Raw genomic sequence first — 56005 nt, 5'->3', positions numbered from 1 at the left:
TGGCCACGGTGCCAAAGGTAGCGGTTCCCGTCGCGCGACGCACACTCCGCAACTATTGTGTTACACATCGTTAGGTTGAGAGGAGACGAGATGGCGGCGTCCAGTCACACCTCGGTCAAGCCTCGCGACGGTGTGTCAGCTCTCGCCGGTCGTTGGCCGTTGCTCGGCCAGCGTCAAGCCCTCGTCGTCTACCTCTGCGGGATCGTCGCGCTGGATCTCGTGGCGATCGCGGTGTTCGCCGCGCTCAACGACTTCCGCTGGTCCCACCTGGCGACCTTCGCCGCGCTGATGGCGTGCGGCGCGGTGTGCATCGAGGCGACGCGGCGGCTGGGCATGCCGGCGGGCGTCTCACGCGACCTCCTCTCGGCGTGGTGGCTGCCGGTCGCTCTGCTGCTGCCGCCGCTCTACGCCCTCTTCTCGCCGATCGTGTTGCAGGTACTCCTCCAGTGGAGGGTCCGCGCGACGGTGCTCTACCGCCGGGTCTTCAGCTCGGCGGCGATCGGCCTGGCGGGGTGCGCCGCGTCCACGGCCTTCCACGCCGTGGTTCCCGACGTCTCGGCGCTCTGGCGCGGCTCGGGCTCGACCATCGTGCTGGCGATCGGGTGCGCGGTGCTGTTCACGGTGCTCAACACCGGGTTGATCGCGGTCGCCGCGCACACCGCCGACCCCGACACGCGCTGGAGGGAGGTGCTGTGGGACCGGGAGAGCGTCATGCTCGACGTGGTGGAGCTGTGCCTCGGCGTCGTGGTGGCGATCGCGTGCGGCATCAACCTCGCCCTGCTGGTGCTCACCCTGCCTCCGGTCGTGTTGCTGCAGCGCAGCCTGCTCCACGCGCAGCTTCAGGCCGCCGCGCGCACCGATCCCAAGACCGGCCTGCTCAACGCCGCGGCGTGGCAGCGCGAGGCCGACACCGAGATCGTGCGCGCCCGCCGTACCGGAGAGACTCTCGCCCTGCTGATCATCGACATCGACCACTTCAAGCGGGTCAACGACACGCATGGCCACCTCGTCGGCGACCAGGTCCTCGCGGGAGTGGCGGCGACGCTGCGCTCGCAGTTGCGTGACTACGACGTCGTGGGGCGTTTCGGCGGCGAGGAGTTCGTCGTGTTGCTGCCGGGCGCCGACGTGGCCGAGGCTCGCAGGGTCGCCGAACGCCTGCGCACCCGGGTCGGCCGCATGGCCATCCCGATCGACGACGCCCTGATCACCGTCACGATCTCCGCGGGCGTGGCGGTCATGAGCCTGCACGGCGACGACCTCATCGAACTGCTCGCGGCGGCCGACCTCGCGCTCTACCGGGCCAAGGAACTGGGCCGGGACCGCATCTGCCTGCCCGCCCCACCGCGCCGCCCGCGCACCCTCGAACCTCCGTCGGAGGAGCCGAAGGCCTGACCTTCTCGGGGCTTGCTGGAGGCGTGCCTTTTCGAGGAGCGCCGAAGGAACGCTTTTGGGGTGTACTGCGGGCTTTGAGGTGTACTGCGGGCGGCTTTCCGCCGCTGATCGCTCAAGGCGGTTCCCGCCCGTCCGCGCCTGGTGTTAACACCTGTTCGCCCGGGGTTCCGGGTCGTGTGCCGTGGTGTGCGGCGATGTCCTGCTCGGCGCCGAGGTGCGGGCGCACCCGCATGGCGCGGTGCTGGTGGATCGTCGGTTCCCGCCTCCTCGCTCCCGCTTCCTCACTCTCGGCGCAGTGTCGGGCGCCCGATCACGAGGGGGCATGTCCACGCGGGGCAGGTCGGCATAGCCAGGTACGGCAGGCGGCTGGCAGCGGGCGACAAGAGAAGTGGCGAGAAGGGGAGCGGGCGAGAAAGGAGATGCGGCAAGTGAGCGAGGGCGAAGGGAACCGGTGAACAGAAAAGGGACCGTGCGGAGAAGCAGGGGGATAGGGGTCGAGGGAAGTGAGGGGATCGGTGCGAGGGAGCGGGAGGGAACCGATGTGAGGGGAGAGGATCATGTGAGGGAAGAGGATCAAGGGGGTGGTGAGGCGAGCAGTCGGGTGTTCCGGAGGCCCTAAGCTAGAAGGCATGCCGGAGTACATCTACACGTTGCAGCGCGTGCGCAAAGCGCATGGCGACAAGGTTGTCCTTGACGACGTCACGCTGTCGTTCCTGCCTGGCGCGAAGATCGGCGTTCTGGGCCCGAACGGCACCGGGAAGTCGACGCTGCTGCGCATGATGGCCGGTCTCGAACAGCCGTCGAACGGCGAGGCGAGGCTGATGCCCGGCTACACCGTGGGCATGCTCCAGCAGGAGCCGCCGCTCAACGAGTCCAAGACCGTGCTCGGCAACGTCCAGGAGGGCGTGGCCGACACGATGGAGAAGCTCGCGCGGTTCAACGAGATCGCCGAGCTGATGGCCACCGACTACAGCGACGAGCTGCTGGAGGAGATGGGCAAGCTCCAGGACATCCTGGACCACCGCAACGCATGGGATCTGGACAGCCAGCTGGAGCAGGCGATGGACGCGCTGCGCTGCCCGCCGCCCGACGCCGACGTGACCAAGCTGTCCGGTGGTGAGCGCCGCCGCGTGGCGCTGTGCAAGCTGCTGCTGGAGCAGCCCGACCTGCTGCTGCTCGACGAGCCGACCAACCACCTCGACGCCGAGAGCGTGCAGTGGCTGGAGCAGCACCTGGAGAAGTACCCCGGCACCGTCCTGGCCGTCACCCACGACCGTTACTTCCTCGACAACGTCGCCACCTGGATCCTCGAGCTCGACCGCGGCCGCTGCTACCCCTATGAGGGCAACTACTCCACCTACCTGGAGAAGAAGGCCGCCCGGCTCAAGGTCGAGGGCCAGAAGGACGCCAAGCGCAAGAAGCGGCTGGAGGAGGAGCTGGAGTGGGTCCGCTCCAACCCGAAGGCCCGCCAGACCAAGAGCAAGGCCCGCCTCCAGCGCTACGAGGAGATGGCGGCCGAGGCGGACAAGTACCGCAAGCTCGACTTCGACGAGATCCAGATCCCGCCGGGCCCGCGCCTGGGCACCACGGTGATCAAGGCCGAGAACCTCACCAAGGGCTTCGGCGACCGCCTGCTGATCGAGAACCTCAGCTTCGACCTGCCGCGTAACGGCATCGTCGGCATCATCGGCCCCAACGGCGTCGGCAAGACCACGCTGTTCCGCATGATCACCGGCAGCGAGACGCCCGACAGCGGGTCGATCACCATCGGCGAGACCGTGCAGATCTCCTACGTCGACCAGACCCGCGCGGGCATCGACCCCAACAAGAACGTCTGGGAGGTCGTCTCCGACGGGCTCGACCACATCAAGGTCGGCAACGTGGAGATGCCGTCCAGGGCCTACATCGCCGCGTTCGGCTTCAAGGGCCCCGACCAGCAGAAGAAGGCGGGCGTCCTGTCCGGCGGCGAGCGCAACCGCCTCAACCTGGCGCTCACGCTCAAGCAGGGCGGCAACGTGCTGCTGCTCGACGAGCCGACCAACGACCTGGACACCGAGACCCTGTCGAGCCTGGAGAACGCGCTGCTCGACTTCCCGGGCTGCGCGGTCATCACCTCGCACGACCGGTGGTTCCTCGACCGCATCGCCACGCACATCCTGGCGTGGGAGGAAGGGTCGAGCTGGTTCTGGTTCGAGGGCAACTTCGCCGACTACGAGAAGAACAAGATCGAGCGGCTCGGCGTCGAGGCGGCCCGGCCGCACCGGGTGACGTACCGCAAGCTGACCCGCGACTGACGCGACGGGGTGAAAGGCCGGTTTCCAGCCCGGCCTTTCACCCCGTTTCCGTCCGAGCTTCCCGCCCTGTCCCGGTCGCTCTTCAGCGCTGTCGTCATCCGTTCGGGTTGCTCACGGGGACCTGCCACGAGGTACGGCCGAGCGGGCGGGTAGCGTGACGGCGTGGTTGAACGATCCCTCAAGCAGCGCCACGTCTTCCCCCGAATGGTGCGTTTCGCCGACATCGACTCCCTCGGCCACGTGAACAACGTGCGCTTCCTCGACTACCTCGAGGACTCCCGGACGGGCCTGCTCCACATCGACCCGCAGCGCGAGGGCGGCAGGCCGTTCCAGGGCCTCGTGGTCGCCAGGCACGAGATCGACTACAGGCGCCCGCTGACGTTCCGCCCCGATCCCGTGAGGGTCGAGACGTGGGTGAGCGAGATCAGGCCCGTCCGTTTCACGCTGGAGTACGAGGTCCGCGACGACGAGGACGTGTTCGTGCGAGCCCGCTCGGTCCTGGTGTCCTACGACGTGGAGCGGCAGGCTCCCAGGCGGCTGACCGGGGAGGAGATCGCCTACCTCGAGCGCTACCACGTCACGTGAAGCGCCCGGCCCTCGAGGCGGATCCGGGCGCGACGGTCAGGAGACGATCACGAGGCCTGCAGCCAGGTCGCCGTGTCGGGCGGCAGCCGGTCGCCGTCGACCGGTCCGCTGGCCATCAGCACCCGCTCGTACGGCGGGAGCCGTACCTCGTCCATGCCGCAGTTGATCGCGCAGATCAGCGGCCCGCGGGTAAAGAAAAGCGCACCCTCGGGGGAATCCAGCCACTCCAAGGTATAAGGAAGTGATTTCAGCAGCTCACGGCCGCAGGCCAGGGCCCGGCGGTAGAACTCGAGGGTCGAGTCGGGATCCCCGCTCTGGCGCTCGGCGCTCAGCTCGGCGAAGACCTTCGGCTGCGGCAGCCAGGGGCGCACCCCGTCGGGGGAGAAGCCGAGGGACGCGCCGGTCGAGGTCCACGGCAGCGGGACGCGGCAGCCGTCGCGGCCGGGCAGCCTGCCCTTGGACTGGAAGAAGACGGGGTCCTGCCGCGCATGGTCGGGGATGTCCTTGACCTCGGGAAGGCCGAGTTCCTCCCCCTGGTACAGGTACGCCGACCCCGGCAGGGCCAGCATCGTCAGCAGCGCGGCCTTGGCCCGGGACAGCCCGGTCCCGGGGTCGGCGGTCTCGTAGCGGGTGCGGTGCCGTACGACGTCGTGGTTGGACAGCACCCACGTGGCGAAGGGCACCGTGGCCAGCGTGTCCGCGATCACCTTGCGGAAGGCCTCGGCCGACCAGGGGGCCTGCAGCCAGGCGAAGTTGAAGCTCTGGTGCAGCTCGTCGGGACGGACGTAGCGGGCCAGGTCCTCGGCGCTGTCGGTCCACACCTCGCCGACCGCCATGCGCTCGCCGGGGTAGGACTCCAGGACCTTGCGCCACTGCCGGTAGACCTCGTGCACCTCCGGCTGCCCCCAGATGGGGGAGCGGGACATGAACGACTGGTCCTCCACGTCCGGCAGGTCCTCGGCCTTGTACAGGCCCATCGCCACGTCGATGCGGAAGCCGTCGACGCCGCGGTCCAGCCAGAAGCGCAGGATGTCGAGGAACTCCTCGTGGATTACGGGGTTGCGCCAGTTGAAGTCGGGCTGGCCGGGCGCGAACAGGTGCAGGTACCACTGCCCGTCGGCCACCCGCGTCCAGGCTGGGCCGCCGAAGGTGGACTGCCAGTTGTTGGGCGGCAGCCCGCCCTCGGAGTCGCGGAAGATGTAGCGGTCCCTGCCGACGCCGCGCAGCGCCTCCTGGAACCACGGATGGGCCGAGGAGCTGTGGTTGGGCACGATGTCGACGATCACCTTCAGCCCGAGCTCGTGCGCGTCGGCGACCAGCGCCTCGAAGTCCGCCAGCGTGCCGAACAGCGGGTCGACGCCGCGGTAGTCGGCCACGTCGTACCCGCCGTCGGCCATGGGGGAGGGGTAGAACGGGGTCAGCCAGATCGCGTCCACGCCGAGCCGCGACAGGTACGGCAGGCGCTCGCGGATCCCCGCCAGATCGCCGACGCCGTCACCCGAGGCGTCGGCGAAGCTGCGGACATAGATCTCGTAGACGACGGCGTCACGCCACCAGGGGAAGCTCATCCAGGTGAATTGACCAAGCTGTGGGCGGCGTAAACCAAGTAGTCCCAAAGCCGGGTTCGCAGGTCTTCTGGCAGGCCGAGCGATTCGACCGCGTCGTGCATGTGCTTGAGCCATGCGTCGCGCTCGGCGCCGCCGATGACGAAGGGGGCGTGCCGCATGCGCAGGCGGGGGTGCCCGCGCTGCCGGCTGTAGGTGGTGGGGCCGCCCCAGTACTGGATGAGGAACAGGCGCAGCCGCTCCTCCGCCCCGGTGAGGTCCTCCTCCGGATACAGCGGGCGCAGCAGCGGGTCCTCGGCGACGCCCTCGTAGAAGCGGCTGACGAGGCGCTTGAAGGTCTCCTCGCCGCCGACGGCGTCGTAGAAGGTCGGCTCACTCACGTTGGATTCCAATGACTAGGCGGCGAGGGGTATTCCCGCGGAGTCCAGTGCCAGCTTGACCCGCAGGCGGAGCTCGCGGGCCACGTCGGCCTGCCGCGCGGGGAGGGTCTTGGCGGTGATGCGGAACACCATCGAGCTGTCGGACAGCTGCTCCACGCCGAACACGTCCGGCCGGTCCACGATGACGCTCTCGCGGAAGTCGGGGTCCTCCCACAGCTCGTCGGCGACCTTGTTGAGCAGGTCGCGCACGGCCGCGATGTCGGCGGTGTAGGCGACGGGGACGTCGAGGTAGGCGCGCGACCAGCCCTGGGACTCGTTGCCGACGCGGGTGATGGTGCCGTTGCGGACGTACCAGACCCGGCCGTCGGCGTCGCGTAGGCGGGTGATGCGCAGGGTGACGGCCTCCACCGTGCCGACCGCCGTGCCCACGTCGACGACGTCGCCCACGCCGTACTGGTCCTCCAGGAGCATGAACATGCCGGCGATGAAGTCCTTGACGAGCTCCTGGGCGCCGAAGCCGAGGGCGACGCCGACGATGCCGACGCTGGTGAGCAGCGGGGCGATCGGGATGGTGAGGCGGTCGAGCACGGTCAGTATGGCGGTGCCGAGGACGACGATGGAGGCCACGTGCTTCAGGACCGAGCCCATGGTCTCGGCGCGCTGCTTGCGCCGTTCGTGGAGCAGGGCGTCGATGCCGTCGGTGACCGCGTTGCCCTTGCGCCAGCGGGCGGCGATGGGCGTGCCGTGCGCGGCCCTGTTGACCACCCGCGTGATGACGCGGTGGACGATGTTGCGTACGGCGTAGGCGATGACGAGGATCACCACGACGGTGATCACAGTGGCGATCAGCGGCGCCCAGGCGGCGTTCGGCAGGAAGGCGGTGAAGCCGGAGCAGATCCAGTCGTTCCCACAGGTCTGCGCCATCCCGGTGACGGTTTCGCCCAGGTCGAGCGGGTCTCCGCTGGGCGACGGGGACGGTGATGGAGTCGTAGGAACGAGCACGAGGGGAATCCTCCTCCGGAAGCGGTTCGGTCGGCAGTTTCGATGCGCTTTGGACCCATCCATACTGCCGACCGAACCGGCCGTCGTCACATCACGCCGGGGAAGACGGGACGCGGGGGCTCTGGGCCGCGGAGGGAGAGTCCTCGCGCTCCGGTGACGTACGGCTCGGCCGGGACACACACCCGGAAGCATGTCCCGGGCCGTTTCCGGTCGGGATCCTCGCGGACCCCAGCTCTGTGAAGTTGTGGCTTGGCGGGAGCCGGCGAAGTGACCAGAACCACAAGGGTCTCCGCACCTAAGGTCACCCCGCCGGCTCCCCGACGCCGCCGTGGGCGCGGCGACCGGGGCGGCTGCGCTCCGTCCCGGTCACCGCTCGATCACTCCCCCACCGCGGCCAGCACTCGGGCGACCTTCGTCGCCGCGCCCGCCGGATCGTCGGCTTGATGCAGCCGCTCGCCCCAGGACCACCAGTACCACCAGTCCGCCACGTCGGGGACCGAAAGCGGCTGGCAGGTGACGCTCTCGGACAGACTGGTCGCATTCGGATTGATCACTCGGACGAACAGGCGCCCCGACTGAGATCTGACCACCCGGGCGAGCAGTCCGCGGGCACCGAGCTCTGACACCAGACGCTCTAGGTGTCCGAGGTTGTCGTCCCCCACCTCGTTCCTCCTTGCCTCGTTGGTCGGTGGGCCCAAGATGACTCAAGAAAGGCCGTCACGCAACGAGGTCATGCTGCTCACGGGGAGTCCCCTTCTCCATCGTGGGTTGTAAGAAACAGTCCACGGGAGGACGATCCTTAACCGTAGGCTTCAAGCCGACGTTTTCAAGCAGTCAGTGATGGCTCATAGTGTTAAATAGGCGCAGTGCAACACCATGATTACCGACCGTTATTGATCTCGGGCGTTGTGGACGTGCGTGAGAGGGACCGGTGATGTCCGGAAGGCAGCACAGGGAGACGGAGATCGCGCGACGGATCCGCGCCAAGGGTCTTGCGGCCGGTCGCACCTCCGCGCAGATCGCCGAGGAGATCTTCGACACGTGCAACGGGCAGTTCGGCACGACGAAGATCAAGGCGCATCGGCTCGCGTACGGCATCGCGCTGGCCGACGTCATCGAGCAGGTCCGCGCGTTGTTCGAGCGCGATGGCAAGCCGGCCCCCGGCATCGGGGAGACGCTGCTGTCGGCCTACGAGAGCGGGCTGAAGCGGCCGGGGCCGGAGTATCTGCACTACCTGGCGACGGTGTATCGGGTCGAGCCGTTCGCGCTGGGCTACGAGGGGCCGTGCATCTGCGGCCACGGGCACCGCATGCCCGGCGTGGTCCGCACCGACATGCCCGAGCAGCCGCCGCCCACCGACGCCCCCATGACGATCACCCCCGTGCTCGGGATCGTCCACGAGGACACCGAGGAGGAGGAGAACGTCCTGCGCCGCACCTTGTTACAGCTGCTGGCCAACAATCCCGCGGCCCGGCTGGACGACCAGGTGCTCGCCGCGGCCGAGGGCATCCGGCGCAGGACCGACGAGACGATCGTGTCGGCCACGGTTTCGCCCGCGATGCTGGACCAGTGGGAGGAGGCCACGCTCGGTTTCGGCCAGCAGTACACCACCACGCCGCCGCTGCGGCTGCTGTGCGACGTGCTGCTGGAGCTGAGCGCGGTCCGCAGCGCCATGACCAAGCGCCAGCCGGTGGACCTGGCCGAACGGCTGTGCCGCCTGTCCGCGCAGCTGTCCGGGCTGAGCGGGATGATCATGATCAATCTGGGCGACCACCGCCAGGCCCGGGCGTTCTTCCGCACCGGCCGCCTGGCCGCCGACGAGACCGGCGACCGGGCGCTGCGGGCGTGGATCACCGCGCGCGAGGCCCTCGTCCCGCTGTACTTCGGCGACGCCCGCGAGGCGCTCAACCTGGCCAAGAAGAGCAGCAGCCTGGCCGGGCAGGTCTCCTGCGCCGCGCAGGCCATGGCGCCGGTCGTGGAGGCCAGGGCGCTGGCCATGCTCGCTGGGCCGGAGAGCAAGAAGGAGGTCATCGACCAGGCCAAGCGGGCGCTGGCCCGGGCCAGGCAGGCCTTCTCCAACATGAAGCCGAACGAGCAGAACGACGTGGCCTTCGGCTACACCGAGCGGCAGCTGTACTTCTACCAGGGCGACGTCCTCACCAAGCTCGGCCAGACGATCGAGGCCGACGCGGTGCTGGAGCAGGCGCTCGCCAAGTACCAGGACCACATCCTCGACCAGACGCACATCCGGCTCGACCGCGCCCAGTGCCGCCTCATCGAAGGGGATGTCGACGAGGCCCTCAGGGTCGGCGTCGACGCGCTCAGGCAGCTGACGCCCGAGTACATGACGGGCTTCATCATGAAGCCCATCCTCGAGTTCGAGCGCCAGGTGGTCCGGGCGGGCCACGGCGACCATCCGATGCTCGAGGAGTACCGGTCGCTGGTGAGGCAAGGACAACGACAAGGAGGTGATGGATGAAGATCAGACGGTATCGCTGGTCCGACCTCGACACGATTGTGGCCCTGCACCAGGTGTGCCTGGCCGAGGTCGGGCTCTTCCCCGGCGACGGCGTCTACTACGACGACGACTTCCCCCGCATCCACGAGGTCTACCTGGCGTCGGGCGGTGACTTCCTGGTGGGCGAGGCCGGGGGTCGCGTGATGGCGATGGGCGGGCTCAAGCCCGTGGAGCCGGGAGTCGCCGAGGTGTGCCGGTTGCGGGTGCATCCGGAGTTCCAGGGGCGGGGGTACGGCGCCGCCATGCTGAGGGCGCTGGAAACGCGCGCCGTGGAGCTGGGGTTCCACAGCATCCGCGGGGACACCACCCTCAACCAGGGGGCCGCCTTGACGCTGTACGCGCGTCATGGCTGGCGTGAGACCGCGCGACGCCGGGTCGGTGACCTCGTCGTGGTCTACGGGGAGAAGCGGCTGCTGGAGCAGCCTGTGCGTAACTGAGGGCCTTCCGCATGGCCGGGCGCCGCCCGCCGTGCCCGCGTGCCCGTCGTCGCGCCGCCTGAGCACCTCGCCGGTGCGGGCCTGGGGAGCCCGGAGGTGCCGGGATGGCGTCACCACCTTTTTCTTTCCGCCCTTCCGGCGGCGTGCCGTCCTGCCTTCGCTTCGCCTGCCTTCTTTTTGCCTGCGTTCACGTGCGCCTCGTCGGCGAGGATGTGCGGACGGGTGGCCGGGGGAGACGGGTGGCCGGGGGATTTGTAGCGTTTGGCCGGTTCGCGGGAGCGGCCGGTGAGGTGATAGCGAACCTCTGAGGTACGGTCTTCACTCTGAGTGGTACAGGATCCTCTCCGCCGGACTGACCGTGCCCCCGCGGATGCGAAAAGTAGTGCCATGCTTCCGCCATGGCAGTCGTGCCCGCTCCCAGACCCCTCACGGGAGCCGTGCTTCTGTTGTTCGTCAGCGCCGCCTGGGGGTCGGCCTTCCCGCTGATGGACGATCTGATCTCGCGCTTGGCGGTCCAGGACGTGCTGGCCACGCGGTACTCTCTCGCCGCGCTGACCCTGTTCCTGATCCGCCCGAGCTGCCTGCGGGGGCTTTCGCGTGCGACCTGGGGTCAGGCCGCGCTCCTGGGGCTCATGTTCGGCGTCGGCCAGTTCTCCCAGGCGTGGGGGCTGCATGGCCTGACCTCGTCGGTGTCCGGTTTCGCGGTCGGCTGCGGCGTGGTCATCACGCCCGTGCTCGGCCTGCTGGTGTTCAAGACGCCCGTGCCGTGGCGGATCTGGGTGGGCGTCGCGCTCGCCCTCGGGGGGATGACCACCTTCACCCTGCTCGGCGGCGAGCACGGCAAGCTGTCGTATCTCGCGCTCGCGGCGACGCTCGGCGCGGCGGTGCTGTACTCGATCCACACTCTGGCGCTCGGGCACATGTCCAGGAAGCGGCGGACGTTCGACGCGTACGCCGTGACGGTCATCCAGCTCGGCGTGATCGGTCTGCTCACGGGGGTGGCGGCCGCGCCCGGCGGGCTGGAGCTGCCGGAGCGGCCCATGGACTGGCTGATCATGGCGCACCTGGCCGTGGTCTCGTGCGCGCTGGGCTTCCTGGCCCGCTCCTACGGGCAGAAGCACGTCCCCGCGGTGCCCAGCTCGATCATGATGTCGTCCCAGCCGCTGTGGGTGGCCGCCATCGCGGTCCTCGGCTTCGGCGAGGCCGCGGACTGGCAGCTGCTCGTGGGCGGGGGCCTGACCGTCGCCGCGATGCTGCTGGCCGTGCCGGCCGCCGCGAGCCGTCCGCGTCGCAAGCCCAGGGACCGCGAGCTGCTGGAGATCTCCCGCCGCGCCTCCCGCGTGCTCGGCCAGCTACGGCACAGGCCCGCGGAGACGGTGCGGTTCGAGGGCGGCCCCATGCTGATCCTGACGCTCTCCGCGTGCGAGAACACCGACGGCTGCCCCTGGCGGACGATGGCGGCCAAGGGCACCGACGAGCCCAACCTGGACCGGCTCATCGCCCGTGCGGCGCTCCTGGCGCGCGCCCACGCCTCCCACGGGTGCTGCGAGCCCGTCATCCTGTCGGGCCGCTGCCTCTGCTCGCTCATGGAGGAGGCGGAACGGCGGAATTCGGAAGCGGCGTCGTGGTTTCGGACGGACTGAGGAGCGTAAATCGGTTCCTTACCTTTTCGGGTATTTCCTGAGAAGTATCTGACTTATCTTGCATAAGTCTTGCTAATCGCTGGAACGTCCGAATAATTGAGGTCCCGACTCGAGGGGAGTGCAGGGATGAAGAGGATCGTCGTCCGCAAGCCTGGAACCGCGAAGCTCACGGGGGCCTCCAGCGTCATCCACAAGGGGTGACCGGCTCTCATCGTTGGGTTCAGGGTGCACCGCCTGCTCGATGGGACTCCGTGCGGCTGCTGCTGCCGCCGGTGGACGCGCATCGACGCATCCGCGGGCCGTACACCGTGGCGGCCGCAGCGCTGCACTTCCTGATTCCCGCCGCTTTGGAACGTTCCCCGGAGCTGGTGGAGGCCCACGAAACCGAAATTCGCGCGGCGGCGCCCGGCCTGCTGGACCGGGCGCCGCCCGGCCGGTCCTTCCTGTCGGACGAGGAGCGCATCCTCGTCCCCGCGCCGCGGCGCACCCTCCGGCTGGCCAACGGGCTGACGGAGTTCATCGCCGGTACGGCGGAGCCCGGCCGCGTGCTCGCCGTCTGCAACGCCGCCCACGCCGACCACACCGACATCGAGCTGTTACAGGTGATGACGCGGCGCCTGCCGCCCGAGCGGCTGGCCGTGTGGGTGTGGACCGAGGGCCCGCAGCCGCCGCCCGACCGGCGCGACGCCGGCGAGCTGTGGGCGATCGTCGACCGCTGCACCCAGGAGGGCTTCCTCCACGCCGTCGTGGAGCTGGGCGAGCGCGGCCTGGCCGGCACCGAGCCGGGCAGCCGGCTGTGGTGGAACTTCGCCCAGCGGACGGCCACCGCCCTGGGCGGGCTGGGCCGCCGCGCCGAGGCGGCGGAGCTGTGGGAGAGCGTGCGCAGGGCCAGCCAGGTCCCCGCCGTGCATGCCGCGAGCGCGTACGGCCTGGCCATGCTGGACGCCCGCGATCCCGACCCGGCCGCCCGCGACCTGGGACGCGCCCGCGGCTGGCTCAACCAGGCGATCGCCATCTCGACCCTGCTGCCCGACCCCGGCGAGCGGGCCTTCAAGCTGGGCTTCGACCGCAACGCGCTGGCCCTGGTGGAGTTCCGCCTCGGCAGGCTGCGCGAGGCGCTGGCGCTCGTCGAGTCGGCCATCGAGCTGGCCCGCGAGCTCGGCGACCGGCATCCGGTGCACCGGATGGTGCTGCTGGTCAACCGCGCCCAGCTGCTCGCCGCGCTGGGGCACGCCAAGGAGGCGCTGGAGGACTACGGCGCGGCCGTCGCCCTGGATCCCGGCTTTCCCGACACCTACCTCGACCGGGGCAACCTCTGCTACCGGCTGGGCCGCTACGAGGAGGCGCTGGCCGACTACGAGACCGCCATACGGCTGAGCCCGCCGCTGCCCGAGGCGTACTACAACCGGGCCCAGGCACGCCTCGCGCTCGGGGAGACCGCGGCGGCGCTGGCGGACCTGGGGCGGGTGATCGAGCTGGACCCCGAGTACGTCGACGCCTACGTCAACCGCGCCGGGCTGCTCGCCGGGCTGGAACGGGACGAGGAGGCCAGGAGGGACGTCGAGGCGGGCCTCGCGCTCGCGCCGGCCAACCCGCACCTGCTGGCCGTGCTCGGGCAGCTGGAGACGGCCGCCGGGCGGTTCGCCGCGGCCAGGGAGGCGTTCGACCGGGCCATCGCGGCGGCGCCCGAGCTGGCCGCCGCCTGGGCGAACCGGGGGATCCTGCGGTATGAGGCCGGGGACCCGGAGGGGGCGGTGGCGGACCTGTCGCGGGCGATCGAGCTGGAGCCGCAGCCCGACCTGCACGCCAACCGGGCCGTCGCCCTGCGCGCGCTGGGCCGCGAGGCCGAGGCGGAGGCCGACGAGCGGCTGGCGGGAGGCCCGGGCTAGCGCCGCCCGGCGTCGGCGGGGGCGACGGTGGAGGCCCGTGCCGGGCGCGCCGGACGGTGGTGGCCCGTGCCGGGCGCGCCGGACGAAGACGGCCGGTGCCTGCCCGCGTCGGACAGGATGGTGGCCATGGGCATGCGGGCGGGGCCGGCGGCGGTCGTCTCGGGGGTCGTCGGGGTGGCGTGGTGGCTGGCCAGCCGGCTGGCCTGGGCGGCGGTCGGCTGCGGCGACTGGGGGTGCCTGCCGTACACGCTGGGCCTGCAGCTCGTGCTCGCCCTGGCGACGCTGGCCGGCGCCGCTGCCCTCCTCAACAGCCTGGAGATACGCCCCGGCGGGCGGACGGCGCTGGTCGCGGCGAGCGTCCTCGTGGCGCTCTGGGTCGCCGCCAAGGCGCTGCCGTGGTGGCCGCCCTACCGGGTCGCCGGGCTGCTGGCCACCTGCGGGAGCTTCGCGGCGGCCGGAGCCGTGGGGGCGTTCGTGACCGACGCGCGCGTGCACCCGTGGTGGCGCTTCCTGCTGCTGGCGGCGGTGCTCGCCGTACCGGCCGCCGGGTTCATGGTCCAGGCGGGCAACGCCTGGACGTGATCCGGCGCTAGGCGTGGCTTCCGGCGGTCACCTCGCCCAGGGTCAGGCTCGGCGTGCCGGTCTGCAGGATCTCGCCGATCCGCACCACCTGCTCCTCCAGCCGGCGAGCTGCCGCCTGCCGAGCGGCACCAGGGCCTCCACGGTGACGTCGAGCCTGCGTCCGGATCGGCGCTGGTGCCACAGCCCGGCCACGACGCCGTCCACCACGAGCGTCTGGTAGTTGCGGCCCAGCACCCGCTCGGCGGCCCGGCCGGGGTGCAGCAGCTCCTTGGGCTGGTTGCCGACCACGTAGGCGTAGGTGTCGAAGTACGGCAGGAGCCGCACGCCCCGGGGCGGCTCGGCGGGCGCTTCGGTGTCGCCCTTGGCCACGTAGGCCCGCCTGCCCTCCACCTCGACCTCCTCCAGGTCCAGGCGGCCGAACACCTCCCCGGCCCAGGACTTGGGGGCGTTGAGCCAGTGCGCGAACTGGCCGGGCGTGGCCGGGCCGTACGCGCGCAGGTAGAGCGGGACGATCGCGGCCAGCGCCTCCTGGGCCGGCATGGCGGTCGCACGCGGGTTGGTGTAGGTGACCTTGCGCCCGCGCTGCGGGCCGAAGCACAGCACGCCGCGGTGCGCGGCCAGGTGGACGGCCTGCCGCCAGCGCGGCCAGAAGGTCTGGAAGGCGGGCATCACCAGGTCCCCGGCCCACGGCCCGGTCCTGGCCACCACCTCGGCGTCGAGCTCGTCGATCGTGAGCTCGCGGTCCAGCAGCGCGTCGCCGGCCGCCGCGACGACCTGCTCGGTCTGCTCGGCGGTCATCGCGACGTCCCCGGGCATCTTGTAGGCGGTCCACGGCACGGCCTGGAGGACTCCCAGCCACATCGGCAGGTCGGCGGCGGGGAGCAGGTGCACGGTGCCGCGCGGGCCGTAGGTCTTGACCAGGCTCCGGTCCCGCCACAGGGCGTCGCGGACCGTCTGCCGGGTCGCGCCGGCCATGCGCAGGGCGACGCCCAGCTCGGCGGCGGACATCACCTGGGCGTGGGTGCCGGCCATGTCGGCGACCACGTCGGCGGGGGACAGGCCGGCGGCGGGCTCGGCGAGGTGGTGACGTGCGAGGCGGCGTGCGCACACCTGGGTCCAGGACAGCTTCATGCGCCCACGCTAGACGCGATCGCGGACGGGTTCTTTCCGCGTTGTCCGGCTTGTCTGTCGCCATGCGGGGGTACGGCGAGAAGCGCCATGCCCTTTTCACCCCATACGGGGTGACAGAAATGCCATCCTGAGCCCCATGAGCTTCGACGAGCTTGCGAGAGACATCCCGCCCGGCGCCACCGCCCAGGCGGCGGGCCTCGTGGTCGGCTACGGCGGCGGCGCCGCCAGGGCGGTCGCCTTCCGCGCCGGCGGCGTCCGGCTCAGGTGCGCCTCGCTGCTCAAGCCCCTGTACGCCTGGGCGGCCGACAGGAACGACACCTGGCAGCACGACGCCGAGCCGGCGGTCGTCGAGTCGTCCAACACGACCACCCTGCGCCTGTGGCTGGGCACCGGGCCCCGCGTCATCCTGTCCCGCCTGGCCGAGCGCACCGGCGTCGCGTGGGCGCCGCCGCCCACCGACCCCGCCTGGTTCGGCTCGGTGGAGGTCAGCGCCGAGGAGGTCACGAGGGCCTACTCGGCCCTGGCGCTGGCGGGCTTCTTCGGCGACCGTGACGCCCTGACGATCCTGCAGTGGATGGTCAGGGCCGGGCAGGACTTCGGGGTCAGGACGGTCTTCCCCGGCAAGGTCGCGGTCAAGTGCGGATGGTTCGGCGGCGCGGACGAGGCGTGCCTGAGAACCCACGCGGTGACCGTCGACCGGCATCCGGACGGCCGGGTGCGGGTCATCTGTGCCATGACGGCGCTGCCGTACCCCGACGAGGAGCAACGCGCCCGCTACCGGGCGGCGGTGGCGGCGGACGAGTCGGTGGAGGCCGAGCACGAGCGGGTCGCCGGGGCGCTGCTGCGGTCGCTGGCCGCCGCGACCTTGGCCGAGCTGGGCGGCGCGAGGGAACCCGGACAGGCGCCCGGGGCCCCCGGCTAGCGGGACGGCGCGGTCCTTCGCGGCGGCCGCCGGGCAGCCGCGAAGGGCGCGTCTTCCTGACGCTTCATCGCCAAACTGGGAATTTGGAACGGTTTACTGAGAATTGCCGGAAAAGCCGCCTAGGGAGGGGGCGATCCGCGGCGGCTACCGCAAATCGTCGAAGTCGCCGTCCTTCACGCCGAGCAGGAACGCCTGCCACTCCGACTCGGTGAAGTAGAGCCTGGGCCCCTCGGGGTCCTTGGAGTCGCGCAGGACGAAGAGCCGGTCCTCCTGCGCCTTGTGAGCGGCGACGTCCCCGGGCGCGGCGAGGACGGCCACCTCGACGCAGTCGCCGCCGTTGCTGCCGCTACGACGGGACTTGCGCCAGCTGAGCTCCTTCATATCTTTTCCTCCGCTTCTGTCAGCAAATGTAGACTCGCGTGAACCGGTAAGGCGAGAGACCGGATCACGTCGTATCGGCGGACGATGGACTCCACGTCCGCCGGCCGGTCGGTGACGTAGCCCTCCCCGGCCGACTCCAGGTACACCAGGTCCGGCTCCCCTGGCACCTTGGCGATGACGAACGCCCCGGTGAGGCCTGGAATGGCGGGGCTGTCTCGCGGGATCACCTGGATGGTGACGTTGGGCAGCTCGGCGCTGGCCAGCAGCGCCCGGACTTGGCCGCGCATGACGGCGGGCGGGCCGACCGGGCGGTAGAGGACCCATTCGTCCAGAACCGCCCAGTACATCGGCGGGTCCTGCCGGTGGAGGATCGCCTGCCGCGTCATGCGGGCCGCGACGGCCTCCTCGGCCTGCTCGGCGGTGGCGCCCGGCTCGTGGCGCAGCACCTCGCGGGCGTAGTCCTCGGTCTGCAGCAGACCGGGGACCAGCAAAGGCTGCCATGTCTGGAGCGTGCGCGCGGTCTGCTCGATCTCCAGCCACGGCCGGAACCACGCGGGGTAGACCGCCTGCCGTACCAGGGGCCACAGACGGGTCAGCTCGCCGCCCGTCTCGAGGACCTGGTCGGCCCGCTCGGCGAAGTCGCGCGACGGGGTCCGCCTGGCCAGCTCCACCGCGCAGACCAGTGACAGAGAGTAGCTGAGCCGTTCGGCCAGCTGCTCCTGGGACAGCCCGGCGCGCAGGCGGTGCTCGCGCAGCTCGGCTCCGAAGAACGCCAGGGGAGAGGAGCTCGGGTCGAGCTCTCGTGCTGGAGGCATGCGGCGCTCCGGTTCTACACGGTTCTACAAACGGGGTGGGCACCCACACAGCTCCGGTGTGGCACCGGTTTCCCTACATAGAGTAGTCACTCAAGTGCACTCTGGTGTCTGGGCAAGGAAAATCCCAGCGACATAGGGACATGTGATGTCAAATGCGAGGTCTATCCACTGAACGGGCGGAGGAGGAGCAGATCCAGCGGCTGGGGCGGGTCCAGGAGCGGCTCGCGGCCAGCGGCATCCGGGCCCTCCTGGTCCGCCGCCTGCGGCTGACGCTCTTCCCGAACCGCTACGACCCGCCTGAACACGGCGGCCCGGTGCTGCTCGCGGGTCAGGTCCAGGTCACCGCGGCGCCCGGGTTCCACGTCGAGGCCGACGACGGCAGCAGCGCCGACTTCCGCGAGGCCGAGGAGACGGCGGCCTACGTCAGCTCCTTGATCACCTCGGCCAGCCCGGGAGGGTCCACGGCGTCCGGCAGCTCGTCCGGGGCGAACCACCCGTAGCCGAGATACGCGGCGGCCTCCTCGTCCGTCAGCTCGCCCGGATCCACCGCCGGGGCGCTGTCGTCGAGCAGCGCCAGGTAGAACGGCTCCTTCTTGACGTATCTCACTCCCAGCCAGCGGAAATCGCGGGCGACCAGCACGTGCCGGTCCCGTACGGCCGAGCCTGGCAGGCCGGTCTCCTCGGTCAGCTCGCGCCTGGCCGCCGCCAATGGCGACTCCCCGGAGTCGATCCCTCCCCCCGGCGGCTCCCACACGTCGTGGCCGCTGACCCAGTCGCGCCAGTGCATGAGCAGGACCCTGCCGTCGCGGTCCAGGCAGACCACTCTGGCGGCCGGACGGTCGCTGGGCGCGCCGCCGCCGTCCGGCGTGCCGGTCAACGACCCTCCTCGTACGCCTCGCCGTGCCCCGCGGGCCCTTCCTCTGCGAGCACGAGCGAGAGCAGGCCGGGGAAGCGGGCCTCGAACTCCTCGCGGCGCAGCCGGTTGAGCCGCCGTGTCCCCTCGTCGCGCTGCTCCAGCAGCCCGACGCCGCGCAGCACGGCGAAGTGGTGGCTGAGCGTCGACTTGGCGACGGACAGGTGGGCGAAGGTGCCGCAGGGGCGGGTCCAGTCGGGCACGGCCGCCAGCTCGCGCACGATCCGGCGGCGGATCGGGTCGGCGAGCGCGTCGAGGGCGGCCTGGAGCGTCACCTCCACCGGTGAGGTGTGGGACGGCCGGCGTGTCCTGTTCGACGACGGTCGAACATCGGTGTAGTGTTCCATCTCGATCGAACATCCTAGCCCGGGAGGCGCGAGATGGACGGACGTATCGGGGTGTGGCATCCCGTGCTGGGCCGCGGCGCGGCGGAGGCGTCGCGGCGCGCGGCGGCCGAGATCGAGCGGCTCGGCTACGGCACCGTGTGGGTCAACGAGGGGCCGGGCAGCCGCGAGCCCCTGACGGCGGCCGCGATCCTGCTGGCCGCCACCAGACGCATCGGGGTGGGCGTCGGGATCGCCAGTATCTGGTCCCGCGACGCCACGGCCACGGCCGCCGCTCAGGCGGCCCTCGGCGAGGCCTTCCCCGGGCGCTTCATCCTCGGCCTCGGCGTGAGCCATCAGGTCCTCGTCGACGCCCGCGGTCACGACTACGGCAGGCCGCTGTCGGCCATGCGCGCCTACCTGGAGGCGATGGACCAGGTCAAGACCGACGTCCCCGAGCCCGCTTACCCCGCGCCGCGGCTGCTGGCGGCGCTGCGGCCCAAGATGCTGGAGCTGGCCCGAGACCGCGCCGACGGGGCGTTTCCTTACTTCGTGCCGCCGGAGCACACATCCTCCGCCCGGCAGGTCCTCGGCGGGGAGAAGCTGCTCGTGGTCGAGCAGGCCGTCGTCGTGGAGCGCGACCCGGACCGGGCGCGCCGCGTCGCCCGCGAGCACACGAGCCGGTATCTCACGCTGCCCAACTACCTGAACAACCTGCGCGCCCTGGGCTTCGGCGACGCCGACTTCGCCGGCGGCGGCAGCGACAGGCTGGTCGACGCGATCGTGGCGTGGGGCGAGGAGGAGACGATCGCCAAGCGGGTGCGCGCCCACCTCGACGCGGGCGCCGACCACGTGGCCGTGCAGCCGCTCGCCTCGGCGCATGAGGAGGTGCTCGGCCAGGTCCGCGCGCTGGCCGGCCCGCTCCTGTCGTCCTGAACCCCGCTCCGGCGTCCGGAAACCGTCCGGAAGCCGCTTGGAAGCCGCCTGAAAGCCGCTTGGAAGCCGCCGGAAAACGCCTCGCCGCCCGGCCGTCCCTCCTGGCAGGCATGCCGCATGCAGATGGACATGCCGGTTGACGTGCCGGTTGAGTTCGTGCGTTTCATCCCCGAGGACGTGGACGACCTGGTGGACTTCCTGACGGGCGAGCCCTGGCCGTACCACTCGGGCCTCCAGCGAGCCGACCAGATCCGCCGCCGCGCCGCGCAGGGGCGTTTACGACGACGCCGACGAGCGCACGTTCTGGCTGCTCGCCGGCGGCGACCGCGCGGGCCTGCTCCGCCTGCAGGACCTCGCCGACGACACGCCGGTGTTCGACCTCCGCGTACGGCAGGCGCACCGCGGCCGGGGGCTGGGCGCGGCGGCGGTGACGTGGCTGACGCGCTACCTGTTCACGGAGTTGCCCGGTATCCGCCGCATCGAGGGCACGACACGGCAGGACAACCACGCCATGCGCGCGGTGTTCCGCCGGTGCGGCTACGCGAAGGAGGCGCATTACCGCCAGGCCTGGCCGGGCCCGGACGGGAAGGTCTACGACTCGGTGGGGTATGCGATCCTGCGCTCGGACTGGCTGGCGGGCACCGTCACCCCGCCCCACTGGGACGACGAGGGCTGAGCGGCTCGGGCGGCCACCCGATGGCCATTCGATGCCCTACTCAATTGGCCGCTCATCGCTTCATCGCTTCATCGCTTCATCGCGCCGTCGGCGATCGCGTCGGCCGCCTCGCCGATCGCCATCCCCACGATCTCCAGGCGGCGCACCAGCTCCCGCTCCTTCATCGCGTTCGCGTCGATCTCCCCCGAGAAGATGCGCGAGATCTCGTACTGGTACATCCGCCGGATCGAGCCTCCGGCCTTCTTGGCCTCCAGCGCGTCCTGGACCACGGCGGAGGGCCGCGAGGCCAGGTCGCGCACCGCGTTCTCCAGCGCGTCGATCCCCACGATCACCTGGTCCAGCATGGGCGAGAAGCGGATCTGGTCCGGCACCCGGTACAGATGCGACTCCCGCACGAAATCCCGCAACGAGTCGAGCACGTCGTCGATGGAACGCGACAGCCGGAACAGGTCCTCCCGGTCGATCGGCGTCACGAGGGCGTCGCGCAGCTCGTCGACCAGGCGGCGGCGTTCCTCGTCGCCCAGGTGCTCGATCGCGCGCATCTGCTCGTGCGCGCCGGTCCGCCCCACCTCGCCGCCGATCATGGCCATGGCCAGCCAGGCGCCCTCCTTGGTGGCCTTGAGCTGGCCGAGAAGGGCCTCGGCGAGCGCGCTGTCCATGCGCCCGCTCAGCAGGTCGCGGATCCGCCGAAGTCGTTTCACCCCCACACCTCCACTATCCCGACCAGCCGCACCAGCAGCGCGCTCGCCCCGGCCAGCACCAGGCTCACCGGGAGCGTCAGCGTCCACGCCGAAACGATCTTGACGGTGGCGTACCAACGAACCCGGCCGGTGCTCTGCGCGATGCCCGCGCCGATGAGCCCGCCCGCGATGGCCTGCGTCATGGACACCGGCGTGCCGGCCGCGGCGCACAGCACGACGGTCAGGCCCGCGCCCAGCTCGGCCGCCACGCCGTGGAGGGGACGCGAGGCGATGACCTCCCGCGAGAGCGTGCGGCCGGCCTTGGGCATGCCGTACAGGGCGCCGACGCCGAACAGGGCGGCGATCAGGCCGGTGAGCCACAGCGGCACGGCCAGCGAGCCCAGCGCGATCATGAAGACGGCCAGCATCTTCTGCGCGTCGTTGGCGGCGTAGGCGGCCGACTGCAGCAGGAACCCGGCGACGTGCCAGCGCCGCAGCTGCCGGGCGGTGGCGAGCCTGACGAGCAGCCGCGCCGCGAGCCAGGACGTCGCCGCCCCGGCGAACGGCGAGGCGATGCCGACCGCCAGCACCAGCAGCACCCAGCCGGGCGAGACCGGCAGCCCCGCGCCGAGCCCCGCGCCGGTGAGGCCGCCCACGAGGGCGAGCGTGAGGCTGGTGGGGCGGCCCCGCGCGCTGAGCACGAGGACGACGAGCAGCGCCGCCGCCACCGCGATGAGCACGGCGGCCTGCCCGCCGGGCCGGTCGAAGGACGCCAGCCGCGTGACGAAGGTGACGGCCACCGCGTCCGACAGCAGCGGCACCAGCGCCACCAGCACGACCAGGGTGACGATGCCGACCAGGGGCCGCACGCTGGGCAGCTTCAGGCCCGTGGCCAGGAGGGCGCCCCCGTCGTTCATCCCCGAGGCGGCCGCGAAGAGCGCGGCGATCCCGAACAGCACGGCGGCGTCCAGGGGCACGTGCACCATCCCAATCTGCTCAGGCCGTCCTGGCGGTCCCGGCCGTGAAACGCAAACAAACGTCCGTGATGTCCGGTTATCTACCCAAGATCGCGTGGATGATGGGTGTTCGCCTGCCGCGAGGATGGCGGGATACCGTGGCCCGGAACGCTGTACTCTGCCCAGGTCGGCCGCAAGGCGCCGTACGATCCGACCTCCTCGAAGGTGAAGGCATGAGCAGGGAATACGTCCTGACGCTGTCGTGTCCCGACCGGCCCGGCGTGGTGGCCGCCGTCTCCGGGCTGCTCGCCGGGCAGGGCTGCAACATCACCGAGAGCCAGCAGTTCGGCGACCGCGACAGCCGGCGGTTCTTCATGCGCGTCCAGTTCACCTCGCCGGCGCCCGAGGAGACGCTGCGCCCGGCCTTCGCGTCGCTGGCCACCGAGCTGGCCATGGAGTTCCAGCTGCGCGACCTCGCGGTCCGGCCGCGGGTGCTCATCATGGTCAGCAAGTTCGGCCACTGCCTCAACGACCTGCTCTACCGGGTGCGCTCCGGCCTGCTCGACATCGACATCGTCGCCGTCGTGTCCAACCACCCCGACCTGCGGCCGCTCACCCAGTCCTACGGGATCGACTACCACCACCTGCCGGTCACCCCCGACACCAAGCCCAGGCAGGAGGCCGAGGTGCTGGCGCTGCTGGAGCACTACCATGTCGACTTCGTGGTGCTGGCCCGCTACATGCAGGTGCTGTCGGAGGACCTGTGCGGGAAGCTCGCGGGCCGGGCGATCAACATCCACCACTCCTTCCTGCCGTCGTTCAAGGGGGCCAAGCCGTACCACCAGGCCCACGCGCGCGGCGTCAAGCTGATCGGCGCGACGGCCCACTACGTCACCTCCGACCTGGACGAGGGGCCGATCATCGAGCAGGAGGTGGCGCGGGTCAACCACAGCCACTCGCCTGCGGACCTGGTGGCCATCGGCCGCGACCTGGAGTGCGTGGCCCTGGCCCGGGCGGTCAAGTGGCACGCCGAGCAGCGGGTGCTGCTCGACGGCAACAAGACGATCGTCTTCCCGCGGTAGGCCGCGCAGGTCAGGTTCTTCCAAGACGGGCCCGCCGCCCCGGGCGGACACTCGGGGCATGAAACGTTCCGTCTACGCACTCGCCAGGTATCCCGACTGCCAGGCCGCGATCGACTTCCTCGTGGCGGCCTTCGGCTTCCAGGTCCACGAGACGTCCAAGGACGACCAGGGCCGGATCCAGCACGCCGAGCTCCGGGTCGGCGACGACATGATCATGCTCGGCTCCGGTGAGACCGGCGGACCCGGCGTCTACATCGCCGTGGACGACGTGGACGCCCACCACGACCGGGCCGTCGCGGCCGGCGCGAGGGTGACCATGGAGCTCACCGACCAGCCGTACGGCTCCCGCGAGTACGCCTGCCGGGACCCGCAGGGCAACCTGTGGTACTTCGGCACCTACCGCCCCTAGGACCGCAGCGTCCCCGGCGGCCCGCCCGCGAAGGCTCGGAAGTCGCGGTTGAGGTGCGCCTGGTCGTAGTAGCCGCATGCCGCCGCCACCTCGGCCGGCGGCATGCCGCCGCGCAGCAGGGCCAGGGCCCGGTCGAAGCGGATCAGCCGGGCCGCGGCCTTGGGCGCCAGGCCCACGGCGTCGTGGAAGCGCGCCACCAGGTGCCGGTGGCTCCACCCCAGCTCGCGGGCCAGGTCCGAGACAGCCACCCGGCCGCCGGAGGCCACCAGGCGGCCCCACGCCCACGGGACCTGCCCGCCGATCTCGGGCCCGTCCATGACGCGCTTCAGGAGGAACCGCTCGGTCAGCCGCAGCCGCTCCTCCCACGACCTCGTCTCGGCCAGCCGCTCGACCAGCGGCGAGGTCCAGGCGCCCAGCAGGTCCTCGACCGGCACGGTGAGGTTGGTCAGCGCGGCCATCGGCGCGCCGTACAGCCGCCTGGCCCCGAACGGCGTGAGCATGACCTCCACCCCCTCGGCCGCGGCCCGCACGCGGGTGACCGCCGGGCGGTCGCCCAGGCCGTGGCCGAAGGAGGCGTACGGCATGCCGTTGACCTCCGTGGGCGCCTCGAAGCCGAGGACCAGCACCGCGCCCGGGAAGGGATACTCGATCCGCTCGACCGGCACGCCCTCGCGATAGGCGATCAGCCGGGTGACGTAGGGGCGCAACGCCGGCAGCGGCGCCCGCTCCACCGCAAGCAGCCCGTTCACGATCCCAGGATGAGCCATCCAAGCCGTTCGGGCGTCACAGGCCCGTGTGGGTGGCCAGGAACGTCAGCGTGTCGGCGGCCAGGTCGACCGTGCGGCTGACCGAGCGGGCGCCGTGGCCGACCTCCGTCTCGTTGCGCAGCAGGATCGGCCCCTCGCCCGAGGTGGCGTGCTGGAGCGCCGCGCACATCTTCCAGGCGTGCAGCGGATGCACCCGGGTGTCGGACTGGAAGACCGTGAACAGCGTCGCCGGGTAGGCCACGCCCTCGCGCACGTGGTGGTAGGGCGAATAGCTGTAGAGCCACTGGAACTGCTCGGGGTCGGCGGCCGAGCCGTACTCCACGTTCCACGTCGCGCCCAGCCCGAACAGCTCGTAGCGCACCATGTCCAGCAGCGGCGCCGAGCACGCGACGGCCGCGTAGAGCTCGGGGCGCTGGGTCAGCGCCGCGCCGACGAGCAGGCCGCCGTTGGAGCCGCCCGAGATGGCCAACTGGCGCGAGGTGGTGACGCCGGTGGCGATGAGGTGCTCGGCGGCGGCGTGGAAGTCGTCGAAGACGTTCTGCTTGTTGCCCAGCATCCCCGCCCGGTGCCACTGCTCGCCCTCCTCGCCGCCGCCGCGCAGCTGGGCGATGGCGTAGACGCCGCCCGCCTCCACCCAGGCCAGGATCGAGGCGGAGTAGCCGGGCGTCATGGAGATGCCGAAGCCGCCGTAGCCGTTGAGGATCGTGGGCCGCGGCCCGTCGCGGTCGACCGGCTCGATCACCAGCATGCGCACGTCGGTGCCGTCGGCCGACCGGTAGACGACCTGGGAGGTCTTGACCGGGGGCACCTCCACCACGCCGGGCGAGGCCGCCCACAGGGTGGTCTCGCCGGTGCGGGCGTCGTAGCGCTGGATCGTCGGCGGCGTGGTGTTGTCGGTGTAGCCGAACCAGGCCTCGTGCCCGCCCTCGGGACGCTCGGCGATGCCGCCGATGGTGCCCAGGCCGGGAGTCGGCACCTCGCCCACGCGCTCGCCGGTGGCCAGGTCGTGGACGGAGATCTCGGAGATCGCGTGCCTGGTCCAGCCGACCAGCATGACCGGCCGGTCCAGGTCGTCGAGGATCGCGAAGTCGCTGAGCACCGCCTCGGGATCCTCGGGGACCAGGTCGCGCCACTCGGCCGGGGCCTCGGGGGAGGCCACGCAGACGCGCCCGCGTGGCGCGTCGCGGTCGGTGTGGACGTACAGCCTGCCGTCCCTGCCGAAGCGGAGCGACGTCTGGCAGTCGACGCCCTCCTGGACCGCGACCAGCTCCGGCGCGTCGATCGGCGAGGCGGTCAGGTCGGCGATCCACAGGTCGTTGCGCGGAGCGGTGCCCTCGTGCGCCGAGATCTGCAGCCAGCGCCCGTCGAAGGACACCGAGACGCCGTAGTAGTTCGTCATCTTCAGTCCCTCACCGAAGATCATGACGTCTTCCTCGGTGGAGGTGCCGACACGGTGCAGGTAGACGCGGCGGTGGAACTGCGACTCGCCCTCGGGGACCTCGGTGGCCGGCAGGCGGCGCACGTAGTAGAAGGCCTCCCCGCCGGGCAGCCAGGCGACGGGCGAGTAGCGGCACCGGTCGATGGGGCCCTCGACGCGCGCGCCGGTCGCGACGTCCATGACGTACAGCGCCGACTCCTCGGTGCCGCCCACGGAGATCTGGTAGGCCAGCAGGCGGCCCTCCTTGTCGGGCTGGACCGCGTCCAGCGTGGTCAGCCCGGTGGGGTCGATCGCCATCGGGTCGACGAGCGCCCGCTCGGTGCCGCCGGGCTCGACGACGTAGTAGACCGCGTGCTCCTGGTCGGGGGTGCGGCGGCTGAAGAAGTGCCGGTCGCCCCGCCAGGCCGGCACCCCCACCGAGCCCGACCTCAGCAGCTCGGCGATGCGCTCCTTGAACCGCCGCGGCCCCAGCATCTGGCGGAACAACGCCTCCTGCGCCAGCAGCCAGCCCTTGACCTCGGGGTCCTCCGGGTCCTCCAGCCACCGGTAGGGGTCGGGCACCGGGGTTCCGTGGATGATGTCGACGATCTCGTCGCGGCGTGCTGCGGGGTACGGCGGTCGCGTCATGCAAGGCACTCTATTGCGTGCCGTCGATTCCCGAGGAGACCGCTCAGAAGCGGGCGTAAAGCACAGGTCGAAGGGGCATAAAGCGTAACGTGCGGCACGGTCGCCTCTTAAGGGGTGGCGCGGATCGCACGGCTAGCGACACACTTGGGGAAGGACGGTGCCGTGGTACCCATCCGTCGGGCCGTCCGGCGGAGGTCCACATGAGGGAGTCGTCCGGGTCCCAGGAGGGGCCGCAACGCGGGACATGCCGCGGCATGTCCCCTTTGATACTGAGGCATCAGAGGAGGACCCTCTGATGCGACAAGTCCTGTTGTTGAACGCCACCTACGAGCCGCTGACCACGCTGTCCCTGCACCGCGCCGTGGTGCTGGTGCTCAGGGAGAAGGCCGACGTCGTGCACCGGGACGGCATGGGAGCGGTGCTCCGCTCGGCCACCCGCACGCTGGAGGTGCCGTCGGTCATCCGGCTCAGGAGATACGTCCGCATCCCGTACCGCTCCAGGATCCCCCTGACCAGGGCCGCGCTGATGCGCCGGGACGACTACCGGTGCGCCTACTGCGGCCAGCGGGCCGAGACGATCGACCACGTCGTCCCGCGCTCGCGCGGCGGCACCCACACGTGGGAGAACTGCGTCGCCTCGTGCATGACGTGCAACCATCGAAAGGCCGACAAATTCCTGGAGGAGCTCGGCTGGACGCTGCGGGTGGCCCCCCACGTGCCGCGCGGCGCCCACTGGCGGCTCATCGGCGCCCAGCAGGCGGGGGACCCCCAGTGGGCCCCCTATCTCGAAGCGGCGTGAAAACCACTTGATCGGCCCTGACACGATGGCGTCATGTGGAGCTTCACCGGCGACGTCGCGGAGTTCGCCCGGCACGCCGAGCCGTACCTGCTGGAGGACCCGGTCCGCAACACCGTCGCGCTGACCGTGCTGGACGGGCTGCGGACCGGCCTGTGGCGCGGCGAGGATCTGCTCGCCGGCTGGTGGACGAGCGGCGGGCGGGTGCGGGGCGCGGCCTACCGCACCCCGCCCTTCCCGCTCGGCCTGACCGTGATGCCGGTGGAGGCGGTCGTTCTTCTCATGGCGGAGCTGTCCGGCCGCGACATCCCGAAGATCCACGGTCCTCGGCTGCTCGTGGAGGCCGCGGTCGCCCACCTCGGGCGGCCCGCCAGGGAGGTGCAGTCCCAGTGCCTGTACCGCCTGGCCACGCTCGTCCCGCCGCAGGGCGTGCCGGGGCGGGGCCGCGTGGCGACGGGCGAGGACCTGGAACTGCTCGTGCGCTGGCTGGCGGCCTTCGACGAGGAGGCGGGGGAGGGCCGCAAGCCCGACCACCGCCGCCGCGTCGGCCATCGGGTGGCCCGCGGCGACATGCTGCTGTGGGAGGACGCGGGCGAGCCGGTCGCGGTGGCGGGGATCTCGGCGGCGTGCGGCGGCGTCAGCCGCATCGGCCCGGTCTACACGCCGCCGTACGCCCGGGGCCGCGGGTACGGCAGCGCCGTGACCGCCTTCGCCAGTCGCACGGCTCTGGAGCAGCGCTGCGAGCAGGTGGTGCTCTTCACCGACCTGGCCAACCCCACCAGCAACAAGATCTACCAGAGGATCGGATTCGAGCCCGTCGGCCCCTACGCGGTCATGTCTTTATGACAGCCGCGGTGTCAGCCGGGGCCCGCGACGGCGACGACGAGGGGGTCGATCGCGTGCCGCAGGCATTCGAGCACCTCGCCGGCGCTCACCTGACCCAGCGCCCGCAGGTGCTCGCCGAGCGACCATTCCGGATGTCCCGCGACGAGGTGGTGCTGGCCGTACAGCAGCGTCTCCTCCAGCGACTGCTCGCACTCCAGCAGCAGGCGGCCGGCCGTACGGCGGGCGGCGACCTCCACCTCCCCGGTGCTCCAGCCGCGCGCGGCCTGGCGGGCCAGCAGCGTGGTGGCGACCTCCACCACCTCTTCCACCTGGTCCGGCGCGGTCGCGACGAACACCCGCCAGGTCCCCACGTCGCGGTACTCCGCGACGGAGCCCCACATCTCGTAGGCCAGCCCGCGCCGGTTCCTGATCTCCTCCACCAGCAGCGCCGAGCTGGCCTCGGCCACCAGGTCCACCATGACCTCGAAGGCGGGCAGCAGCCGGTCCCCGTACGGCACGGCCGCCCCGCCCAGCACGATCCCGGCCGAGTCGCTGTTGAGCGGCAGGTGCGCGCGGCCCCCGTGGAGCCGAGCCGCCTGCCTGCCGGGCGGATGCGGCGCACCGGCCGGTCCGGGCGGCTCGGGCAGCGACTCGACGACCGGCATGACGGCCTCGGGTCCGGCGCCGCCGCATACCACGACCCCGAGCGGCGCGCCCGCCAGCCGCTCGCGCAGGTCCTCCAGCCCGATCCCGGCCACGCTCCGCGCCGTGCCGCCGACCGGGCGGCCCATCGGCTGGCCGGGGAAGGCCGTGGCGTAGAACAGGTCGTGGACGGCGTCGAAGGGGTCGGAGGCGGCCAGCCGTACCTCCTCCAGGACCACCTTGCGCTCGGCGGCCAGCGCCTCCTCGCCCAGCCCCGGCGCGGCGGCGGCCCGGCACAGGACGTCCAGCGCCGTCGCGGCCTCGGCTGTGGGCACCCGCGCGTACAGGACGAGGTAGTCGCGGCTGGTGATCGCGTTGGCCTCGCCGCCCAGCGCCTCCAGCAGGTCGACGGGCCGCTCGCCGGAGGGCAGGGGCGCCTGCATCAGGAGGTGTTCGAGCAGGTGGGTGCTGCCCGACAGCTCCTCCGGCTCGTCGCGCGAGCCGGTCAGCAGCCACAGGCTCACGGTCGTCACCGGCGCACCCGGCCGATGCAGGATGCGGACCGGGACCGTCACCGCTCCACCGCCTCCTTCGAGCCCTGCGTCAGGACGAAGCCGCCCACAGGCAGCCCGACCAGTATGTGGCCGGTGTCGAACATCTGGCGAGTGGCCAGGCGGCCTCGCACGGGGGCTCGCCGGTGCCCGTCACCGCATTAAGCTTGTCTCATGCCGCGCTATGACTTCCGATGCCGCGCCTGCGGCGCCACCTTCGAGGTCTCGCGCCCCATGGCGGCCTCCGGCGACCCCGCCACCTGCCCGCAGGGCCACGACGACACCGTCAAGCTGCTGTCCACCGTCGCCATGACCGGCGGAGCCGCCGCCCCCTCCGGCGGAGGCGGGTGCTGCGGCGGCGGGTGCTGCGGAGGGTCCTAGCCCCTTCTGGCGAAGGCCCGCACGCACAGGCGGGCGACGCGCTCGACCGTGGCGATGCCCATGTCCATCGTGGGGCTGTGGTCCGACAGCACCGCGACCAGCAGCTCACGGCCGTTCACGGTCACGCGGCCCACGCTGTTGACCGTCCACGTGCCGCCGTGCGCGCGGGCGGGCAGCCAGCCGTTCTTCACCTCGGCCCCCGGCGCCACCGCGCCCACGCCCCACGCCTGCGACGGCGTCACGCTCGACATCAGGCGGGAGGCGAAGCGCCGGTTGGCCGGGCTGACCGGCCCCTGCGGATCGGTCAGCCGGTCCAGCACCTTCACCTGGTCGGCGGGACGGCTCGTGGTCAAGCCCCAGTGCCGGCTCGGGCCAGGCTGCGTGTGGCGGACGCCGATCCGGCGCAGGGTCCCGCCCAGCGCCTCCCGCCCGCCGGTCATCTCATAAAGGTCGTGCGCGGCGTCGTTGTCGCTGCGGCGGATCATCCGGTCGGCCAGCTCCCGCTCGTGCGTGGTGAGGGAGCGGTGCTCGCGCTGCGCCTTGAGCAGCAGGGTGAGCAGGATGTCCACCTTCGCGACGCTGGCCAGCAGGAACGGCTCCCGCCCGCCGTACTCGAAGCGGACCCCGTTCGTGCGGTCGTAGACCGCCACTGCCGCGCGCCCCGGCCGGTGCCGCAGGTAGCCGTCCAAGGTACGGCTCAGCCGCCGCTGCCAGGATCCGTCCGCGGCGGCCTCGACGGCCAGGCGCGGGGCCATGTCGGGGGCGGCCGCGGGGACGACGGCGACGCTCGCCTGGGAGCATCCGGCCAGCAGGGACGCCACGGCGAGCCAGACAGGGCGACAGCGCATGGCCGGGAGCCTGCCAGCCGTCACGTCAACGGCTGGGGGCTCCCGCGGTCAAACGACGGTCATGGTCAGGCTGCGGCCTTGCGCCGCTGGAACGGCAGGAACCGGTCGGCCAGGTGCGGGCGGGAGGGGATCATGGTGGGCTCGACGGCGATGATCCGGTCGAACCGGAACGCGCGGATGGCCCGGCGCATCCGGCACACGCCGACCAGGTACCAGAACTCGCGGTGCACGAGGCAGGTCACGGGCTCGACGTCGCGGACGGTGATGGCGCCGGTCGCGTCACGGTAGTGCAGGCGGATGATGTGGCGGCTGGTGATGGCGTCGGCGATGACCCTGGCGCGTGAGGCGACGTCCGGGGGGAGCGGCTCGGTCAGCGTGGTCAGGGTCGTGGCGATGACGTCGTCGTCGAGGTCCAGGTGCTCGAAGGCGTGGCGCAGGCCACGCCGGGCGGTGGTGGCTTGCGGGCCTGCCCCGAGGTGTGCCAGGGACAGGGCGAGGGCGGCAATCTCGGCGGTCGTCAGCGGTCTCACGACTGTCGTCATACCCACAGAATAGGGGGCGCTACCGACATTTTTCGAAAATGTGTGCGATCTTGCTGGCGTCTTCTCGCCGTAGGTCGTGCTCTGCCGTACCTCAGCATCCCGCCGCACGGGGCTGAGGACCACAGGAAGGACGAGAAGACAAGGAAGATAGGCCGGGAAAGAAAGAGGGAGGCAAGGGAGTGAGTGCACCCCCTTACCCCGGAAGGGCGATGAGGCTCGGTCAGCGGGCCAGCTGGCTGAGGTCGCGGGAGGCGCCCGTGGAGGCGGACGTCGTCATCGCCGCGTAAGCCTGGAGCGCGGCGCTCACCGGGCGCTGGCGGTCGCGGGGACGGTAGCCGCCCAGCTCCGACAGCAGGCGCTCCCGGCGGGCGGCCAGCTCGGCCTCGGGGACGCGGAGCTCCATCGAGCGGTTCGGGATGTCGATCTCGATGAGGTCGCCGTCCTCGACGAGCGCGATCACGCCGCCCTCGGCGGCCTCCGGCGAAGCGTGGCCGATCGACAGCCCGGACGTGCCGCCCGAGAAGCGGCCGTCGGTGATCAGCGCGCACACCTTCCCCAGGCCCTTACCCTTGAGGAAGGACGTCGGATACAGCATCTCCTGCATGCCCGGGCCGCCCTTGGGGCCTTCGTACCGCACCACCACCACGTCGCCGGCCTTGACGCGGCCGTTGAGGATGCCCTCGACGGCGTCCTCCTGCGACTCGAAGACCACCGCCGGACCCGAGAACCGCCAGATCGACTCGTCGACGCCCGCCGTCTTGACCACGGCGCCGTCGCGGGCCAGGTTGCCGTAGAGCACCGCCAGGCCGCCGTCGCGCGTGTAGGCGTGCTCCAGGTCCCTGATGCACCCGGCCGCGCGGTCGAGGTCGAGCGACTCCCACCGGTTGTCCTGGGAGTAGGGCTTGACCGTGCGGACGTTGCCGGGCGCGGCGTGCCACAGCTCCACGGCCTCGGGCAGGACGGCCGGCGACTTGGGGTCCCACGCCTCGACGACCGAGCCCAGGCTCGCGCCGCTGACGGTGGCCACGTCGCGGTGCAGCAGCCCGGCGCGGTCGAGCTCGCCCAGGATGCCCGGGATGCCGCCGGCGCGGTGGACGTCTTCGATGTGGTACTTGTTCGTCGCCGGCGCCACCTTGCACAGGCACGGCACCCGCAGCGAGATCTCGTTGATCTCCTTGAGCCCGAAGTCGACGCCCGCCTCCCGGGCGGCGGCGAGGATGTGGAGGATCGTGTTGGTCGAGCCGCCCATGGCCACGTCGAGGGCCATGGCGTTCTCGAAGGACTCGCGCGTGGCGATCGACCGGGGCAGGACGGAGGAGTCGTCCTCGAAGTAGTAGCGCCTGGTCAGCTCGACGATCTGGCGCCCGGCGCGCTCGAAGAGGTCTTTGCGCGCGCGGTGGGTGGCCAGGATGGTGCCGTTGCCGGGCAGGGCCAGGCCGATCGCCTCGGCCAGGCAGTTCATGGAGTTGGCGGTGAACATGCCCGAGCAGGAACCGCAGGTCGGGCAGGCGTTCTCCTCCATCTCCAGCAGCTGGGCGTCGGACACCGAGTCGTCGGCGGAGGCGATCATCGGGTCGATCAGGTCGAGCTTGCGCCCGGCCGCCTTGCCTGCCTCCATGGGCCCGCCGGAGACGAAGACGGTCGGGATGTTGAGGCGGAAGGCCGCCAGCAGCATGCCCGGCGTGATCTTGTCGCAGTTGGAGACGCAGATGAGCGCGTCGGCGCAGTGGGCGTTGACCATGTATTCCACCGCGTCGGCGATCAGCTCGCGGCTGGGCAGCGAGTAGAGCATGCCGCCGTGCCCCATGGCGATGCCGTCGTCGACCGCGATGGTGTTGAACTCGCGGGGGATCGCCCCGGCCTCGCGGACGGCGGCCGCCACCACGTCGCCGACCTCGCGCAGGTGGACGTGGCCGGGGACGAACTGGGTGTAGCTGTTGGCCACCGCCACGATGGGTTTGCCCAGGTCGCTGCCGGCTACGCCGGTCGCCCGGAGCAGGGCCCGGGCACCGGCCATGTTCCTACCATGGGTGACCGTACGTGACCTTAGGGCGGGCATGAGCGCTTCTCCCATCGCTTGCTGACCCCACCCATCGTACGGCTACCGCCCGGCTGCTGAGACGCCTGTCCACAGGACGGACCGGGACAACCGCCGCGCGTCAGCCGTCGCCGTACCTCGGCGGCAGCACCTGGGACGCGATCTCGTACAGCCGGTCGATCTCCTCCTTGGTCAGCGCGCGATCCCGCTTGGTGATCCACCGGCGGGCGCGGTGGCCCTCGTAGACGTCGACCCCGCGGATCGTCATGATCTTCCAGGGCACCGGCGGGCCGTAGATCGCCAGCGATGGGACGACCGTGACCCGCCTGCCGTACGCCTTGCTGATCAGCTCGCTGGCCTGGGTCGCCTCCCAGCGCGCCTCGGTGAGTCGTTCCTTCATGGTGAACGGGCCGTGGAAGAGGTTCTTGCCCATCTGCACGCGGACCGGCAGGCGCTTGTCCCACTTCTCGGAGTCGACCGCGTAGACGCCGGTCGGGCCGATGACCAGGTGGTCGATCTGCGCCTCGCTGCCCGGGATGGCCCTGGCGTGGAGCGTGCGGTAGCCGTTGCGCTCCAGCTTGCGCAGTTGCGCCTCGGTGCGGCGCTCGGCGACCGAGGAGCGGCGCCAGGCCGGTACGGAGGAGGTGCGGCGTGCCTGGTAGACGGCGTCGGCGATGGCGGCGAGCACGCCGGCGGTCACGCCGGCCTGCCAGGAGGCCGCGAGGATGCCCACGACCAGCCCCACGGCGAGGGCGAGCAGGAGGCGGTTGCGAAGGCGGCGGAAGCGGGGCTGCTGGAGGAGTCCGCTCACCGAAGCCCGTTCGACGGGGGCGAACGTCTGCGGGGGCGCCGCGGGAGCCGGCCGTTCGGTCTCTGGCCGGTCGCTCACCCAGATGGGTGACGCAGTGTGACCGTCTTCTCGCTGACTGGCGGAATCCACGTGACTCACGGTAACCCGAAAGATCGGGGAATGCCTAGTCATGATCCGTCCATACTTTTGTGGCTCGGACCACACGGATACGTTGCCCCGATTGGGGGTATCTATCCTTTTCCTCTCTAGACAACTACTGTCCGGTACGTGGCGCAAATCCATGATCTCACCGCCCTGGAGCAGGCGGAAGCCGTACGCCGCGGCGAGCTGTCACCCGTGGAGATAGCGGGCCATTACCTCGACCGCATCGAGCGGATCGACCCGCAGGTGGGCGCCTACGTCACGGTGACCCGCGAGTCGGCTCTGGAGCAGGCGCGCGGCCTGCGCGACCCCCGGGGCCCGCTGTACGGCGTGCCGATCCCCGTCAAGGACCTCAACCTGGTCAAGGACGTGCCGGTGATGTTCGGCTCGGCCGTCTACGAGGGCTTCGTCGCGCCCGTCGACGACACCATGGTGGAGCGGCTGCGCGCGGCAGGCACCGTCATGCTCGGCAAGACCGCCACGCCCGAGTTCGGCCTCCCCTGCTACACCGAGACGGCCGTGTCGCCGCCCGCCCGCACGCCGTGGGACCTGTCCCGCTCGGCGGGCGGCTCCAGCGGGGGCGCCGCCGCCGCGGTGGCCGCCGGGCTCGCTCCCGCCGCGCAGGGCAGCGACGGCGCGGGCTCGATCCGCATCCCCGCGAGCGTGTGCGGGCTGTACGGCATCAAGCCGACCCGCGGCCGCATCAGCTGGGGCCCGATCATCCCCGACCTGGCCGGGATGTCCACCAACGGCCCGATCGCGCGCACCGTGGCCGACGCCGCGGCGCTGCTGGACGTCATGACCCACAACGCGCCCGGCGACCTGTTCCTGGCCCCGCCGCAAGAGGGAACCTTCCTGGAGGCGGCGCGGCGCGAGCCCGGGCGGCTGCGCATCGCCCGGTACGCCCGGCCGGTGGTCCCGGAGGCCGAAGTGGCGCCGGAGGTCATGGCCGCCTACGAGGAGGCGTCCAAGACCCTGGCCGCGCTCGGCCACGAGATCGTCGACATCCACCCGCCCTACACGCCCGACGTCGTGCCGCAGTTCGTCACGCTGTGGTTCGCCTTCGCCTGCATGCACCCGGTCGCGCCCGACCGGCAGGACCGGCTGCGCCCGCTGACCGCCTGGCTGCGCGAGCGCGGCTTCGCCACGCCGGCGCCCACCTTCCTGCAGGCCCAGTCGGCCCTCCAGCTGGCCACCCGGCTGGCGCTGGCCGTCACGAACGACTACGACGCGATCCTCACCCCGACCGTCACCGAGCCGCCGCGCCCCGTCGGCTGGTTCGAGGACGTGCCCGATCCCGAGGAGACCTTCGAGCGTATGAAGCGCTTCGCGGCCTTCCCGGCGATCTGCAACGTCAGCGGCCAGCCCGCGGTCAACCTGCCGCTGCACTGGAGCGCCGACGGCCTGCCGATCGGCGTCATGCTGGGCGCCCGCGTGGGCGAGGAGGCCACCTTGATCTCGCTGTCCGCCCAGGTCGAGGCCGCCGTCGGGGGCTTTTGGGGCGACCGCAGGCCGCAGGTGTGGGACTAGGGTCTGGTACGGCGCGGCGGAGGGGACTACCGTCGAGATGTGGACACCGGGATCGAGATCCTCGGCTTTCTGATCGGCGCGTCGGGCCTGCTGTTCCTGCTGATCAGCGCGCTCGTCCTGGTTCCCGGCCGGAGCTCGGCGCGCGCCGCGTCGACCGGCGCCGTCTGGCTGGGCGGCCCCGGCCACAGCGAGCGCGGCGTCAGCACCGCCGGGCTCGTGCTGGCCGGCAAGCGGGCGAGCTGGGCGGCCACGCCCGACGCGGACTGGACGGCGCTGGCCGAGACCGCCGAGCCGGGCAGGCAGGTCGGCGGCGCCTCGGCGGGGTGGTGACGATGGTGTTCTCGACGGCTCGCACGCTGACCACCGCCCAGGCCGACGACCTGCGCCACGCCATCCTGAACGCCGAGCGGCGCAGCGGCCTGCGCTTCGGCGTCTACCTCGGCCCGCCGGTGGGCAGCCGGCGGCACTTCGCCGAGAAGCTGCACGCCGCCCTCGGCGAGGAGGCCCCCAACGCGGTCGTCGTCTACGTCGACCTCGCGGGCCGGGCGCTGGAGATCGTCACGGGGGAGAAGGCCAGGCGCAGGCTGCCCGACGGCGCGTGCCGCCTGGTCGCGATGTCCATGGCGACCGCCTTCAGCGTCGGCGACCTGGTGGGCGGGCTGCTGTACGGCATCGGTGCGCTGGCCGACCACGCCACGGCGCGCCGTTGACGTCGCCGGCTCCGCTGACTTTTCGGATTATTTGGGTCTTGTAGCGCCTGTCTGTCAAGGCTACGATCGCGGCAACTCTTAGGAAACTTTCCTAAAAGAAATTCGGAACGCAGGTCAACCATGTCCCGTCCGCCGCCGCAGTCCCCGCCACGGGCCCGCCGAAACCCCTCATAGAGCCGCCGAAATCGTCGCCACCCGCCGCCGCACGCCGTCCGTGCGCGGCTCACCCCCCTGAGTTCCCCCACCATGGGAGCGATCATGCGGCGTACCGTCCCCTTACTCGTCCTGACAGCCCCGGCAAGCCTCTTCCATGCCCCCCGCGCCATGACGAGCGGTCCATCGCCCCCTGCCGCCACATCGGCGACGACGGTTCCCTGACCGGCGCCATGGACGCCGGCCCGCGTTGAAAGATCCCGTACGGCCCGCGTCCCGCACCCCCCGGCGCGGGCCGTACGGCACCCCCCAAGGAGCTCCATGAGATTCGTCATCGCGCTGCTGCTCGCCATGGGCGTGATCGCCGCCCCGGCGGCAGCCGTACCTCCGCAGGCCGCCGCGCAGGTGGCCGCCTATCCGGCCTGGGCGCCGTGGACCGCCTACACCGTGGGCACCCGCGTCACCCACAACGGCGCGGACTACGAGGCCAGGCAGTCGCACACCTCGCAGCCGGGCTGGGAGCCGCCGAACGTGCCCGCGCTGTGGAGCCCGGTGACCGGCGGCGGCGACACCACGCCGCCTTCGGTGCCGGGCAACCTGCGGGTCACCGGCACCACCTCCTCCAGCGTCTCGCTGGCCTGGGACGCCGCCACCGACAACGTGGGCGTGACCGGCTACGTCGTCTTCCGCGGCTCGACCGAGGTCGCGACCGTCACCGGCACGGCCTACACCGACTCGGGGCTGTCCCCGAGCACGAGCTACACCTACACGGTCCGCGCCCGCGACGCGGCGGGCAACCGGTCGGCGGCGAGCAACGCCGTCACCGCGACCACGTCGGGCGGCCAGGGCGTGCCCGGCCAGCCCGGCGCGCCGTCGGTGACGGGCGTCACGAACTCGTCGATCTCGCTGTCGTGGGGCGCCTCGTCCGGGACGGTCAGCGGCTACCGGGTCTACGAGGGCGGCACCCAGCGGGCTCAGGTGACCGGCACCTCGGCCACTGTGACCGGCCTGGCCGCCTGCTCGACCCACACCTACACGGTCCGCGCCTACAACTCGGCGGGCGAGTCGGCCGCCAGCGCGCCGGTCACCGGCACCACCACCGGCTGCCCGACCGGCACGCTGCCCAGGCACATCCTCACCGGCTACTGGCACAACTTCGTCAACCCGGCCGTGGAGCTCAAGCTCTCCCAGGTGCCCGACGAGTACGACGTGGTCGCGGTCGCCTTCGGCGAGGCGACGAGCACGCCGGGCCAGGTCGCCTTCGCCCTGGACCCCGCCCTGGCCACCGCCGTGGGCGGCTACACCGAGGCGCAGTTCAAGGCCGACATCCAGGCGCTCAGGCAGCGCGGCAAGAAGGTCATCCTGAGCGTCGGCGGCGAGGCCGGCCGGGTCCAGGTCAACAGCTCCGCCGCGGCGAGCGCGTTCGCCTCCTCGGTCCACTCGCTCATGCAGTCCTACGGCTTCGACGGCGTCGACATCGACCTGGAGAACGGGCTGAACGCCACCTACATGGCCCAGGCGCTGCGCGACCTGCGCTCCAGGGCGGGCTCCGGCCTGATCATCATGATGGCGCCGCAGACCATCGACATGCAGTCGACCGGGATGGAGTACTTCAAGCTCGCGCTGAGCATCAAGGACATCCTCACGGTCGTCAACATGCAGTACTACAACTCCGGCACGATGCTCGGCTGCGACCAGAAGGTCTACGGGCAGGGCACCGTCGACTTCATCACCGCCCTGGCCTGCATCCAGCTGGAGAACGGCCTGCGTCCCGACCAGGTCGGCCTCGGCCTGCCCGCCGGACCCGGCGCGGCGGGCGGCGGCGTGGTCAGCCCCTCGGTGGTCAACCGGGCCCTGGACTGCCTGACCAAGCGCACCAACTGCGGGACCTTCGTGCCGCCGCGCGCCTACCCGGACCTGCGCGGCGCGATGACGTGGTCCATCAACTGGGACGCCAGCCACAACTGGGCCTTCTCCAAGACCGTCAAGCCCCACCTTCGCACCCTGCCCTGACGGGAGAGACCATGAGATTGCGTACGGCTGTCGCCCTCGCTGTGGCGATGGCGTTGAGCCCCCTGACGGCGGCGGGCCCCGCCCATGCCGCCCATGCCGCCTCCAGTTCCATCGCGGCCCTGGCCGAGTGGGCGCCCTGGACCGCCTACACGGCGGGCCAGCAGGTGACCTACAACGGCGTGACGTACCAGTGCCTCCAGTCGCACACCTCGCAGCCGGGCTGGGAGCCGCCGAACGTGCCCGCGCTGTGGAAGCCGGCGACGGGCGGCGGCGACACCACGCCGCCATCGGCGCCGGGCAACCTGCGGGTCACCGGCACCACCTCCTCCAGCGTCTCGCTGGCCTGGAACGCCGCCACCGACAACGTGGGCGTGACCGGCTACAACGTCTACCGCGGCGGCACGCTCGTCACCACGGTGACCGGCACCGCCTACACCGACTCGGGCCTGTCCCCGAGCACGAGCTACACCTACACCGTCCGCGCCCGTGACGCCGCGGGGAACCTGTCGGGCCCCAGCAACTCGGTCACCGGCACGACCTCGGGCGGCCAGGGTGTGCCCGGCCAGCCCGGCGCGCCGTCGGTGACGGGCGTCACGAACTCCTCGATCTCGCTGTCGTGGGGCGCCTCGTCCGGGACGGTCACCGGCTACCGGGTCTACGAGGGCGGCACCCAGCGGGCTCAGGTGACCGGCACCTCGGCCGCGATCTCGGGCCTGGCCGCCTGTAGCACCCACACCTACACGGTCCGCGCCTACAACTCGGCGGGCGAGTCGGCCGCCAGCGCGCCGGTCACCGGCACCACCACCGGCTGCACCAACCCCGGCCGCATGCCCGGAGCGCCCTACCTCTACATGGGCTGGGGCAACCCGCCCAACCCGGGCACCGTGATGGACGCCACCGGCGTGAAGTCCTTCACGATGGCGTTCATCCTCTCCAGCGGCGGCTGCACCCCGGCCTGGGACGGCAACCGGCCGCTGACCGGCGGCCCCGACCAGCAGGCGATCAACACGATCAAGTCCAAGGGCGGCAGCGTCCAGATCTCCTTCGGCGGCTGGCAGGGCAACAAGCTCGGCCCGAACTGCTCCTCGCCCGAGGCCTTCGCGGGCGCGGTGCAGCAGGTCATCAACGCCGTCGGCCCCGCGGTCGTGGACTTCGACATCGAGAACACCGACGAGTTCGAGAACTACACGGTGCAGGACCGCATCCTCAACGCCCTGAAGATCGTCAAGGCGAACAACCCGAACGTCAAGATCGTCGTCACCTTCGGCACCACCAGGACCGGCCCGAACTCCCACGGCATCCGGCTGATCAACCGGTCCAAGGAGCTCGGCGTGCCGATCGACAACTACACGATCATGCCGTTCGACTTCGGCAGCTCCAACATCTACACCGACACGGTCAACGCCTCCGAGGGCCTGAAGAACGCGCTGAAGTCCGCCTTCGGCTGGAGCGACGCCCAGGCCTACGCCCGCATGGGCATCTCCGGCATGAACGGCCTGTCCGACCAGCAGGAGCTGACCACCCCCGCGACCTGGACCCAGATCCGCGACTGGGCCAAGTCCAAGGGCCTGACCCGGCTCGCCTACTGGGCCGTCAACCGTGACCGGCCCTGCCCCGGCGGCGGCGTGACCTCCAACTGCAGCGGCATCGCGCAGCAGGACTGGGAGTTCACCCGGATCACGGCCGGCTTCTAGCCCGCCCAGCCGTACGGCTCGCGCCCCCGGCGACCCCCAGGGGCGCGAGCCGTACCCCACCCCCCACACGCACGGGACGGAAAGTATGAGACTCCTCAGAGCCCTCGTGCTCGCGCTCGCCGTCGTCATGGCCGCCGGGCTGCCCGCGCAGGCCCAGCCGGCCACGACGGTCACGGCGGCCACAGCGACCGTTCAGGCCGCCGCCGCGCCCTGGGCGCCCAACACCCCCTACGCCGCAGGCGCCCGCGTGACCTACAACGGCGTCGAGTACGAATGCCGCCAGGCGCACACCTCGCTGCCCGGCTGGGAGCCGCCGAACGTGCCCGCCCTGTGGAAGCCGGTCGACGGCGGCGGCACGCCGGGCGCCCCCGGCGTGCCGGGTACCCCCACGGTCACCGGCACGACCGACTCCTCGATCTCGCTGTCGTGGGGCGCCTCCTCCGGGACGGTCGCCGGCTACCGGGTCTACGAGGGCGGCACCCAGCGGGCCCAGGTGACCGGCACCTCGGCCACGATCTCGGGCCTGGCCGCCTGTAGCACGCACACCTACACGGTCCGCGCCTACAACTCGGCGGGCGAGTCCGCGTCCAGCGCGCCGGTCACCGCCACCACCACCGGCTGCACGGTCCCGCCGCCCGGCGAGATCCGCCACGCCCCCTACATCGACATCACCATGCCCACCCCGAGCCTGGTCAGCGCCGCCAACGCCACGGGCGTGAAGCACTACACGCTGGCCTTCGCGCTGGGCGACAGCACCGGCTGCAACCCCGCCTGGGGCGGCACCATCCCGATCAACGACTCGCGCATCATCGGCGACGTCAAGGCCCTGCAGGCCATGGGCGGCCAGGTGGTCGTCGCCAGCGGCGGCGCGCTCGGCCCCTACCTGGAGCACGTCTGCGGCACCAGCGGCGCGCTGCTGGCCGCCTACAAGAAGGTCCTCGACACCGTCGGCACCAACCACCTGGACGTCGACGTCGAGGCGTCGATCGACATCGCCAAGGTCAACACCGCGCTCAAGCAGCTCCAGGCCGAACGCGGCACGGTCGTCAGCTACACGCTCCGCGTCCAGGGCCAGGACTACGGCGTCGACCCGTTCTCGCTGGACATCCTCAAGGACGCCGCCGCACGCGGCCTGAACGTGATCGTCAACCCGATGCTGATGAACTTCGGCTACACCGGCACCTGGGGCGACGCGATGATCTCGGCGGCCCAGGCGACGCTGAACCAGATGCGCTCCGTCTGGCCCGGCAAGACCGACGCCCAGCTCAAGCGCATGCTCGGCGTCACGCCGATGATCGGCAAGAACGACACCGGCATGACCACCACGCAGGCCGACGCGCGCAAGCTGCGCGACTGGGCCAACGCCAACCACATCGGCTTCGTCGGCTTCTGGTCCGTCGCCCGCGACAACGGCGGCTGCCCCGACGGCCGGGTCTCGCCCACGTGCAGCGGCATCGCGCAGTCGCCGTACGAGTTCACCGGCATCTTCAAGGGATTCACCGGATGAGACCGCGCATCCTGGCCGCGGCGGCCGTCCTCGCGGTGACGGCCGCCGTCCTCCCCGCCACCTCGGCCCTGGCGGCGAACATCGCGACGAACCCCGGCTTCGAGGACGGCCTGACCGGCTGGACCTGCTCCTCGGCCGACACCGTCTCCAGCCCCGTCCACGGCGGAGCCAAGGCCCTGCGCGGCACCCCCGCCGGCGGCGACCACGCCCGCTGCCGGCAGACCGTCACCGTGCGGCCGAACACCGCCTATCAGCTGTCGGCCTGGGTCCAGGGCGGTTACGTCTTCCTCGGCGCGACCGGCGCGGGCATGACCGAGGCCCGCACCTGGGGCTCCCCGGGCGGCGCCTGGACCCAGCTGCGGACCTCCTTCACCACCGGCGCGTCGACCGCCTCCGTCACGATCTACCTGCACGGCTGGTACGGCCAGACCCCCTACCTGGCCGACGACGTCGTGCTGGACGGCCCCGGCGGCACGCCGGACACCCAGCCGCCCACCGTCCCCGGCAACCCGGCCGTGGGCGGCGCGACCGCCGGCTCCCTGACCGTGACCTGGACGGCCTCCACCGACAACGTGGGCGTGGCCCGCTACGAGGTCTCACGGAACGGCGGGGCGCCGGTCGCCGTCACCGGCACCAGCCACACCGCCACCGGCCTGGCCGCCGCCACGACCTACCGGTTCAAGGTGCGGGCCTGCGACGCGGCGGGCAACTGCTCGCCGTACAGCGCCGAGGTCAGCGGCACCACCACCAGCGGGGGAGGGGGCGGCGGGCAGCTGCCCAAGCGGGTGCTGGTCGGCTACCTGCACGCCTCCTTCGCCAACGGCTCCGGCTACGTCCGCATGGCCGACGTGCCAGAGGAGTGGGACGTCATCAACCTGGCCTTCGGCGAGCCGACCTCGGTCACCTCCGGCGACATCAGGTTCACCCGGTGCCCTGCCGCCGAGTGCCCAGGCGTCGAGTCCGAGGCCGACTTCGCCGCCGCCGTCCGCGCCAAGCAGGCGGCGGGCAAGAAGGTGCTGATCTCGATCGGCGGGCAGAACGGCCAGGTCCAGCTCACCACCACGGCCGCGCGGGACAGGTTCGTCAGCTCGGTGTCGGCCATCATCGACAGGTACGGCCTGGACGGGCTCGACATCGACTTCGAGGGCCACTCCCTGTACCTCAACCCGGGCGACACCGACCTGGCCAACCCCACCACCCCGGTGATCGTCAACCTCATCTCGGCGCTGAAGACGCTCAAGGCCCGCTACGGCTCGCGCTTCGTGCTGACGATGGCGCCCGAGACGTTCTTCGTCCAGCTCGGCTACCAGTTCTACGGCCCCGGGCCGAACGGCACGGCCGACCCGCGCAGCGCCTCCTACCTGCCGGTCATCCACGCCATGCGGAACGACCTGACCCTGCTCCACGTGCAGGACTACAACTCCGGCCCGATCATGGGTCTGGACGATCAGTACCACACGATGGGCGGGCACGACTTCCACGTCGCGATGACCGACATGCTCCTGGCGGGCTTCCCCATCATGCGCAACCCCGCCAACGTCTTCCCGCCCCTGCGGCAGGACCAGGTCGCCATCGGCCTGCCCGCCTCACCCCACGCAGGCAACGGCTTCACCACGACGGCCGAGGTCCACAAGGCGCTCGACTGCCTGGTGAAGGGCGCCAACTGCGGTACCTACCGGCCGCGCGGCGTCTACCCGAACCTGCGCGGCCTGATGGCCTGGTCCGTCAACTGGGACCGGTTCAACGGCCGGGAGTTCTCCCGCGCCCACCGCGCCTACCTCGACGCGCTCGGCTGAGCCGTACCTGGAAGTTGCCTGTGAGTCCGTGACCCGCCCTCGAACCCCTGGAGACGCCTGTGACGTGCCACTTCGTGGCGATGGCGCTTCAGGGGCCGAGTGGCGGGTCCCCGCAGGGGTACGGCAGTCTAGTCCTCACCATGGATTACGCAGTCCTCACAGGCATCGTCCTCGTCGGCGGCGTCGCGCTCGCCCTCGTCGCCCAGTGGCGTGACTGGCGGCCCTCGCTCACCACGGCCGTCCTCGTCGGCCTTGCCGTACGAGCCCTGCTGTTCTTCACGGCGGCCAACGACAGCTGGCAGCCGGTCGACTTCATGGAGAGCTTCAAGCCCGCCGGGGAGGCGGTGCTCAACAGGCAGGACCCGGTGCTGGGCAGCGAGGGCGGCTGGCACTTCCTGCCGACCATCCCCTACATCTACGGCATCCTGCTGTGGACAGGGATGCCGTGGGAGTACGCCGGGCGCCTGGTCACCGTGGTCGCCGACCTGGCCCTGGTGCCGCTGGTGGCCAAGCTGGCCGGCGGGGAGAGGGCCAACCTGCGCGCCCTGCAGTACGCGCTCAGCCCGCTGGCGCTGATGGTGGCCGCCATCCACGGCCAGGTGGAGCCGGTCGCGCTGGCCTTCGGCGTGGCGGCCTTCGTCGTCGCGCGCGGGCCCGGCTCGCCGTACCGGACCGGCGTGTCCACCGAGGTGATCCCCCGCCTGCGGCGCGGCGTGGCCGCCTACGGCGTGCGGACGGCCGCCAGGCGCGCGACCGGCCTGGCGCTCAGGTCCCTGCGGCCGGGCCCCGGCGACCGCGAGACGCTGCGGCGCGGGATGATCGCCGGCGTGCTCATGGGCCTGGCGCTGTGCGCCAAGAGCTGGCCGATCTGGCTGATCCCCGGGATGCTGCTGCTGTTGCCGAACCTGCGCGCCCGCATCGCCTCGCTGGTCATGACCGGCGCCGTGCCGGTGTTCTTCCTCGTCACCCTGCCGATCTTCGCGGGGACGTCGCTGGACCAGCTGCCCGCGGTCATCCGGGAGATCCGCAACATCCGGCCCATCGTGGGCGAGTACGGCTGGACGCCGTGGTTCACCGGCGGCGACTGGGCGCTGCGGCCCGACCTGGCCGAGTTCGGCACCAACCTCATCTACGTCACGCTGCTGGTCGTCGCGCTCGTGTGGCGGCGGGCCGACCCGATCGACATGACCACCGCGATGCTGCTGGCCTTCATGGTCGTCACGCCGCGGCTGGGCGCGCAGTACCTGCTGTGGTTCATGCCGTTCCTGGTGGCCAGGCCGACCCGCTTCGCCTGGCCGGCGATCATCGCCGTGTCGCTGTGGGCCGGCTACGGCTACCTCTACATGACGCAGTTCGACGTCAACACCTGGTGGTTCCTGCACCGCGACTGGTCGCGGGCCTCCATCGTGCTGCTGCCGGTGCTGGCGCTGGCGCTGCCGTGGGAACGCATCCGCTCCCGCGCGCAGCGCCCCGCCGCCGAGCCGTCGTCCAAGGAACTGCTGTCCTCAGCGGCGTAGCTCGCGGAACAGCGTGATCCACTGGTCGGGGTGGACGTAGGCCACCACGGTGTCGCGGGCGACGCCCGCGCGCTCGAAGGCCGACCGGTTGCCGAGCGAGCCGTACAGCGAGCCGCCCACGCCGGAGAAGCCCCTCTCGACCAGCAGGCGGTAGGCCCGGCCGTCCTCCACCAGCGGCTCGGGCCGCCGCCGGATGCGCAGGATCGCCGAGTCGACCGACGGGACCGGGCGGAAGCTGCTCCTGCCGATCCGCCCGGCCAGCTCCCAGCTGAACCACGGCCAGGTCGCCACGGTCAGCATGCTCCAGCGGCCGAAGTCACCCGACCGCTTGCGCGCGTACTCCAGCTGGGTCACCAGCGTCGCCGAGGTGAGCGACCTGGCGCGCAGGCACCAGTCCACGATCTGCGAGGTGATGGAGTATGGGATGTTGCCGACCACCGCGAACGGCTCGCGCGGCGGCCGGGCGGCGGTGAAGTCGCCCCTCACGACCCTGGCCTGCGGCACACGCTCCCGCAGCCTGCCGGCCCACACGGGGTCGATCTCGTAGGCGACCACGTCGGCGCCGGTCCGCACCAGCGCCCGGGTCAGCGCCCCGGTGCCCGCGCCGGGCTCCAGGACGAGCCCGGACGGCCGGGCCGCCGCGACCACCCGGTCCACGGCGCGGCGGTCGACGAGGAAGTTCTGGGACAGCTCGCGCCTGGCCTGGTCTCGCGAGCGACCGGGCTGGTTTTGTGAACGGCCGGTCTGGTTTTGCGAACGACCGGTCTGGTTGGTTGAACGACTGGGACGGCTCGTTGAACGACGAGCACGGGAAAACGACTGCGCCACGGCAGATGCCCTTCGGGGTCCTCGAGATGACGGGGTCTCGAAGGGCCCTGGCCCGCCAGGCGCGGACAGCGTGAAAGACAGCGTGAAAGGTCGCGTCAGACAGAAGCCGCCTGGCGGGCCAGGGCCCGGCCGCGGCGGATGCGCACGAAGAAGGCGGCGCTGAAGAAGCACGACATGCGCACGACGGTAGACAACCGCGCGGGTGCCGGGCAACCCAATATCGCTTTGATGCTCCTTTGAGCTTGCCCAGGTAATGCTGACGCCATGAAGGTCCTTGTCGTCGACGACGAGCCGAACATCCGCGCCCTGCTCGCCGAGACGCTGCGGCTGGTCTCCTTCGAGGTGCGCACCGCCGGGTCGGGCAGGGAGGCGCTGGCCGCCGCCAGGGAGTTCGGCCCCGACCTCGTCGTGCTGGACGTCATGATGGACGACCTGGACGGCTTCGAGGTGGCCAGGCAGCTCGACGAGCGCTACCCCGTGCTGTTCCTGACCGCCCGCGACACCGTCGAGGACCGCGTGCGCGGCCTGAAGCTGGGCGCCGACGACTACGTCGTCAAGCCGTTCAGCCTGGAGGAGGTGGTGCTGCGGGTCAAGGCGATCCTGCGCCGCAGCGCCGCGCCCGCCGACAGGCAGCTGCTGCGTTACGCCGATCTGGAGATGGACGTGGCCGCCCACGAGGTACGGCGGCGCGGCGTCCCGGTGGAGCTGTCGCCCACCGAGTTCAACCTGCTGGAGTACCTGCTCGCCAACGCCGGGCGGGTGCTCAGCAAGGCGCAGATCCTCGACAGCGTCTGGCGCTACGACTTCGACGGCGACTCCAGCATCGTCGAGTCCTACGTGTACTACCTGCGCAAGAAGCTCGGCGAGCCGCCGCTGATCCAGACCGTGCGCGGCGTCGGCTACACGCTCAGGACCCCCTCATGAGCCTGCGCAACCGCCTGGTGCTCATCGTCCTCGGCCTCACCGCAGTCGGCCTGCTCCTGGCCAACGCCCTCGGGCTGGCCATCCTGCGCGGCGTGCTCGTCGAACGCCTCGACGCCCAGCTCGCCCCGCTCAGGAAGGCCGCCGTCAGCCTGCCCATGATCAAGCAGGTCACCACCGAGTGGGGGCTGCTGGCCGCGGTGACCAAGCGCGCGGCCGAGAACATCCACATCACCACCTTCGACGCCGCCGGCCGGATGATCCCCGCCGCGAGCCTCGACCCCGAGAAGGGGCCCGACCTGGGCGACGTCCACGAGATCCCCCTGGACAAGCCCTTCACCGCGCCCGGCGTGAGCGGGGAGCACTCCTGGCGCGTGCAGGCCGTGGCCTCCGGCGACGGGCGGATCGTCGTCATGGCGCTGTCGATGCGCCAGGTGGAGGAGACCGAGCGGGCGCTGACGGCCATCAGCCTGGCCGTCAGCGGCGGCGTGCTGCTGGTGCTCGGGCTGGCCGCCGAGGCGGCCGTACGGCTCGGCCTGCTGCCCCTCACCCGCATGGAGCGCACCGCGACCAGGATCGCGGCCGGCGACTTCGGCCGGCGCATGCACGACACGGATTCCCGCACCGAGCCGGGACGGCTGGGTGCGGCCATGAACGTCATGCTCGACCGGCTCGAACGGGAGATCGCCGCGCGCACCGAATCGGAGGCCCGGCTGCGCCGCTTCCTGGCCGACGCCTCCCACGAGCTGCGCACGCCCCTCACCTCCGTGCGCGGCTTCGCCGAGCTCTACCGGCGCGGCGGCGGCGACACCGACGAGATGATGCGCCGCATCGAGGACGAGGCGGCCCGGATGGGCGTGCTGGTCAACGACCTGCTGACGCTCGCGCAGCTCGATGAGGAACGCCCGATCGAGCGAGGGTCCGTCGACCTGCTGGAGGTGGCGGCCGACACCGTGCGTGACGCCCGCGCCCGGCGGCCGGACCGCTCCGTCAAGCTGACGGGCAGGCTGGAGCCGGTCACCGTGCCCGGCGACGCCATGCGGCTGCGCCAGGTGGCCGCCAACCTCGTCGACAACGCGCTCGTGCACACCGACGCGCCCGTGCGGGTGCGGGTCGGTCGGGCGGGCGGCTGCGCCGTCCTGGAGGTATCGGACGACGGGCCGGGCGTGCCGCCCGAGCACGCGCCGCACGTCTTCGACCGCCTCTACCGCGTCAGCCAGGGCCGCTCGCGCGCCCACGGCGGCGCGGGACTCGGGCTGTCCATCGTCGCCGCCATCGCACGCGCGCACGGCGGCCGGGTCGAGCTGGACACCGCCCCCGGCCGCGGTGCCACCTTCCGCGTACTCCTACCCCTCTCCCAGGCGGTTCCGAGCTCGCCTTGAACTGCGCTCGGCACAGTCGGGCCCATGCGACTCACATTCTTCGCGGCGGCCGTGCTCGTGCTGGCCGCCGGATGCGGCACCGCCCCCACATCGGCCGGGGTGGCCTCGGTGTCGGGCGCCGGATCCACCCCCAGCGCCTCACCCAGCCCCACCTCGACCCTCGACCGCGAGGAGCGCGGCAGGAAGTTCGCGCAGTGCATGCGCGACAACGACGTCGACATGCCCGACCCCGACCCCAACGGCGGCTTCGTCGGCCGCACGACGATCAGGCTCGACGACCCGAAGGTGCAGAAGGCCTTCGAGGCATGTAAGGAGTACGCCCCGGTCAAGGAGCGGGGCGAGCTGTCTCCGGAGGACCTGGAGAAGCTGCGCAAGTTCGCCGCCTGCATGCGGGACAACGGCGTCGACATGCCCGACCCCGACCCCAACGGCGGCTTCGCCGGCCAGGTCGGCAAGATCAAGCGGGACGACCCCGACTTCGCCGAGGCCGTCGAGAAGTGCAACGCGGAACTCGGCGGCAAGGCCAAGGGAGCAGAGGGGGGCGGGAAGTGACGCAGCTCGCCGCGCCCCCGTCCGTCACCCGCCGGCGCCGCAGGCCCGCCCGCGTGGCGGCCTGGACCGGGGGCGCCGCCCTCCTGGCCGCCGCCGTCACCGCCGCGGCGCTCGGCTTCGGCGGCTCGTCCCCCGGTACGGCGACCGCCGTCCGCACCCCTCCCGCCACGGCCAAGGTCACCCGCACGACGCTCACCGACACCAAGACCGTGCCGGGCACCCTCGGCTACGGCGACCCCCTCACCGTGACCGCCCGTGGCCAGGGCACGATCACGTGGCTGCCCGCCGAGGGCGCCGTGATCACCCGCGGCCGCGCCGTCTACAGCGCAGACGCCGACCGGGTGCCCCTGCTGTACGGCACGATGCCGCTGTACCGGACGCTGCGCGACGGCGTCGAGGGCAAGGACGTCGAGGAGTTCGAACGCAACCTGGCCAAGCTCGGCTACGACGGCTTCGACGTCGACGACACCTTCACCTGGGCCACCCGCGAGGCGGTGGAGGACTGGCAGGACGACCTCGGGCTGCCAGTCACCGGCACGGTCGAGCCCGGCGACGTGGTCGTCGCGCCCGGCCCGCTGCGCGTCACCACGGTGAAGACGGCGCTGGGCGCCACGGCGTCGGGCCCCGTGCTGGAGGCCACGCGCACCACCAAGCAGGTCGCGGTCGACCTCGACGCCGCCGACCGGCACCTGGTGCGCCGTGGCATGAAGGCCACGATCGAGCTGCCCGACGGCTCCACGGTGGACGGCAAGGTCACCTCGGTCGGCAAGGTCGCGCGGCAGACCGGCGAGGGGCAGGACCTCACCACCACGGTGGAGGTGACGCTGTCGGTCGGCAAGACGTCGTTCGACACCGGGCCCGTCGACGTGACCGTCGTGTCGGCGCGGCGCGAGGACGTGCTGGCGGTGCCCGTCGGCGCGCTGGTCGCCCTGGCCGAGGGCGGGTACGGCGTGCAGGTAGTCGAGGGGACGGCGACCCGGTACGTGGCCGTCGAGACCGGCATGTTCGCCGACGGCAAGGTCGAGGTCACGGGCGTCGCGGAGGGCACGACCGTGGTGGTGCCGACGTGAGCACCAGTCTCGGGGAGCGTCCGGCCCTGATGGCCGAGCCGGGCGGCCGGGCGCCGATCGCCGAGCTCGTCGACGTCACCAAGACCTACGGCGAGGTGAGAGCCCTGCGCGGCGTCTCCCTGACGATCATGCCCGGCGAGCTCGTCGCCATCGTCGGCCCCTCCGGCTCCGGCAAGTCGACGATGCTCAACATGATCGGCACGCTCGACCGCCCGACGAGCGGCACGATCCGCATCGCCGGCCACGACGTGCACTCCCTCAACGACCGGCAGCTGTCGGCGCTGCGCGCCCGGCTCATCGGCTTCGTCTTCCAGTCCTTCCACCTGGCCGCCGGCGTGCCCGTGCTCGACAACGTCGCCGACGGCCTCCTCTACGCGGGCGTGGGGCTGCGCGAACGCAGGCTGCGCGCCTACGAGGCCCTCGACCGCGTCGGCCTCGCGCACCGCCTCGACCACCGCCCGCACGAGCTGTCCGGCGGCGAACGGCAGCGCGTCGCCATCGCCAGGGCGGTCGTCGGGCAACCCCGGCTGCTGCTGGCCGACGAACCCACCGGCAACCTCGACTCGCGCTCCGGCGCCGGAGTGACGGCCCTGCTGCGCGAGCTCAACGAGACGGGGACCACCGTGGTGATCATCACCCACGACCGGGACATCGCGGCCTCGCTGCCGCGCCAGGTCCACATGCTCGACGGCGAGGTACGCCCATGACCGACCTGCTCACCCCCGCGCGGATGAGCCCCGGCGACGTGGCACGAGTCGGCGGCGCCGGGCTTCGCACCCGCCCCCTGCGCGTGTTCCTGTCCGCCCTGGGCATCGCCATCGGCATCGCCGCCATGCTCGGCGTGGTCGGCATCTCCGCCTCCAGCCAGGAGGACCTCAACCGGCAGCTGGCGGCCCTGGGCACCAACCTGCTGAAGGTCTCGCCCGGGCAGAGCCTGTTCGGCGAGGCCTCCCACCTGCCGGCCGAGGCCGAAGGCATGATCGGCCAGATCCCCGCGGTCACCGCGGTCACCGCCATCGGCGTCACCGACGCCAAGGTCTACCGCAACGACCACATCCCGCCGACCCAGTCCGGCAGCATCGCCGTCGCCGCCGCGCGCCTGGACCTGCCGGCCGACGTGGGCGCCTCGCTGGCCGGCGGCACGTGGCTGAACGAGGCCACGCACCGCTACCCGGCCACGGTCCTCGGCTCGAAGGCCGCCGACCGCCTCGGCGTCCACCGCGCGGGCCCGGAGCAGCGGGTGTGGCTGGGCGGCCAGTGGTTCACCGTGGTCGGCATCCTCGCCCCCGCGCCGCTCGCGCCGGAGCTCGACACCGCCGCCCTGGTCGGCTGGCCGGTCGCCGAGGAGCGGCTCGGCTTCGACGGCTACCCCACGACCGTCTACGCCCGGGCCACCGAGGAGCACGTCGTCGCCGTCCGGGACGTGCTGGCCGCCACCGCCAACCCCGAGGCGCCCAACGAGGTGCAGGTCTCCCGCCCCTCCGACGCGCTGGCGGCCAAGCAGGCCACCGACGCGACCCTGAACGCGCTGCTGCTCGGCCTGGGCGGCGTCGCGCTGCTCGTGGGCGGCGTCGGCGTCGCGAACACCATGGTCATCTCGGTTCTGGAACGGCGCGCCGAGATCGGCCTGCGCCGCTCCCTGGGCGCCACCCGCGGCCAGATCCGCCTGCAGTTCCTGGCCGAGTCGGCGCTGCTGTCGCTCATCGGCGGGATCGGCGGCGTGGTGCTGGGCATCGGGGTGACGTCGCTGTATGCGACCCTTCAGAACTGGCCGACGATCGTGCCGGTGTGGGCGATGGTGGGCGGCATCGCGGCCACCTTGGTGATCGGCGCGCTGGCGGGGTTCTACCCGGCGGTGCGCGCCGCGCGCATGTCTCCTACGGAGGCCTTGGCGACGCCGTGAGGCTTTCTCGCGGTTTCTCCGGGATTCTTATGGAGTTTCTGGGTTTGGAGTTTCTGGGTTTCGAGGCGAGACGTGGCTGCCAGAGGGCTACGTCACTGTTCCCACGGGACCTTGTCGCGCATCCCCGGGAGGCTCTGGCACACGGCTCCCGGGGAGTCGCCACGCATGCTCAGGGCTTCGCCAAGCGTCCCCGGGGTTTCATGTGTCCCTCGGGGAGCCTTGCCACGCGGCTCCCCGAGGCCTTGCCACGGAGCTCCCGGGGGCTTTGCCGTACGGCTCCCTCGGGATGGACACCGTGACGATCTCCACGGCCGAACCTCCCCATAAGGTGACCGGAAGGGTTCACCGGGTTCGGTCGGAGCCGACCAGGGTCGGGGAATGCCGATGGCGCCTGGCAGTCACTGTTGTGGCAGTCACTCCTGCCCCGAGCGGATGCCTCAGCCGGTGAGGCCGGCCGCCTCCTCCCGGCCGAACGTGATCACCATGTACCTGCCGTTGGCGTAGCTGACCACTGGCCGCTGAAGCATGTCACCCACCCTGCGGGCGACCCTCTGGAACAACTCCACCATCTCCGGGGTGTCGGCGCTCACCTGGAACCGGCCGTTGGCAACGAGGTGCTCGGCGACGAGGGGAGCGAAGTTCGCTTCGGCTCGGACCTTCTCGTCCGTGCTGAGAGGGGTGCGTCGGGGTGCGGGCTGCGTGCCGAGAGGGTGGGCCATTACTGATCTCCTCGTGATCGCCGGTCTTCCAGAATGCCAGATGCGGTGACGAGACCCGGCAGAGGTTTCCGATCCCGGCACCAGGCGGATCCCATCTTGTGCCAGCTGTTCCTGTGCCCAGCCGGGGATCGCGAGCGTCGTCAAGCTGGCGTTCTGACTGGCTGTCGTTCTCCGCGACCGGAAAGCCGCCACACGCCGCTACGTGTCCGCCGGATACCAGCGCGGCGCCCACGCACCGCCCTGCCCACCGTGGAGTCCCAGGCCGCCGTGAAGTCCCCCAGGCCCTTCGGCGGGGTTCTCAGCCTTTCATGGGTTTCCAGCCCGGCACGGAACGCTTCGCCCACGGTGACCGTGACCTTCGCCGGGACGCCAGGAAACCAGGAAACCCGCCCGCACCCGGAGGCGGAACACCGGCGCACGCCGTCGATTCCGCGACGCGAAGGCGACTGCGCAGGAGGGCACACGCCGACGGCCGATTCTTCAAGTGGCCGATTTCTTCAAGACCGGCCATGCCCGCGCTCGTAGCGTGGCGGGCATGGACATCTTGTCGACAGCCGAGCAGTACCTGCACCTCAACGCCCGGCTCCTCGACCGGCTCCGCTTCGAGGCTCTCTTCCGCGGCGGCTCCAGATCCCGCGTCCTCGACGTGCTCCGCTGCTACCAGAACCCCGACGGCGGCTTCGGCAACGCCCTGGAGCCCGACCTTCGCGGTTCCGGCAGTCAGCCACAGCCGGTCGAGGTGGCCTTCTGGATCCTCGACGAGCTCGACGCCTTCGACGACCCCATGGTGCGGGCCGCCTGCGACTACCTCGCCTCGATCACCACACCGGACGGCGGCGTCCCCTTCGTCCTGCCCTCCGTGCGCGCCACCCTCCGCGCCCCCTGGTGGGAGACCGGCGACAACCCGCCGGGAAACCTCAACCCCACAGCCGCGCTGGCCGCCCTCCTCCACAAGCACGGCGTCTCCCACCCGTGGCTCGACCGGGCCACCGCTTTCTGCTGGGACGGCATCGCGCAGGTGAAGGAGACCACCCCCTACGAGGCACGCGCCATCCTGCCGTTCCTGGAGCACGCCCCGGACCGTGACCGCGTCGACGCCGAGTTCGCCCGGCTCCGCGACGCGATCCTCGACACCGTCACGCTCGACCCGAACGCGACCGGCGAAGCCCACTTCCCACTCGACTTCGCGCCCGCGCCCCTCCGGCTCCCGCTGTTCGACAGGGCGACGATCGACAGGCATCTGGACGCGCTGGTGGAGCAGCTGGCCCGGGACGGCGGCTGGACCGGGAACTGGGCGATGTGGACACCGGTGGTGCGCACCGAATGGGCGGGCTTCATGACCGTCCACCGGCTCAAGACGCTGCGCGCCTACGGACGCCTCCCGAAGTGACCGCGTCATCCGGGGCTCGCCAGTCGCTTCACCTTCCTGCGAACCGGTGAGCGCCTGACGCCCATCCTCCTGTCCGTGCGCCGTAACGGCGGCCGGCCACGCGCGCCCGGTGAGCGTCACCCTGGACAGGCGCCGGCCCCGGTCGGCGGGTGGCTCCAAGCCGGCTTGCCGTACACGACCCAAAGACCAGCACCCCAACGGCGGCGAGCCCACGCACGACGGCCAGGAAACGACAGGCAAGCCCAGGCAAGCTCAGGCGAGCAGTTGCTTCATCGGGACGCCGGCCAGGCGTTTGACGTCGTTGGCGAGATGCGCCTGGTCGGCATAGCCGCTGTCGGCCGCCACACGCGCCAGCGGCACGCCCGCCCTGGCCAGGCGGAGGGCGCGCTGGAAGCGGACGATGCGCTGGAGGGTCTTCGGAGGGTAGCCGAAGGCGGCGACGCTTCTGCGGTGGAGCTGGCGTTCGCTGAGGCCAAGTTGCCAGGCGACCTCGGCGACGCCGCCGCCGGAGCGCAGGGCCGACGCGATCGCCGGGGCGGCCGGGTCGGGCGGGGGAGCCTGCAGGAGCCGGTGGGCGACCGCGCGGAGCCGCTGCTCGACGGGGAGGTCCGCCAGGTCGGGCGCGAGGTCGTCGAGGGACACCCGCTGGTCGAGCAGGTCGCTGAGCGGGGCGGAGAGCAGGCCGCCGACGGCGCCGGGGCGGAAGCGGATGCCGAAGTAGGAGTCGCCCGGGCGCATGGGCGTCGGCATGGGGCCCGTGTCGGGACCGGCCACATGGGGACCCTGCGGGCCCCAGATGAGGTCGACGCAGCCGTCGGGGACGACGAGGTGGACGCCCTCGGCCGCGCTGGTCTGCTCCCAGACGCAGGCGATGCGGTGGGCCAGGCCGGCTGGCGGGGCGTGCTCGATGTACATGGCGTCTCCCAAGCTACGCCCGGCCGCCGACAATCCGTTCGTCGCCGGAGATGAGAGCGGCCGCCCAGGTGGCGCTGGGGTCGCTGTCGATCAGCAGGGCGCGCGTGAGGAGGCTGAGCGGGATGGCGAGGAGCGCGCCGAGCGGGCCGAGGACGAAGGCCCAGACGATCAGCGACACCAGAGTCATGGTGGTGGACAGCCCTACGGCGTCGCCGAGGAACTTCGGCTGGATGAAGGACTGGATGACCACGTTGATGGCGACATAGGCGGCGATGACCAGAAGCATTTTCTGCGGCCCGCCGTCCAGGAGCGCGAGGACGGCGGGCGGGATCAGGCCCATGATGAAGCCGATGTTCGGGATGTAGTTCGTGATCAGCGCGAGGACTCCCCAGAGGAGGGGGAGCGGGACGGACAGAAGATAGAGCGCCGCCACGTCCAGGATCGAGCAGATCAGCCCGAAGCCCGTGGAGACCAGCAGGTAGCGCCTGGTCTTGGCGGCGAACGTGGCCAGGGCGGCGACGAGATGGGGTCTGTTGTGTACGCCGGCGGCGATGATGCGGGCGATGACCGGCGCGTCCAGCGACATGGCCAGGAGCAGGATGACCATGAGGAAGAGGCTGGACAGGACGCCGAGCAGCCCGGTCAGCAGGCTCTGGGCGATGCCGACCACCCGGCTGGGGTCGAAGGACTGCATGACCTCGTTGAGCTGGGCGGTGCTCACCCCGAGCTCGCCGATGAGCCGCTGGGCGTCGGCGAGGAGCCGGCGGAACTGGTCGGCGTACGCGGGGAGGGTCGCCGCGAGCTGCGTCACCGACAGGCTGATGATCGCGACCATGCCGAGGAGCACGAAGACCACGATGAGGAACGGCAGAGCCACCTGGATCCACCGGGGCGAGCCCCGCCGGGCCAGGGCCGAGCGCACCGGTGAGACGGCGATGACCAGGACGAAGGAGAGGAAGAGCGGGCCGAGGATCGAGGAGACCTCCCGCATGCCGAACAGAGTGATCACCGCCGCGGCGGCTCCCGTCAGCGCGATCAAGGCTCTTGGCAACGGCCGGTCCCTCACGCCGCGTTCATACCCATGGGTTCGGGGCGGGCGCGGGTGAGTCCGCACGGCGACGGATCTGTGATCGTTCTGTGCCCGGTTGAGGCGGTTCGAGGCGTCTCGACCACTCTCGGGCGCTGCTAATCTTGACGAGCCGACGTCGTCGGGCGCAATCTCACTCCTCCACTCAGGCGGGTGTGGTGTGAGCTGCGCCGTGGTCGTCGGCGATCCCTGATGACAAGCCGGCTCGGGCATCGATTCGCGGATCGGTTGACGGGCTGGTAAGTTAGAAGGGTTGCTCCGGAAGCGGAGCGATGCGGATTCCCGCAAGCCCCGGCGAGAGTTGTCAAATCGAGCGATTTGACACGATCCGGCGGGCTTGTAAGGATGAAGAAGACGGAACGAAACGCGGGATGCGTCCGTTTCTTGAGAACTCAACAGT

The 56005-nt window shown here is 71.5% G+C and carries 53 protein-coding genes and 1 pseudogene; 32 read left to right on the top strand and 22 right to left on the bottom strand.

Annotated elements, in window-relative coordinates; genetic code table 11:
* Window positions 1–90: 90 nt before the first annotated feature.
* The 3 genes from BSB02_RS32200 (at window position 91) to BSB02_RS32190 (ending at window position 4271) form a co-directional block, all read left to right on the top strand.
* Entirely contained in the window at window positions 91–1392 is a 1302-nt protein-coding gene (locus BSB02_RS32200) for a GGDEF domain-containing protein (protein WP_084964751.1), read from the top strand.
* Between the two features lie 629 nt (window positions 1393–2021).
* The gene (gene ettA, locus BSB02_RS32195; RefSeq protein ID WP_084964750.1) at window positions 2022–3686 is read left to right on the top strand and encodes an energy-dependent translational throttle protein EttA; all 1665 of its coding nucleotides are present in this window, start codon (window positions 2022–2024) and stop codon (window positions 3684–3686) included.
* Window positions 3687–3848: 162 nt separating this feature from the next.
* Complete coding sequence (locus BSB02_RS32190) at window positions 3849–4271, top strand: acyl-CoA thioesterase (RefSeq protein WP_276206375.1); 423 nt, start codon at window positions 3849–3851, stop codon at window positions 4269–4271.
* A gap of 47 nt (window positions 4272–4318) precedes the next feature.
* Here BSB02_RS32190 and BSB02_RS32185 read toward each other — a convergent pair whose 3' ends face one another.
* The 4 genes and pseudogenes from BSB02_RS32185 to BSB02_RS32170 all read right to left on the bottom strand — a co-directional run bounded on the left by BSB02_RS32185 (window position 4319) and on the right by BSB02_RS32170 (window position 7880).
* Complete coding sequence (locus tag BSB02_RS32185; protein ID WP_084964748.1) at window positions 4319–5839, bottom strand: glycoside hydrolase family 13 protein; 1521 nt, start codon at window positions 5837–5839, stop codon at window positions 4319–4321.
* Window positions 5840–5841: 2 nt separating this feature from the next.
* Window positions 5842–6216 (bottom strand): annotated as a pseudogene (locus tag BSB02_RS32180) (globin); the annotation flags it as partial.
* Between the two features lie 15 nt (window positions 6217–6231).
* Window positions 6232–7140, bottom strand: a complete 909-nt coding sequence (locus BSB02_RS32175; protein WP_240506828.1) for a mechanosensitive ion channel family protein — start codon at window positions 7138–7140, stop codon at window positions 6232–6234.
* Between the two features lie 455 nt (window positions 7141–7595).
* Complete coding sequence (locus tag BSB02_RS32170; RefSeq protein WP_084964745.1) at window positions 7596–7880, bottom strand: hypothetical protein; 285 nt, start codon at window positions 7878–7880, stop codon at window positions 7596–7598.
* 272 nt (window positions 7881–8152) lie between these two features.
* Here BSB02_RS32170 and BSB02_RS32165 point away from each other — a divergent pair, with 272 nt between their 5' ends.
* The 5 genes from BSB02_RS32165 to BSB02_RS32145 all read left to right on the top strand — a co-directional run bounded on the left by BSB02_RS32165 (window position 8153) and on the right by BSB02_RS32145 (window position 14287).
* Window positions 8153–9697 (top strand): NsdA family TPR-like regulatory protein, encoded by a 1545-nt coding sequence (locus tag BSB02_RS32165; RefSeq protein ID WP_084964744.1) that lies wholly within the window; start codon window positions 8153–8155, stop codon window positions 9695–9697.
* A complete protein-coding gene (locus BSB02_RS32160; RefSeq protein WP_084964743.1) occupies window positions 9694–10173 on the top strand; it encodes a GNAT family N-acetyltransferase in 480 nt (159 codons plus the stop codon). The genes BSB02_RS32165 and BSB02_RS32160 overlap by 4 nt, the downstream gene beginning before the upstream one ends.
* A 437-nt stretch (window positions 10174–10610) precedes the next feature.
* Entirely contained in the window at window positions 10611–11816 is a 1206-nt protein-coding gene (locus BSB02_RS32155; protein WP_158088789.1) for a DMT family transporter, read from the top strand.
* A gap of 251 nt (window positions 11817–12067) precedes the next feature.
* Window positions 12068–13705 (top strand): tetratricopeptide repeat protein, encoded by a 1638-nt coding sequence (locus tag BSB02_RS32150; RefSeq protein WP_084964741.1) that lies wholly within the window; start codon window positions 12068–12070, stop codon window positions 13703–13705.
* A gap of 66 nt (window positions 13706–13771) precedes the next feature.
* Window positions 13772–14287, top strand: coding sequence for a hypothetical protein (locus BSB02_RS32145; RefSeq protein ID WP_084964740.1), 516 nt, complete (start codon window positions 13772–13774; stop codon window positions 14285–14287).
* Window positions 14288–14329: 42 nt separating this feature from the next.
* Here BSB02_RS32145 and BSB02_RS32140 read toward each other — a convergent pair whose 3' ends face one another.
* Window positions 14330–15418 carry a winged helix DNA-binding domain-containing protein gene (locus BSB02_RS32140; protein ID WP_240506826.1) on the bottom strand — a complete coding sequence of 363 codons (1089 nt, stop codon included), beginning with the start codon at window positions 15416–15418 and terminating at the stop codon, window positions 14330–14332.
* 136 nt (window positions 15419–15554) lie between these two features.
* Here BSB02_RS32140 and BSB02_RS32135 point away from each other — a divergent pair, with 136 nt between their 5' ends.
* Window positions 15555–16340 (top strand): hypothetical protein, encoded by a 786-nt coding sequence (locus BSB02_RS32135; RefSeq protein ID WP_084964739.1) that lies wholly within the window; start codon window positions 15555–15557, stop codon window positions 16338–16340.
* A 144-nt stretch (window positions 16341–16484) separates the two neighbouring features.
* Here BSB02_RS32135 and BSB02_RS32130 read toward each other — a convergent pair whose 3' ends face one another.
* Both BSB02_RS32130 and BSB02_RS32125 read right to left on the bottom strand, forming a co-directional pair.
* Window positions 16485–16721 carry a DUF397 domain-containing protein gene (locus tag BSB02_RS32130; RefSeq protein ID WP_084964738.1) on the bottom strand — a complete coding sequence of 79 codons (237 nt, stop codon included), beginning with the start codon at window positions 16719–16721 and terminating at the stop codon, window positions 16485–16487.
* Window positions 16718–17536, bottom strand: a complete 819-nt coding sequence (locus BSB02_RS32125; protein ID WP_084964737.1) for a helix-turn-helix domain-containing protein — start codon at window positions 17534–17536, stop codon at window positions 16718–16720. The genes BSB02_RS32130 and BSB02_RS32125 overlap by 4 nt, the downstream gene beginning before the upstream one ends.
* A 152-nt stretch (window positions 17537–17688) precedes the next feature.
* Here BSB02_RS32125 and BSB02_RS40065 point away from each other — a divergent pair, with 152 nt between their 5' ends.
* The gene (locus tag BSB02_RS40065; protein WP_143591404.1) at window positions 17689–18036 is read left to right on the top strand and encodes a hypothetical protein; all 348 of its coding nucleotides are present in this window, start codon (window positions 17689–17691) and stop codon (window positions 18034–18036) included.
* Here BSB02_RS40065 and BSB02_RS32115 read toward each other — a convergent pair.
* Both BSB02_RS32115 and BSB02_RS32110 read right to left on the bottom strand, forming a co-directional pair.
* Entirely contained in the window at window positions 17955–18413 is a 459-nt protein-coding gene (locus BSB02_RS32115) for an NUDIX hydrolase (protein ID WP_084964735.1), read from the bottom strand. The two genes, BSB02_RS40065 and BSB02_RS32115, sit on opposite strands and share 82 nt — an antisense overlap.
* Window positions 18410–18730, bottom strand: coding sequence for an ArsR/SmtB family transcription factor (locus BSB02_RS32110; RefSeq protein WP_240506824.1), 321 nt, complete (start codon window positions 18728–18730; stop codon window positions 18410–18412). The genes BSB02_RS32115 and BSB02_RS32110 overlap by 4 nt, the downstream gene beginning before the upstream one ends.
* A 99-nt stretch (window positions 18731–18829) precedes the next feature.
* Here BSB02_RS32110 and BSB02_RS32105 point away from each other — a divergent pair, with 99 nt between their 5' ends.
* Window positions 18830–19708, top strand: a complete 879-nt coding sequence (locus tag BSB02_RS32105; RefSeq protein ID WP_084964733.1) for a TIGR03620 family F420-dependent LLM class oxidoreductase — start codon at window positions 18830–18832, stop codon at window positions 19706–19708.
* 307 nt (window positions 19709–20015) lie between these two features.
* Window positions 20016–20384: a GNAT family N-acetyltransferase gene (locus BSB02_RS32100; protein WP_206185005.1), complete on the top strand. Its 369-nt coding sequence runs from the start codon at window positions 20016–20018 to the stop codon at window positions 20382–20384.
* 68 nt (window positions 20385–20452) lie between these two features.
* Here BSB02_RS32100 and BSB02_RS32095 read toward each other — a convergent pair whose 3' ends face one another.
* Window positions 20453–21085 (bottom strand): DUF47 domain-containing protein, encoded by a 633-nt coding sequence (locus BSB02_RS32095; protein ID WP_084964732.1) that lies wholly within the window; start codon window positions 21083–21085, stop codon window positions 20453–20455.
* On the bottom strand, window positions 21082–22050 hold the full coding sequence (locus BSB02_RS32090) for an inorganic phosphate transporter (RefSeq protein WP_084964731.1): 969 nt from the start codon (window positions 22048–22050) through the stop codon (window positions 21082–21084). Before BSB02_RS32090 ends, BSB02_RS32095 begins: the two co-directional genes overlap by 4 nt.
* Before the next feature lie 203 nt (window positions 22051–22253).
* Between BSB02_RS32090 and purU the strand changes: the two genes are divergently transcribed.
* Together purU and BSB02_RS32080 are read left to right on the top strand one after the other, a co-directional pair.
* Window positions 22254–23102, top strand: coding sequence for a formyltetrahydrofolate deformylase (purU, locus tag BSB02_RS32085; RefSeq protein ID WP_084964729.1), 849 nt, complete (start codon window positions 22254–22256; stop codon window positions 23100–23102).
* A gap of 58 nt (window positions 23103–23160) precedes the next feature.
* Window positions 23161–23511 carry a VOC family protein gene (locus BSB02_RS32080; RefSeq protein WP_084964727.1) on the top strand — a complete coding sequence of 117 codons (351 nt, stop codon included), beginning with the start codon at window positions 23161–23163 and terminating at the stop codon, window positions 23509–23511.
* Here the strand turns inward: BSB02_RS32080 and BSB02_RS32075 are convergent.
* Both BSB02_RS32075 and BSB02_RS32070 read right to left on the bottom strand, forming a co-directional pair.
* On the bottom strand, window positions 23508–24260 hold the full coding sequence (locus BSB02_RS32075) for an AraC family transcriptional regulator (RefSeq protein ID WP_084964725.1): 753 nt from the start codon (window positions 24258–24260) through the stop codon (window positions 23508–23510). The genes BSB02_RS32080 and BSB02_RS32075 overlap by 4 nt on opposite strands.
* A 34-nt stretch (window positions 24261–24294) precedes the next feature.
* Complete coding sequence (locus BSB02_RS32070; RefSeq protein ID WP_084964724.1) at window positions 24295–26343, bottom strand: prolyl oligopeptidase family serine peptidase; 2049 nt, start codon at window positions 26341–26343, stop codon at window positions 24295–24297.
* A gap of 295 nt (window positions 26344–26638) precedes the next feature.
* Between BSB02_RS32070 and BSB02_RS32065 the strand changes: the two genes are divergently transcribed.
* Complete coding sequence (locus BSB02_RS32065) at window positions 26639–27142, top strand: HNH endonuclease (protein ID WP_084964722.1); 504 nt, start codon at window positions 26639–26641, stop codon at window positions 27140–27142.
* Between the two features lie 33 nt (window positions 27143–27175).
* On the top strand, window positions 27176–27985 hold the full coding sequence (locus BSB02_RS32060; protein WP_084964720.1) for a GNAT family N-acetyltransferase: 810 nt from the start codon (window positions 27176–27178) through the stop codon (window positions 27983–27985).
* An 11-nt stretch (window positions 27986–27996) separates the two neighbouring features.
* Here BSB02_RS32060 and BSB02_RS32055 read toward each other — a convergent pair whose 3' ends face one another.
* Window positions 27997–29181: a M16 family metallopeptidase gene (locus tag BSB02_RS32055; RefSeq protein WP_084964718.1), complete on the bottom strand. Its 1185-nt coding sequence runs from the start codon at window positions 29179–29181 to the stop codon at window positions 27997–27999.
* 150 nt (window positions 29182–29331) lie between these two features.
* Here BSB02_RS32055 and BSB02_RS32050 point away from each other — a divergent pair, with 150 nt between their 5' ends.
* Entirely contained in the window at window positions 29332–29538 is a 207-nt protein-coding gene (locus tag BSB02_RS32050; RefSeq protein WP_084964716.1) for an FmdB family zinc ribbon protein, read from the top strand.
* Here the strand turns inward: BSB02_RS32050 and BSB02_RS32045 are convergent.
* The 4 genes from BSB02_RS32045 to BSB02_RS32030 form a co-directional block, all read right to left on the bottom strand.
* Window positions 29535–30386: a serine hydrolase gene (locus tag BSB02_RS32045; RefSeq protein WP_084964714.1), complete on the bottom strand. Its 852-nt coding sequence runs from the start codon at window positions 30384–30386 to the stop codon at window positions 29535–29537. The two genes, BSB02_RS32050 and BSB02_RS32045, sit on opposite strands and share 4 nt — an antisense overlap.
* Window positions 30387–30451: 65 nt before the next feature.
* Window positions 30452–30928 carry a WYL domain-containing protein gene (locus tag BSB02_RS32040; protein WP_084964712.1) on the bottom strand — a complete coding sequence of 159 codons (477 nt, stop codon included), beginning with the start codon at window positions 30926–30928 and terminating at the stop codon, window positions 30452–30454.
* A gap of 220 nt (window positions 30929–31148) precedes the next feature.
* Complete coding sequence (ilvD, locus tag BSB02_RS32035; RefSeq protein ID WP_084964710.1) at window positions 31149–32987, bottom strand: dihydroxy-acid dehydratase; 1839 nt, start codon at window positions 32985–32987, stop codon at window positions 31149–31151.
* 100 nt (window positions 32988–33087) lie between these two features.
* The gene (locus BSB02_RS32030) at window positions 33088–33777 is read right to left on the bottom strand and encodes a nuclease-related domain-containing protein (RefSeq protein WP_240506823.1); all 690 of its coding nucleotides are present in this window, start codon (window positions 33775–33777) and stop codon (window positions 33088–33090) included.
* A 267-nt stretch (window positions 33778–34044) separates the two neighbouring features.
* Between BSB02_RS32030 and BSB02_RS32025 the strand changes: the two genes are divergently transcribed.
* The 8 genes from BSB02_RS32025 to BSB02_RS31990 all read left to right on the top strand — a co-directional run bounded on the left by BSB02_RS32025 (window position 34045) and on the right by BSB02_RS31990 (window position 44838).
* Window positions 34045–35448: an amidase gene (locus tag BSB02_RS32025; RefSeq protein WP_084964707.1), complete on the top strand. Its 1404-nt coding sequence runs from the start codon at window positions 34045–34047 to the stop codon at window positions 35446–35448.
* Between the two features lie 39 nt (window positions 35449–35487).
* Entirely contained in the window at window positions 35488–35778 is a 291-nt protein-coding gene (locus tag BSB02_RS32020) for a hypothetical protein (protein WP_084964705.1), read from the top strand.
* Between the two features lie 2 nt (window positions 35779–35780).
* Window positions 35781–36158 carry a TPM domain-containing protein gene (locus BSB02_RS32015; protein ID WP_084964703.1) on the top strand — a complete coding sequence of 126 codons (378 nt, stop codon included), beginning with the start codon at window positions 35781–35783 and terminating at the stop codon, window positions 36156–36158.
* A 474-nt stretch (window positions 36159–36632) separates the two neighbouring features.
* Window positions 36633–38324, top strand: coding sequence for a fibronectin type III domain-containing protein (locus BSB02_RS32010; RefSeq protein WP_158088788.1), 1692 nt, complete (start codon window positions 36633–36635; stop codon window positions 38322–38324).
* A gap of 11 nt (window positions 38325–38335) precedes the next feature.
* The gene (locus BSB02_RS32005) at window positions 38336–40018 is read left to right on the top strand and encodes a fibronectin type III domain-containing protein (protein WP_084964701.1); all 1683 of its coding nucleotides are present in this window, start codon (window positions 38336–38338) and stop codon (window positions 40016–40018) included.
* Between the two features lie 85 nt (window positions 40019–40103).
* Window positions 40104–41525, top strand: coding sequence for a carbohydrate-binding protein (locus tag BSB02_RS32000; protein ID WP_240506821.1), 1422 nt, complete (start codon window positions 40104–40106; stop codon window positions 41523–41525).
* Window positions 41522–43321 carry a chitinase gene (locus BSB02_RS31995; RefSeq protein ID WP_084964699.1) on the top strand — a complete coding sequence of 600 codons (1800 nt, stop codon included), beginning with the start codon at window positions 41522–41524 and terminating at the stop codon, window positions 43319–43321. The genes BSB02_RS32000 and BSB02_RS31995 overlap by 4 nt, the downstream gene beginning before the upstream one ends.
* A 140-nt stretch (window positions 43322–43461) precedes the next feature.
* A complete protein-coding gene (locus tag BSB02_RS31990; RefSeq protein WP_084964698.1) occupies window positions 43462–44838 on the top strand; it encodes a hypothetical protein in 1377 nt (458 codons plus the stop codon).
* Here BSB02_RS31990 and erm read toward each other — a convergent pair.
* Window positions 44827–45528, bottom strand: coding sequence for a 23S ribosomal RNA methyltransferase Erm (gene erm / locus BSB02_RS31985; RefSeq protein WP_240506832.1), 702 nt, complete (start codon window positions 45526–45528; stop codon window positions 44827–44829). The two genes, BSB02_RS31990 and erm, sit on opposite strands and share 12 nt — an antisense overlap.
* 402 nt (window positions 45529–45930) lie before the next feature.
* On the opposite strand from erm, the gene BSB02_RS31980 reads away from it, so the two are divergent.
* Genes BSB02_RS31980 through BSB02_RS31955 form a run of 6 tightly spaced genes read left to right on the top strand, consistent with a single transcriptional unit; the run spans window position 45931 to window position 51494 of the window.
* Complete coding sequence (locus BSB02_RS31980) at window positions 45931–46590, top strand: response regulator transcription factor (protein ID WP_084964696.1); 660 nt, start codon at window positions 45931–45933, stop codon at window positions 46588–46590.
* On the top strand, window positions 46587–47969 hold the full coding sequence (locus BSB02_RS31975) for a sensor histidine kinase (RefSeq protein ID WP_084964695.1): 1383 nt from the start codon (window positions 46587–46589) through the stop codon (window positions 47967–47969). Before BSB02_RS31980 ends, BSB02_RS31975 begins: the two co-directional genes overlap by 4 nt.
* A gap of 24 nt (window positions 47970–47993) precedes the next feature.
* Window positions 47994–48521: a hypothetical protein gene (locus tag BSB02_RS31970; RefSeq protein ID WP_084964693.1), complete on the top strand. Its 528-nt coding sequence runs from the start codon at window positions 47994–47996 to the stop codon at window positions 48519–48521.
* Window positions 48518–49591 (top strand): peptidoglycan-binding protein, encoded by a 1074-nt coding sequence (locus BSB02_RS31965; protein ID WP_084964691.1) that lies wholly within the window; start codon window positions 48518–48520, stop codon window positions 49589–49591. The genes BSB02_RS31970 and BSB02_RS31965 overlap by 4 nt, the downstream gene beginning before the upstream one ends.
* Window positions 49592–49620: 29 nt before the next feature.
* Window positions 49621–50298 carry an ABC transporter ATP-binding protein gene (locus tag BSB02_RS31960; protein WP_084964689.1) on the top strand — a complete coding sequence of 226 codons (678 nt, stop codon included), beginning with the start codon at window positions 49621–49623 and terminating at the stop codon, window positions 50296–50298.
* Entirely contained in the window at window positions 50295–51494 is a 1200-nt protein-coding gene (locus BSB02_RS31955) for an ABC transporter permease (protein ID WP_084964687.1), read from the top strand. Before BSB02_RS31960 ends, BSB02_RS31955 begins: the two co-directional genes overlap by 4 nt.
* Before the next feature lie 437 nt (window positions 51495–51931).
* Here BSB02_RS31955 and BSB02_RS31950 read toward each other — a convergent pair whose 3' ends face one another.
* Window positions 51932–52213, bottom strand: a complete 282-nt coding sequence (locus BSB02_RS31950) for a hypothetical protein (RefSeq protein WP_084964685.1) — start codon at window positions 52211–52213, stop codon at window positions 51932–51934.
* A 535-nt stretch (window positions 52214–52748) separates the two neighbouring features.
* On the opposite strand from BSB02_RS31950, the gene BSB02_RS31945 reads away from it, so the two are divergent.
* A complete protein-coding gene (locus BSB02_RS31945) occupies window positions 52749–53603 on the top strand; it encodes a hypothetical protein (protein WP_084964768.1) in 855 nt (284 codons plus the stop codon).
* 252 nt (window positions 53604–53855) lie between these two features.
* Here the strand turns inward: BSB02_RS31945 and BSB02_RS31940 are convergent, their stop codons facing one another.
* On the bottom strand, window positions 53856–54518 hold the full coding sequence (locus BSB02_RS31940) for a helix-turn-helix transcriptional regulator (RefSeq protein ID WP_084964683.1): 663 nt from the start codon (window positions 54516–54518) through the stop codon (window positions 53856–53858).
* Between the two features lie 13 nt (window positions 54519–54531).
* Window positions 54532–55569 carry an AI-2E family transporter gene (locus BSB02_RS31935; protein ID WP_240506819.1) on the bottom strand — a complete coding sequence of 346 codons (1038 nt, stop codon included), beginning with the start codon at window positions 55567–55569 and terminating at the stop codon, window positions 54532–54534.
* Window positions 55570–56005: the final 436 nt, after the last annotated feature.

It is taken from the genome of Thermoactinospora rubra (genome assembly GCF_002093975.1).
Taxonomy (GTDB): Bacteria; Actinomycetota; Actinomycetes; order Streptosporangiales; family Streptosporangiaceae; genus Nonomuraea; species Nonomuraea rubra_A.
The sequence above is the reverse complement of the archived record's forward strand: the minus strand, read 5'-3'. Positions and strand labels throughout refer to the sequence as shown.

Coding starts and splice junctions, on each gene's coding strand:
- BSB02_RS32200 (WP_084964751.1), top strand. CDS start 91: ATGGCGGCGTCCAGTCACACCTCGGTCAAGCCTCGCGACGGTGTGTCA.
- ettA (WP_084964750.1), top strand. CDS start 2,022: ATGCCGGAGTACATCTACACGTTGCAGCGCGTGCGCAAAGCGCATGGC.
- BSB02_RS32185 (WP_084964748.1), bottom strand. CDS start 5,839: ATGAGCTTCCCCTGGTGGCGTGACGCCGTCGTCTACGAGATCTATGTC.
- BSB02_RS32175 (WP_240506828.1), bottom strand. CDS start 7,140: ATGGCGCAGACCTGTGGGAACGACTGGATCTGCTCCGGCTTCACCGCC.
- BSB02_RS32165 (WP_084964744.1), top strand. CDS start 8,153: ATGTCCGGAAGGCAGCACAGGGAGACGGAGATCGCGCGACGGATCCGC.
- BSB02_RS32160 (WP_084964743.1), top strand. CDS start 9,694: ATGAAGATCAGACGGTATCGCTGGTCCGACCTCGACACGATTGTGGCC.
- BSB02_RS32140 (WP_240506826.1), bottom strand. CDS start 15,418: ATGAAGCTGTCCTGGACCCAGGTGTGCGCACGCCGCCTCGCACGTCAC.
- BSB02_RS32135 (WP_084964739.1), top strand. CDS start 15,555: ATGAGCTTCGACGAGCTTGCGAGAGACATCCCGCCCGGCGCCACCGCC.
- BSB02_RS32130 (WP_084964738.1), bottom strand. CDS start 16,721: ATGAAGGAGCTCAGCTGGCGCAAGTCCCGTCGTAGCGGCAGCAACGGC.
- BSB02_RS32125 (WP_084964737.1), bottom strand. CDS start 17,536: ATGCCTCCAGCACGAGAGCTCGACCCGAGCTCCTCTCCCCTGGCGTTC.
- BSB02_RS40065 (WP_143591404.1), top strand. CDS start 17,689: ATGCGAGGTCTATCCACTGAACGGGCGGAGGAGGAGCAGATCCAGCGG.
- BSB02_RS32105 (WP_084964733.1), top strand. CDS start 18,830: ATGGACGGACGTATCGGGGTGTGGCATCCCGTGCTGGGCCGCGGCGCG.
- BSB02_RS32090 (WP_084964731.1), bottom strand. CDS start 22,050: ATGGTGCACGTGCCCCTGGACGCCGCCGTGCTGTTCGGGATCGCCGCG.
- purU (WP_084964729.1), top strand. CDS start 22,254: ATGAGCAGGGAATACGTCCTGACGCTGTCGTGTCCCGACCGGCCCGGC.
- BSB02_RS32080 (WP_084964727.1), top strand. CDS start 23,161: ATGAAACGTTCCGTCTACGCACTCGCCAGGTATCCCGACTGCCAGGCC.
- BSB02_RS32070 (WP_084964724.1), bottom strand. CDS start 26,343: ATGACGCGACCGCCGTACCCCGCAGCACGCCGCGACGAGATCGTCGAC.
- BSB02_RS32065 (WP_084964722.1), top strand. CDS start 26,639: ATGCGACAAGTCCTGTTGTTGAACGCCACCTACGAGCCGCTGACCACG.
- BSB02_RS32060 (WP_084964720.1), top strand. CDS start 27,176: ATGTGGAGCTTCACCGGCGACGTCGCGGAGTTCGCCCGGCACGCCGAG.
- BSB02_RS32050 (WP_084964716.1), top strand. CDS start 29,332: ATGCCGCGCTATGACTTCCGATGCCGCGCCTGCGGCGCCACCTTCGAG.
- BSB02_RS32045 (WP_084964714.1), bottom strand. CDS start 30,386: ATGCGCTGTCGCCCTGTCTGGCTCGCCGTGGCGTCCCTGCTGGCCGGA.
- BSB02_RS32040 (WP_084964712.1), bottom strand. CDS start 30,928: ATGACGACAGTCGTGAGACCGCTGACGACCGCCGAGATTGCCGCCCTC.
- ilvD (WP_084964710.1), bottom strand. CDS start 32,987: ATGCCCGCCCTAAGGTCACGTACGGTCACCCATGGTAGGAACATGGCC.
- BSB02_RS32015 (WP_084964703.1), top strand. CDS start 35,781: ATGGTGTTCTCGACGGCTCGCACGCTGACCACCGCCCAGGCCGACGAC.
- BSB02_RS32010 (WP_158088788.1), top strand. CDS start 36,633: ATGAGATTCGTCATCGCGCTGCTGCTCGCCATGGGCGTGATCGCCGCC.
- BSB02_RS32005 (WP_084964701.1), top strand. CDS start 38,336: ATGAGATTGCGTACGGCTGTCGCCCTCGCTGTGGCGATGGCGTTGAGC.
- BSB02_RS32000 (WP_240506821.1), top strand. CDS start 40,104: ATGAGACTCCTCAGAGCCCTCGTGCTCGCGCTCGCCGTCGTCATGGCC.
- BSB02_RS31995 (WP_084964699.1), top strand. CDS start 41,522: ATGAGACCGCGCATCCTGGCCGCGGCGGCCGTCCTCGCGGTGACGGCC.
- BSB02_RS31990 (WP_084964698.1), top strand. CDS start 43,462: ATGGATTACGCAGTCCTCACAGGCATCGTCCTCGTCGGCGGCGTCGCG.
- BSB02_RS31980 (WP_084964696.1), top strand. CDS start 45,931: ATGAAGGTCCTTGTCGTCGACGACGAGCCGAACATCCGCGCCCTGCTC.
- BSB02_RS31975 (WP_084964695.1), top strand. CDS start 46,587: ATGAGCCTGCGCAACCGCCTGGTGCTCATCGTCCTCGGCCTCACCGCA.
- BSB02_RS31970 (WP_084964693.1), top strand. CDS start 47,994: ATGCGACTCACATTCTTCGCGGCGGCCGTGCTCGTGCTGGCCGCCGGA.
- BSB02_RS31960 (WP_084964689.1), top strand. CDS start 49,621: ATGGCCGAGCCGGGCGGCCGGGCGCCGATCGCCGAGCTCGTCGACGTC.
- BSB02_RS31955 (WP_084964687.1), top strand. CDS start 50,295: ATGACCGACCTGCTCACCCCCGCGCGGATGAGCCCCGGCGACGTGGCA.
- BSB02_RS31950 (WP_084964685.1), bottom strand. CDS start 52,213: ATGGCCCACCCTCTCGGCACGCAGCCCGCACCCCGACGCACCCCTCTC.
- BSB02_RS31945 (WP_084964768.1), top strand. CDS start 52,749: ATGGACATCTTGTCGACAGCCGAGCAGTACCTGCACCTCAACGCCCGG.
- BSB02_RS31940 (WP_084964683.1), bottom strand. CDS start 54,518: ATGTACATCGAGCACGCCCCGCCAGCCGGCCTGGCCCACCGCATCGCC.